This window comes from Pseudarthrobacter sp. S3 (genome assembly GCF_050156905.1).
Taxonomy (GTDB): domain Bacteria; phylum Actinomycetota; class Actinomycetes; order Actinomycetales; family Micrococcaceae; genus Arthrobacter.
On sequence record NZ_CP189583.1, the window covers coordinates 2,844,126 to 2,901,796 of the forward strand.

Below are 57,671 nucleotides of genomic sequence, written 5' to 3' on the forward strand. Positions count from 1 at the left end.
CATAGTCTTTTCTGTGGTGGTACTGGCTGGAACGGCGCCGATCATGTGGTGGTTATCGGGCCCGGTTCCGGGGCTAGACCGCGGCACAGTCGTACTGGCCCTCGCAGCGGCCGCTCTGACGGCCACTGCCAGCTATTGGCTGCTGACACGGCGACCAGTTCGAGCGTTCCTTCCGCAACTGCATGCAGTCGACGGACTTCCGGTCCTCTCGGCGGTCGCTTCCCTGTGGGTGGTGCAGGGCTTCGTCACTGTCCGCTCGGTCGAGCAAGCACTGCACTTGCTCACCCAGTCCTGGGATTTCGCTCCGCACTTCAATATGTACAACATGATTCGCAACCATGGTGCTGTCTTAGCAGTGCTCCCAGCATCGCCCGACGGCGGACCTTGGTCTGCAGCAACGTATCCTCAGGGATTCCACGCTTTAGTCGCCACGCTGGCTGAAGTGGTCGCCGGAGGTCGGGCTGGGGACGTGGGGCAGGAAGTTGTGCTTTTCTGTCGGTTAGTCGGAGTTGTCACCGTTCTCGGGACTGTCTTGGTTGTTGCAGGCCTGACGGCTTTACCGGTGTTTCGCCGGAACTTTTTTGTAACACTGCCGCTGGTTGCCATTGTGGCTACCGCATGGGTTGTAGGCCCCGGCGCCATCCCTGTCTTCGGTGCGTTTCCCAATTTTGGCCTTGGGATAGCACTTTGCATCGCTTGCATAGCCATCGTTCAGCTTAGGCGTGTCATCCACCCGGCGCTCGGATCCTCCATACTGATGCTCGCGTTGGTCGGTGTAGCCCACGGATGGATTCTCCTCCTCTTGCTTTGCCTTCCTAGTGTTGTTGTCTATTGCTGGCACTTATTTTTGCATCGGAAGCAGATCGGACGCGGCGTCTGGCTTTTCCACGCCGTGTTGGTCTCGCTTGGGGGTGCAGCCTTTATTGCTGCGATCTGGCAGGTGCGAAGTATGTCAGCGGGGGAAGTCCTCACGACGACGGGCGGCATAGCCCTGGCGGACACGGGAGTGGCCGTACTCTGCGTCGTCGCTAACGCCCTCGTGGCCTTGGCGTTTTACTCCCGAAGAAAGGTCGGCTCAGCTGAAGCCCGGCACGGAACCCTGACTTCCCTGCATGTTCTAGCCACTCCCCTCTTCGCCGCGGCACTGCTGTTATGTCTGGCCGTCTTCCAACTCACGCAGGCAGGTGCCTTAACCTACTATTTTCACAAATCTTTCCTCGCCGTCGAGATTCTCGCCATCGTCTGTACCGTCATCGGTGCTGCCGAACTCTGGTCTCCGCTCCTTGTGGCAAGGATTCGCAGGAAGGCTTTTGTTGCAGCCTCACTGCTCACATCCCTGGGTGCCACACACTTCTTTGGCCTGCCCTTTACGGGCCTGAGCGAGCAAGGCCTGAAGCCGACCGCGCACGGGTCGAGTGCTCTGTTACAGCAGAGCGCGTCGCTTGCCGGCCCAACTCCTCCGTTGGTCTCGAAACTTGCGCAGGTGGCCCGGATCAAACAGGAGCGGACCTTCATATATGTGGGCTTCAACGACTACTTTGATCCGATGTTGGCGGCCCAGTGGTCGCTGACTTTGCAAGGTAAATGGACGAATAAGGTCGAACCCGCGATTCCCCTGGTCCGGCCTATGTACCAGGGCCCTTCGAAAGTTCCCGAGGCCATCAGCGGAATCCTCGACACCATGCCTGACTTGGACGTCGTAGTTGATCAGGGTCTAGTCCCCGAGTTGCGTGCTGCATTTCCGCAACATGCTTCCAGGATCATCACCTACTAGTTGCAGCACATGCGGCCAGGTGGCAGACACACTTTGCAGCGAACTTTCAACTCGTCACATCACGTCAACAGCGGGCTCGCAGAGCCCGACGTGCAACGCGTGACCAGATCCTAGGGCAGTCTCCCACTGGTGGCTGCTTGGAGCACAGCGACAACGTCGACGGCTGTCGCAAACACGACTAGACGGAAACAGGACTGCCTGTTGCCTCACGTCAACCGCCGCAACACAAAAACCGCTCCGGATAGCCGGAGCGGCTTTGCGTTGCAGCAAGTGGTCACCTAGCGATGTTGACGAAAATTCCTGTGCGCTGATGATGGGTGTGGGCTGTGGAACGTATGAAGTTCACTGCCCTCCTCGACGTATCACTGATCTGGTAGTCGACCGGGATACCAGGCCGGCCATCCGTCTCGTACTGATCCAGAACCATATCGATGGCGTCGACTATGGCTTCTGCCTTCACTCCTGTAGTGATTATGGCGGCCGTGTCCAAAGATTCAGGACGCTCGATTGCATCCCTCAACGTCACTGCCGGGAAGCCCAGCAACGAAGATTCTTCGCTGATGGTTCCGCTGTCCGAAAGCACCAGTTTGGCCTCCTGCTGGAGCCGTATATAGTCGTTGAAGCCGAACGGCGGGTGGAAACGCAAGCCGCGCTTGAGTTCTTCGGGCTGATCCTCCAACCGTTTGCGGGTCCGAGGATGGGTTGAGACGAGGACAGGAAGATCATGCCGTTCGCTGACCGTTTGAAGCGCGTTGAGAATCTCCGTCAATCGCTCCGGACTGTCGACGTTTTCTTCACGGTGCACGCTCACCATGAAGTAACCGCCAGAAGTTAGATCCTGCTTCTGAAGGATTTCGCTGGCCGCGATGGCGTCGGCATTTCCGGATAACACCTCCTTCATCGGCGACCCAGTGAGCAGAATCCTTGACGGATGAAGTCCCTCGGCGAGCAGATTCCGTCGAGCATGCTCGGTGTACACGAGGTTATAATCTGCTACGTGATCGACCAACCGACGGTTCGTCTCTTCGGGAACATTTTCGTCGAAACACCGGTTACCCGCTTCCATGTGGTACACGGGGATGCGAAGGCGTTTAGCCATCAGCGCCGAAATACAGCTATTGGTGTCGCCCAAAACAACCATGGCATCCGGCTTCTCGGCCAATAGCACCTGCTCAGTCTTGGCGAGGATGGACCCTAGGACGGCACCCAACGACGTTGTGTCCGCTTCCAAGAAGTGATCCGGCCTCCTGAGACCCAGATCCTCAAAAAAGACCTCATTCAACTCATAGTCGTAATTTTGGCCCGTGTGGACGAGGATGTGATCGGTGCTACGGTCAAGCCGTCGAATTGTAGCCGCCAAACGAATAATCTCTGGCCTAGTGCCTACAATGGTCAGTACTTTTAGCCTGCGGCCAGCGTCGGTCATACTTCCTCCGGGAAGGTATCGGGAGAGCTTGGGTCAAATATCTCGTTGATCCAGAACATAGTGTAGAGCTCATCGGGTCCTGTATTTGTGATCTTATGTGACCACATCGTTGGCATATCGAGGGCTACAGGATTTGTGCCCCCTACCGGAAACGTCAATACGTCATCGGAAAAAAGCTTCCGCATGGAAATTTCGGCCGTTCCTGAGAGGACCGTAAACCGTTCGATTTTGCGGCGATGATAGTGCTGCCCTCTGGTCACGCCGGGCACAGTGGTCGAAAATGACGACTGTCCTTCACCACCTGCGCTTCTGACTACCTCAAAAAACGCGCCGCGCGCATCTTCTTTCCTATTCAAGGGAATGGGAAGACGATCGCCAATGAGGAATGACCGGTAGGTATTGAACAAATCGCGCTCAAACGAATTGGAGATATCCGGAATAGTACCTGTGGAGTAAGTGCCAGCCATCTCCTGAATGAGCGCAGCGATCTCGCTCACTCGCCGACTTGTGGCGAGTCGAATTGAATCCTCAGGCTCGTGGAGGCCCAGAAGCACCTCGGCCGCGACCTGCGCGTGGAGCAGCAACAGGTCTTTGTCATCCTGGACCTCCAGTTGGCTCCCCTGGGCGGCTAGCTGGCAGAAAGTGGCCACCACCGAGTTGTAGAAAGGAACGCCGTGCTCGCCGAAAAGGTTCGGCAGCCTGACATCGACGAAACGGGCACCGGCCTGCTCGGCTGCCTGCCGTAAAATGTCCTCGGCTTCTTGCTTGCCCTTGCCGTACGGACTGTCGTTACCCGCCTGAATAGAGTTGGCGTAAACCACCGTGGGTGGCTTCGTTGATGCCTGCCCCAATGCGGTGGCCAGCTGCTCAGCGAACCGAACGTTCCCCTGTCTGACATCATCGTCCGAGCCACGGTTCACTCCCGCTACGTGCACCAGCATGCTCGCACTGCCCAGAGCGGCAACCGCGGAGTCGACATCAAATTTGTCGCCTAGCGCCAACGCCTCAGTCTGCTTGCCAAGGCTCTCCGCCAGTACCCGTATGTGCCATCCGAGGAAACCGCTGCTTCCCGTTAGGACGATCGTCATTCCTGCCTCCCTTTCACCCTTAAACAACTCATTACCCACACGCAGTCAATTTGTAAATTTTCGCTGCCCCTTCGGAATCGACAAGCGTCGCAACTCCTGCCTCCGCAAGGTTGTCCAAGCCCCTGAAACCGTTGTCGCCGCCGTGTACTTCTCGATGACCAAAATCGAGCACATAGGTCAGCTTAAGCCGCTCAACAATCGGGCAGACTGATGGATCCGTTGCAGCGGTATTCAAGGAGGTATACAGCTTCTCTGAGCCAGGGCGCAATTCGCTGAGTATATGGAATTGGATGACTTGACGCCCCGTAAAGGCATATGCCAACGCGCTTCCATTCCACGGATTGCCGATAAGTATCGCGTCTTTCGGGATCTCATTATTAATCCTCGTAAGTAACGACATCTCATCGGCAGAAATCAAAGGCGAGTCTTTCGTCAACTGGTAGCCGCCGGCTGCCGAACTGGTGGCTTCACGGACATTTGCCTGCTGAGTGCCCAGCACCAAAAGACTTGCAAATGCCAGCCCCGCAACCACGACTACGTAGGGTGGCCTTTTACTGGATCTCACCAGGGACGATTTAGTAGCAAACGGGAATGCGGCAAATGTTGGAACGACAAATCTATCCCAGCCACGGACCGCTCCTACAACACCAAGCGGCAGGATAACCCCTGGCAGCAGCGATGCAAGACGTGGTGGATCGTTGTACCACACACCAGTGAAGAACGTCCGCATCTCACCAAACGGGAAGGACGCAACGATGACAAAGAGACCCGAAGTAATTACGTACATTCCAACGAGCCAGATGTGGCTGCGCCGCCGGATCAGAGAGATGAGTCCAGCCACGGCCAGGACCATCACAACCCACGAAACAGACCGACCAATTGTGGCACTAGCAATTACTTCCCCGAACGCCCTGGCGGTCGTTTCGACCGGGGGCCAGAACGCCGCTATCTCGGGCGGCCTGATCGTCTTCCAAAGGACAGCAATCATGCCCAGGCCGACCAGGAGCAACAAGATCATCCCTGGCACCATCAAAGGAGATCTGTCGGCCCGCCGCGCCACGGCCAATGTATACCTGGAACAGAGGATCAACAATGGCGCCAGTGACATCGCCACCAGCGCCATAATGCTGCTGGGATGCGCAAGTGCGATACCTGGGAGAACGGAAAGCAACAGGAGCCATGCCACTGGCTTGGATTCAACTGCGCCGTTCGCCAACCCCATCGCCCGAATGGCGAGCCCCACGGCCACTGGCAAGAGTGCGTTGCCTAGGAAGTTCGGGTAAAGGACACCGAAGTCCAAGAGTAGCAAGGGAAATGCACCGAATCCTGCAGACAAGATGCCGGCCGTAACGCTGACGACGACCCGGCTGCCAAGAACCTGGTGAGCCAGGAAAATGCAGCCAAGCGGCCACACCAATGCGCCGATGCCGATGTTAACGACGTTCACTGAGACCGGGATTTCGGAGCCCGTTATGGAGGCAACGAGCGCGACGAGGTCGTGCCAGGCTGCCGGATAAAATCCGCCGCCTGTCATTGAACTCACTGTAATGGAGGAGCCAGATCCAGTGTCGAGAATATAGCGGACTGCGTTCAGGTGAAAGACGTTGTCAAACGTCTGTGAGAACCCCTCCGGGCGGCCGAAGGCCGCAACTAGCCGTCGCCCGATGAGAAATGCGGCGGCAAGCAGCGCAAGCGCATGACCCACACCTACCCACCAATTGATGGAATGGAATCGATAGTCGGGAGCGTGGAACGAGCCGCTGAAACGGGACGCTATGAGCAAAGCAATGGCTGCAATCACCGCGGTTAGCAGCAGAACAGGCAGAAGTGACCATTTCATGTTTGCCAGCGGCGCGAGCAGCGCCGAGACTGCGACAATCGACACCGTGATCGCCGGGGCAATGGCGACCAGCGCCATCCCACGGACTCGACTTGCCCAAGCGACGAGCGCCCCAGGCACAAATAACAACCCCATCGCCACCACGACAAGCGGGCTTACAGACCACCACGACAAGGGAATCCTCCAACTGATCTTAATATGCGAGTGCAACCGACAAGTCACGTCGGTGTCATAGCCGCCCACCGAATCATACGCGACGCTTATAAACCAAGCCTGCGCGCAGGCGCCTGGGCCGCTTTCTTGGCGCCTCCAAAATGCCCCGTCTGACGACCTGGCGTGATGGCGTACGTAACCGCTCAGGCGCGCAGGAGGGCTACAGCCTCGTCAATCGGTCCGTCGAACATCAGGTTTCCGTGCTCCAGCAGAATTCCTCGGGCACAGATGCGGGAAACCAGGTCGAGATCATGGCTGACCACCACGAGTGTCTTGCCGTTCCGTGCCAGGTCCCGGATCTTATCGATGCATTTCCGTTGGAAAGGCTCGTCGCCGACGGCCAAGATCTCGTCGATGAGGAACACCTCCGGGTCGGTGTGGACCGCGACGGAGAATGCCAGCCTCAGATACATGCCAGAGGAGTAGAACTTGACCTCGGTGTCGATAAACTGGCCGATCTCAGAAAACTCGACAATATCGTCGAATCGGTCATTGACCTGTCGCTCAGTCATCCCCAAGATGGCGCCGTTGAGGTACACATTGTCGCGCCCGGAAAGATCGGGGTGGAAACCAGCACCCACCTCAATAAGTCCAGCTACCCGGCCCCGCGTCCTGACCGTACCTGAGTCCGGCAGCATCACTCCTGAGATGTGTTTCAGCAGTGTGGATTTACCGGAGCCGTTCAGTCCCAAGAGCGCGACCGTCTCGCCCGTCTCCACCTCCACCGATACGTTCTTCAGGGCGTGGAATTTCTCGGACAGGTCGCCTTTTCGTCCCTTGGCAAGCCAGACGACGGCTTCCTTGATGGACCGGGTATGCCTCAGCACGAATTGCTTGCTGACGTCAGAGACTTCGATTGCGTTGACCACTCACAACTCCTGCGCGAAGCGGCCCTCGAGCCGCCGAAAAGTGAATTGGCCCAGAACCAGGACCAACAGTGCAATTGCCAGTCCCACAGGTGTCCAGAGGCTGAACAGATTGGGAGGCATGGCAGCGGATCCATCCGTCGTCGGGAACCAGAAGGCATAGTGGAAGAGCTCGACGCCGATCGTCACCGGATTTGCCTGGTAGACGGCGAACGCAGTTGTGCCGAGTTTCTGCTCAACCATGGTCCACGCGTACATCACGGGTGAGGCCCAAGTCGCTACCATCAGCAACATGTCCACGAGGTTTTCAGAGTCGCGGAAGTAGACGTTGGCGGCGCCGAATAACAACCCCAGACCGGTTGCAAGCAAGCCAACAATCGCAAAGCCGGCAACGGCCGCAAGAAGCTGGAAGACGTCTGGGTGCCACCCAGCAAATAAGCAGCCTGCCACCAGCACCACCAGCTGAGGGAAGAAGTGGACAGCCGAGACCCATACGGACGCAACTGGGAATAGCTCGCGCGGAAGATAGATCTTCTTGATCAGGTTGCCGTTGTTGACTATCGACCTGGCCGCATTGCCCAACGCCTCCGAGAAAAAATTGATCAGGACGATGCCTGAAAACAGGTAAACGGCGTAGTTGGACAGCCCCTCAGGGTTCCTCGGACTGCGTTCCAGCCCGAGGAACACACCAAGTGCCACATAGAAAACAATGAACTGCACACCGGGCTTAACGTAGGACCACAGGAGCCCAAGAACGGAACCGCGGTAGCGGACCTTGAGTTCCTTCCGCACCAAAAGTTTCAGCAGAAAGCTGGACTGGCGTAGGTCGCGCAGGCCGCCGCCCAGTCCGGGCGTGGTTAATTCCCCGGGACTTATCCCGCTCACTTGACCTCGTTCTGAGTGTGTCGCTCGAACGTCTTCCTCCAGGACTCAATCGACGTGAGGTCGTTCATTGCTGCCTTGTATTTCCGGCTGAGTTGCGGCCAGTCCTTGAGGAGCTCTGCGTGCAGGCGTGCGCTTTCGGCCAGCATCTTCCGAAGCTGCTTCGGATCCCGCCGGTACCAGGAGGCGCCGGTACCCTCGGCGTTGGACACCACTGCGCTGTCGTACTGGGCCATCCGCCACCAGCGGTTGTCCTGGTGGGCAACAGTCGCCTGCGGCCGCTCGGCGTTCGATCCGCTGACTGGGGACGCGAGCTGCCGGATCATGGTCTTGGCTGCCCATGGCAGGAGCGAGAAGTTGGACGGCTGTGAGATCCCGTGTCCCCTTCGTGGAGGCTTGTCCATTTTCGGGGCGGGGAACTCGTCCGGGTCGGGGCAGAACACAGAATCAGAGTACCCTGACATCATTTCCCGGATCTGGGGCAGCTTGGACGGGAGCAGGTCCCGGAGCGCCTCCGGACCCTTCAGGATGTCCTCAAGGGCCCATCCACGGCCGTGCGCGGTGGCGTACTGCATCGACACCAGGTGCTTGACATCGATGTACTGGGATTCCCGGACAACGCGTCCACCATGTTCATAGGGGCTGTGCAGCAGCGCTGCAACTACCCGGTTACGGGCGTGGAAGTAAGCCTGCCAACCAACCAGATCGTCTTTGTCGATCCAAGACACATGCCAGACGGCTGAACCGGGCAGAGAGACCGTGGGGACGCCATGAGCCTTCGCTCGAAGTCCGTATTCTGAATCGTCCCATTTGATGAATAGCGGAAGGGAGAGCCCGATTTCGCGAATCACCTTCGTCGGAATCAGGCACATCCACCAGCCGTTGTAATCCACATCGCAGCGACGGTGCAGCCAGGACGTCTGGCGGAGGTTTGAGGACATGAAGTCGTGTCCAAGAATCATCTCTTCGTTGGGCAGCGCCGGTTGAAACCGGTATGGGTTCACGACTTCGCCGAACGTATGAAGGACTGTCCGGTTGTACAGGTCGAACATGTGTCCGCCGACAATCGTAGGAGTCTTGCAGCGGTCCGCGAACGTCAGCAGCCTTATGATGCTTTCAGGCTCGACGACGACGTCGTCGTCCATCAGCAGTACGTAGTCGCTGCCATTCTCTACAGCTTCGAACATCCCCCGGGCAAAACCTCCGGAGCCTCCGAGGTTGGACTGGTTGATAATCCGCAGTTTCCCCTGCAGGGAATCCCGGACCTCCGCAAAGCCTTCCGCATCCGGAACCTTCTGGGATCCCTGGTCGACGATCAGGATTTCGTGGACGTGTTCCAGCGCCTCGCCGCTCTCAGCGAGAAGCCGCAAGTTGTTGAGGCAGAAGTCCGTCTTGTTAAGCGTCGTGATCTGCAGCGTCACCGAACCAGGCTGGCTTTCGGCCGCCGGGCCCTGCCATTCCGCGTCCAGCATGACGAGCGGTTCCGAGCCGGCCACGAGATCGAACCAGTACCACCCGCCGTCGCCGAACGGTGCTAGAGACAGTTCGAAGAAATTCTCCGAAATGCCCTCCACCCTGCGGGTGTCCACGCGCTGCAGCGAACCGCGCGCATTCGACTTATAGACGATGACGGATCCGGTCCCTTGCGTGCGCACATGCAGGCGGATCTTCTCAACGCTGGTCCACCGGCGCCAATAGCTAGCAGGAAAAGCGTTGAAGTAGCTACCGAAAGAGACGCGCTCCCCGGACCGGACGGACGTCGAGAAGCGAGACAAAAAGTCCTCAACGTGAGCTTCTTTCGTCGGGCTGCTGAAGGCCTGGGGCTTGCTGGCTTTTCCGTCGCGGTCGCCGACGGTGGGCAGTTGGATACCCGTGGCAGTGCCCATGTCCATGTAGAGGGGCACCGTATCCATCTGGCTGGCACTCGGCAGAATAACCCGCTGGAGCGTATCCCAGCGTTCTTCGTTGGCCTGTGAGCTTTCGGTGCCGTTCGTGCTTTCAGTTGAGACACTCATACGTCTACGCCTCCGCTTTCAAGCTCTGCTCCGCCTTCAAAATGCGGCCGAATCTGGTTGTCAAACATGGTCAGGGCCGAGCCGATGGCCATGTGCATGTCGAGGTACTTGTACGTGCCGAGCCGTCCGCCGAAGAGGACGTCCTTCTCCGCAGCAGCGAGGTCACGGTACTTGAGCAGCCGTTCCCGGTCCGCGGCAGTGTTGATCGGGTAGTAAGGCTCGTCGCCCTTTTCGGCGGCACGCGAGAATTCGCGCATGATGACGGTCTTTTCCGTCTGGTACTCGCGCTCGGGGTGGAAGTGACGGGGCTCAATGATCCGTGTGTAGTCCACCTCGGCGTCGTTGTAGTTGACCACCGACGTTCCCTGGAAATCGCCGACGTCGAGCACTTCCTTCTCGAAGTCGATGGTGCGCCAGGAAAGGTCGCCCTCGGCGAAATCGAAGTAACGGTCAACCGGACCCGTGTAAATCACAGGGATGTTCCCGACAACTTTGTTCTTACTGTACTCGTGCGATTCGTCGAAGAAGTCGGCGTTCAGCCGGACTTCGATGTTCGGGTGTTCCGCCATCTTTTCGATCCACGCCGTGTAACCGTTCGTGGGCAGGCCCTCGTACTTGTCGTTGAAGTACCGGTTGTCGTAGTTGTAGCGCACCGGGAGGCGGGAGATGATGCCCGCGGGCAGGTCCTTGGGATCGGTCTGCCACTGTTTACCGGTGTAGTGCTTGATGAATGCTTCGTAAAGCGGCCGCCCGATGAGCTGGATACCTTTGTCGTTCAGGTTCTGCGGATCGGTCCCGGCGAGTTCGCCAGCCTGTTCCTGGATCAGGGCCTGTGCCTGTCCCGGCGTCAGGTTGGCCCGGAAGAACTGATTGATGGTGGCCAGGTTGATGGGCAGGGAGTAGACCTCGCCCTTGTGCACGCCATAGACCTTGTGGACGTAGTTGGTGAACGTGGTAAACCGGTTCACGTACTCCCACACACGCTCGTTGGAGGTGTGGAACAAGTGCGCGCCGTAGCGGTGCACTTCGATCCCAGTCTGCTCTTCCTTTTCGCTGTACGCGTTCCCACCGATGTGGTGGCGGCGGTCGAGGACGACCACCTTCAAGCCGAGCTCAGTGGCGGCCTGTTCTGCGATTGTCAGGCCGAAAAAGCCAGACCCTACGATGACGAGGTCAGCGGTCACAAAATCTCCTGGTTCGAATGCGGGCAGCGCAATGTTGCGCATTGTCTGCTGCACCAGCCTACCCGAGACCCCATCGTGACCTACTAATCCAGAGAGCCAGCCGCTATCCACATACGGCCATCCCCCCGCGACGCACTCCAGCCCGACGGCTAGCTTGAAGAAAGAAGCCGACCGTTAGGACTTACACATCATGCCGCTGCACTGCACGCTCGTTCGGAGCCCGGGCGCAGCTCTCCAGGAACCGCCCGTGGAGCTGACCATCGAGGGTCCGGACGGGGCTGCCGGTGCGGAACTGCAGGCCGCGCTGACGGCAAATTTCGGGACCGGGATTGTGTCTGTCGACAGCCAGAACGTCGCTGAGCTCAGGCTCGGACAGCCTCCGCTTGTCAACGGAGCCACGCTCGTCGATGGAGCGGACCTCACGGCGCGCAGGTCCCGGCAGCGCACCTCCGAGCCTCCGGCGTCACTGGCCTTGGCGGTCCACAGCGGTGCCGGCGCGGGGAGGGTTGTGCCGCTGCGGCGTGGCACCTACACCATTGGCCGCAGCAATGCCGACATTCTCATCCCCGACGCCGACCTTTCGCGCGCCCACGCACGCCTGGTGGTCACCGAGACTGCCATCACGATTGTTGACCTGGACAGTGCCAACGGCACCGAGGTGGACGGCGAGCGCGTGCAAAATGCCGTGATTTCGACCGGCTCCACCATTCGTTGCGGCAACTCCACAATGTCGTTGGTGTTCCTTGAGCGGTCGCGTGACGGCTTGGCCGACGCGGGGACGGATGTCCACGAGCCGTTGGTTGTCAACCGCCGAGACGATCCCACGAACCGCGCGGCCCTGCTCCTGACGGCTGTGCTACCGGTAGTCATCGGCGTGGGCCTTGCCGTCATGACCGGGATGTGGATGTTCCTGGCCTTCACGGCCGTCTCCGCAATCTCCATCCTGGTGCCGGTGATCGGCGGGCGCCGGCAACGCCGCGAACTCGCTGCCGGGGTCAGGGCCGGTGTCACTCAGGACCAGGAACGACGACGGCGGGCCGCGCCGCCGCTTTCGGACCTGACCATCGGGGGCACAACCGTGGAGGACCCGGCCGGGCCGGTCGCCAACGAGGGCATCTGGCTGAGGCTGGGCCAGGCCATTCAGCCGGCTAATCTCCGGTTTGAGCCCACGGATCCGGGCCGCGCTGTCCCTTCAGCCGGCATGCTGCCACTAACGTTGAGTCCGGCCAGACCCCTCACCACCATCCGCGGGCCACGCGCCGCCGTCGACGGGCTGGTGCGCTCACTCCTGATGCAGCTTGCCGGTTATCCGCGGGGCCGGGATACCCGGGTGGTCATCCATGGCAAGGCGGAGCAGCTCCCCTTGGCCGCGCGGTATCTGGACGGTGTCACGCTTTCCATTAACTCAAGTACTCTCGGGACCCTGCTGAAGCGAGGCTTCGAGCCTGCCCATGGGCACGGCCTGCTCCTGTTTTTGGACGGCACGGAGTCCTCGGCCAGGATCACCGCCACGGCCTTGGAACACGGGTGGCAGGTCATCTATGCCCCGAAAGGCGGGTCCGCGCTGACGAATGCTGACGTGGAACTGGGTGAACGATCGTCTGTGTTCAATGACGGTGATGACAGCATCCGATTCGCTCCTGATCTGGCGCCCGTTGACGTCTTCAACAGGTTTTGCCGTCGATTGGCGCGGGAGGCAAACCACCAGCCAGTCGGTGCGGGATGGTCCATCCCCACGTCCTGCAGGCTCGCAGAGCTGCTCCCCCACTCCACGCCCGAAACATCCAGGCGATGGGCAGCAAACAACGGCTTGCCTGGGCTTGCCGTTCCTATAGGGCGCGGTCTTGAGGGTGTCCGGACACTCGATCTCCAAAACGACGGACCGCACCTGCTGGTTGCCGGGACCACCGGCTCCGGCAAATCCGAACTCCTGCGCAGCCTGACTGTGGCCCTCGCCCTCAGCTACGCGCCGGACCGCATCAACTTCCTCTTTGTGGACTTCAAGGGCGGCTCGGGACTCGGACCCCTGACCGGACTCCCGCACTGCGTGGGAATGCTCACCGACCTGAGCAGCCATGAACTCGAACGCGCCCTCCAGTCCCTCCGCGCCGAGATCAAATTCCGGGAACAGAGCCTTGCGGCAGTTCAGGCACCGGACCTGACCTCATTCCTGACAACGTCGGCCGGCCGGGCGTCGCCGCTCCCCCACCTGGTGATTGTCATCGACGAATTCCGGATGCTGGTAGAGGATGCGCCCGAATCCCTCAGGGAACTCATGAGGATCGCCGCCATCGGCCGTTCCCTGGGCATCCACCTGATCATGGCCACACAACGGCCCCAGGGCGCGCTGACGGCCGACATCCGCGCCAACGTCACCACCAGCATCGCGTTGCGCGTCCAGTCGGAGATGGAATCCGTGGACATCATCAATTCGAAAGCCGCGGCCGGGATCAGCGTCGATACTCCGGGCCGGGCTTACCTGGCCCGCGGAACGGAGGCTCCGCTGGAGTTCCAGGCCGGATCCCTGACAGCCAGAGCCATCCGATCCGAACCTGCCGGAATCTCGGCATGGTTGGCCTCCGAGTACATTGACGCCCCTGCCGCACCGGAGAGTGCCGCATCCGCCGGCCATGAACCGACACCTGCCGAGGCAACAGCCCCGTTGATAGCTTCCATGTCCGGGTTGTGGGAGGCCATGAACTGTCCGGCCATCCGGAAGCCGATTGCTGCACCGCTCCCCTGTCTCCTCCCCGAACCTGCAGGCTCGTCTACCCCCGGTGCCGCCGACGACGACAGTGACGACGACCGTAAGGACGCCAGTGTCGGCGCCAGTGACAGGACCAAGGCCGACGCCGGTGCCACCAGCTGGTCCGTGACGTTCGGCCTGATGGACCTGCCCGCCAAACAGCGAACCGCACCCTTGATCTGGGAACCTGCCGGCCATGGACACCTGGCGTTTGTCGGCGGACCGGACTCAGGAGTGTCTGAGGCCATCCGGCTGGCAGTCCTCGGTTTGGCATCCCACGCCCGGGAATCCCACTTGTATGTGCTGGACCCGGACAGTTCGTTCGTGGGGTTGGCTTCCCACTGCCGGGTGGGCGCCACGGCAGGACTGCACGAGCTCCGCCGTGCCGTCCGCATCCTGGAGCGTCTGGCCCGGGAGCAATCACTCCGACTGGGACGTCCCGCCGCTGACGACGACACACCGCTCGTGCTGGTGATCGCTGGCTGGGGATCCTGGCTCTCGGCCTTCCGTGCGGGGCCGTTGGCGTGGGCCGAGGACATTCTCCATGACCTTGTCCGGGATGGAAACCGGGCCGGTATCACGGTGATCATCTCGGGACAGCGGGAACTGGTCACTTCCAGATTCTTTGCAGCCGTTCCGAACCGCGTGTATTTCCCGACCGGATCCAGCGACGACAGCCGGATTGCCTGGCCGAAACTGCCTCCGACAGCCCCCGTGGTAGGGAGGGGCGTCGCTGTGGGCGCGCTGTCAGGTGGACGAACTGCAGTCTGCCAGTTCTATACGGCTGCCGGCGCTGAGGCCGCAGATCCTGGGGTAGCCCACGCGCCGGAGCCTTCCCTGCGGCGTCGACCATTCCGGGTGGAGCCGCTGCCGGCCGTGGTTCCGGCGGCCCGGATCCACGACCGGTCGGCCATTCAGATCCCGGCTGGACTGAAAGGCAGGATCCCACTGGGGCAGCGCGTCCTCCGCATCGGCGTGGGCGGCGACGAACTTGAACCGGTATCCGTCCGGGCGCCTGCGGGTGGAGTGCTGGCCGTGCTGGGCGGCCCTTCGTCTGGCAAGTCGGCTTTTCTCCGGCTCCTGCCAAAGGTCAACCCTGAAGCAGGACCGTGGCTTATGCCGGAGCAGGACGCCGAGCCGGGGGCCTACTGGTCCGGGGTTCTGCGCCAAGCCACCACGGGCGGTCTGGAACGGAACTCGGTGGCTTTGGTTGACGATGCGGACCTGTTGCCGCAGGAAGTCAACCGCGACCTTGCCGACCTCAACACGCTCGGAATCACGGTGGTGATGACTGCTGGGTACAGTCCGATACTCGCCCAGCGGGTTCCCCTGGCGCTGCAGGCGCGCAATCTGGGCTGCGGCATCCTGATCGCGCCCCGGACCTTTATGGACGGCGACCTCTTTGGGGTCCGCTTCGAGGCGGATCCCAACCCGCCACCGGGACGGAGCGTTCTCATCCAGAACGGCCGCGCCACTGCCGTCCAGCTGGGCTGGGTACCCCCGGACGGGCTGCTGGGCCGGTTGGCGGCGTAGGAGGTGACCGCTTACGACACCGGCCACTCAACGACAGCCCGCTTACAGCGCCGGGGGCAAACCGCCGGCCCGGGAAGCGTAGCTGATGACGTGTTTGTCGAACAGGAGGACTATGGCCGCAAGTGCCGGCACCACCATAGCGGTCCCCGCCCAAATGACGCCGCCGAAAAGGGTCGGGACGCCGATGGTAAGGACAAACAACTGGGCCACCAGCGCTGCCGCCCGCGTCCACCGGCGCCCACGGACGAGGAAGTGCCCCACCGAATAGAGCCAGGCCGAGAAAGCGAGCAAGAGGACCAGAGTAAACACGGCTCCCCAGAAAGACAGGACCGGCGCACCGGTCAGGAGCTCGTAGGCATACCAGCCGGAGGCAACCAACAGCGCGGTGGCCTCGGCGGCAACAACCAGAGCTATCGCCACAATGCCGCGCGGGCGCGTGGATGGCGACGGATCTGCAGGGTTCATGGGGGGTCTTGACACACTGGCACCCTACCGGAGATAGTCGGACAGTGGCGGGGGTCGGCAATGCCCGTGTGATGTATCGCTCAGCTATCCGGGGATTTCAAGCTGTATTACCCCTTGTTTACACAGCGTTAACATGACAGGGTTGACTGAGATGACCAAGGGGGCCCCTCAGGGCCCTTTTCCTTTGTAGCTACTAGTGAATTATTTCACAAACGGCTTATCCCAGAATTGGAGCAACTGATCAGCATGGATTGGCGTAACCGCGCGGCGTGCCTCGACAAGGACCCGGAACTGTTTTTCCCCGTAGGAAACACAGGGCCTGCGCTCCTCCAGATTGAGGAAGCCAAAAGCGTATGCCGCCGCTGCCCTGTCGTTGACACGTGCCTCCAGTGGGCTCTCGAGTCCGGCCAGGACGCCGGCGTCTGGGGCGGCATGAGCGAAGACGAACGCCGTGCCCTTAAGCGCCGCGCCGCACGCGCCCGCCGCGCCTCCTAGGTTCGGTCCAACCCGGTTCGGTCCCACCGGGCCCAAGCACCAACAGGCTCACACGCCGATGGCCGCAACCCTTCCGGGTTGCGGCCATCGGTTGTTAAGTCAGTGACGGTCAAGTCACGGGCAAGGCCCCGGCTACCTGGGCGCCAGGCTGAGCCGGATCTGGACAGCCGTTCCGCCGCCGTCGCGCGGGTGCCACGCGATGCTGCCGCCCAGCTCACTGGTGACCAGCGTGCGGACAATCTGCAGCCCCAGCCCCTCAACGTGCGGCGTATCCGGGAGTCCCACACCGTCGTCGGCAATGGTGACGGTCAGCAGTTCCTCGCCGTCCTCCTCTTCGGAACGGTCGGCGATGAGCCACACCGTGCCAGTGCGTCCTTCCAGCCCGTGCTCGACGGCGTTGGTCACCAGTTCATTGATGACCAGTGCCAGCGGGGTGGCGAAGTCGCTGGGCAGTTCCCCAAACAGTCCGGCGCGCTCGGTCTTGACCTGCTGCGACGGCGACGCGACCTCCGCGGACAGCCTGAACTGGCGGCCGATCAGTTCATCGAAGTCAACGCTCTGCGCCAGTCCCTGTGACAGTGTCTCGTGGACCAGCGCGATGGTGGCCACACGCCGCATCGCCTGCTCCAGGCCCTGCTTGGCCTCGTCGCTGACCATCCGGCGGGACTGCATACGCAGCAGGGCTGCAACGGTCTGCAGGTTGTTTTTCACGCGGTGGTGGATCTCGCGGATGGTTGCGTCCTTGGTGACGAGTTCCATCTCCCGGCGCCGCAGCTCCGAGACGTCCCGGCACAGCACCAGCGCACCAAAGCGCTGCTGCTCATCCCGCAGCGGGATGGCCCGCAGTGACAGGCTCACACCACGGGATTCAATCTCACTGCGCCACGGCATCCGGCCGGTCACCACCAGCGGCAGCGTCTCGTCCACCAGCCGCCGGTCCTTCAGCAGGCCGGCGGTCACCTCGGCCAGGGAACGGCCTTCCAGCGACTCGCCGTCGCCCAGCCGCCGGAAGGCCGATACCCCGTTGGGGCTTGCGTACTGCACAATGCCTTCGGCATCGAGCCGGATCAGACCGTCCCCCACACGAGGCGCGCCGCGGCGCGAACCGGTGGGCGAGGCAAAGTCGGGCCACAGTCCCAGCGTTCCCATCCGGAGGAGATCGTAGGCGCACTGCCGGTATGTCAGCTCCAGGCGGGAAGGCATCCGGGAACTGGTCAGGTCCATGTGAGTGGTCACCACAGCCAGGGTCCGGCCGTTGCGGACCATCGGAACAGCCTCCACCCGCAACGCCATGTCAGTGCTCCAGTTGGTCTCGCTGGACCGCTCGATGGCACGGCTGCTCCAGGCCTTGTCCACCAGCGGCTGCAAGTCCTGCCGGATGGGCTCGCCCACAAAGTCGCCGTGGAACACGGTGTGCGTGGTGGACGGCCTGACGTGCGCCAGCGCCACATAGCCGTGATCCGGGTGCGGGAACCACAACGCCAGGTCAGCGAACGCCAGGTCAGCGACCATCTGCCAGTCGCCCACCAGGAGGTGCAGCCATTCGGCATCGCCCGGCCCGAAATCAGCGTGTTCCCTGATGGGGTCCGTAAAGATTGCCACTGCACCTCCAGTTACGACGCCGGGATTCCTAGCGTCGGACGATTGACCTCAAGAGCCTCAATGCTACCGACAGTGACGCCATATCGTCGGCTTCGAGCGAGTTGACCTCGTCAAACATGCTCTTCGCCCTGCCCAGTTGCTCGGCATTCTGGCGTTCCCAGTCCTTCAGCCTGTCCTCAGCAGAGTCCCCGGACACTGTTGACTCGAGTACCGCCGTCGTCATGTCTGAAACGGTGGAATATAGGTCATCCCGGAGTGCGGCCCTGGCCAGCGCCTGCCACCTGTCCTGGCGCGGCAGGCTGCTGATCCGTTCCAGCAGCGAGTCAGCGTGGAAGCGGTTGAACACGGTGTAGTAAACGGCCGCAATCTCTTCCACCGGCTGCTTACGGGCATGCACGATCTTGGCGATGTCCAGCAGGACAAAGCTCTCGAAGAGCTCCGCCCACCTAAAGGCAAGCCCCTCCGGCAGGTCCCACCCGCGCGCGGTCTCAAGCCAGTTGGCAACGCGCTCACGGTCATCGCCGCGGAGATAATCCAGCAGCCGCGCGCGCATCGGGTCCAGGAGCGGCTTGAATTCGGCCACGGTCTCCGCGATGGGCCGGGACGTGCCGCCCTGGGCCAGCAGCCACCGGACGGCGCGGTCCAGCAGGCGGCGGATGTCCAGGTGGACGGTGCTCCAGTGCTCGGTGGGGAACGACGCCGGCAGGCTGTTCAGCTCCGCCACCATAGTGGTCAGGTCGAAGATCTCGCGGAGCGCCACGAAGGACTTGGCCACGGCCACCTCCGTGGCCGAGGTTTCCTCCATGGTGCGGAAGGCGAAGGTGATGCCGCCCATGTTGATCATGTCGTTGGCCACCACCGTGGCAATGATCTCTCGCCGCAGCGGATGGGTGTCCAGTTCGGCGTCGAACCGTTCCCGCAGCTGCTGCGGGAAGTACGCGCGCAGCGTTGCTCGGAACCACGGATCGTCGGCGAGGTCGCTGTCACGCAGTGCCGATGCCAGTTCGATCTTCGCGTAAGCGGCCAGCACCGAGAGCTCCGGTGACGTCAGCCCCTGACCCTGGCTCAGGCGTTCCCGCAGCGTTTCGGTGCTGGGCAGCGCTTCAAGGTCACGCTTCAGGTCAGCCGACTTTTCCAGCCAGTCCATCAGGCGCTCATAGCTGGGGCTCCACTCGGCCACGCGCATCCTGTCGTTCAGAAGCAGGATGTTCTGGTCCACGTTGTCTTCAAGGACCAGCCGCCCCACTTCGTCCGTCATGGAGGCGAGGAAGCCTGCCCGCTCTTCCAGAGTCAGCTTGGCCGCAACGACCATCCGGTCAACGAAGATCTTGATGTTCACTTCGTGGTCGGAGCAGTCAACGCCGGCCGAGTTGTCGATCGCGTCGGTGTTCAGGATGACGCCCTGCAAGGCGGCTTCTATGCGGCCGCGCTGCGTCATGCCCAGGTTTCCGCCTTCGCCCACCACCTTTACCCGAAGGTCCTGGCCGTCCACGCGGATGGCGTCGTTGGCCTTGTCACCTACGGACGCGTTGGACTCTGTGCTGGCCTTGACGTACGTTCCGATCCCGCCGTTGTACAGCAGATCGGCGGGGGCGAGCAGGATGGCGCGGAGAAGTTCCGGCGGGCTCAGCTCGGTGGTCGCCTCCGGCAGACCCAGCGCCGCCCGGACCTGCGGCGAGACCGGAATGGATTTGGCTTGGCGGGCGAACACGCCGCCGCCTTCGCTGATGAGGGATTTGTCGTAGTCATCCCATGAGGACCGCGGCAGTTCAAACAGCCTCCGCCGTTCCACGAACGACGATTCCGTTTCCGGGGCGGGGTCCAGGAAGATGTGCCGGTGGTCGAAGGCCGCCAGCAGCCGGATGTGCGGGGTCAGGAGCATCCCGTTGCCAAACACGTCACCGGACATGTCGCCCACGCCCACCACGCTGAACGGCTGGGTCTGGGTGTCCACGTCGAGCTCGCTGAAGTGGCGTTTTACCGACTCCCAGGCGCCACGGGCCGTGATGCCCATGGCCTTGTGGTCATACCCCACCGAACCTCCGGAGGCGAACGCGTCACCAAGCCAGAACCCGTATTCAGCCGCAAGCCCGTTGGCGATGTCGGAGAACGTGGCCGTGCCCTTGTCCGCCGCCACCACGAGGTAGGAATCGTCGTCGTCGTGCCTTACAACGTCCGACGGCGGCACTACAGTTTCGCCCTCAGCTCCCGCGACAAGGTTGTCAGTGAGGTCCAACAGGCCCCGGATGAACGTCTTGTAGCTCGCAATACCCTCAGCCATCCAGGCCGCACGGTCAGCTGCGGGGTCGGGCAGCCGTTTGGCGAAGAAACCGCCCTTGGCGCCGGTGGGAACGATGACCGCGTTCTTGACGGTCTGCGCCTTCACCAGGCCAAGGATCTCCGTCCGGAAATCCTCGCGCCGGTCAGACCAGCGCAAGCCGCCCCGGGCCACCTTGCCAAAGCGGAGGTGGACGCCCTCGACCCGTGGGGAATAAACCCAGATTTCGAACATCGGCCGCGGGAAGGGCAGCCCCTCAATCCGGGCAGGATCAAGCTTGAAGCTCAGGTGCGTCTTGTACTGGTAGTAGTTGGTGCGCAGGGTCGCCTCGATCAGGTTCGCCAAGGTCCGCAGCACACGGTCGGCGTCGAGCGTTGCCACCTCGTCAATGGCAGCTGACAGCTCACCGCGGACCTTCTCCTGCGCCGCAAGGCGCTCGTTCCCACTCAGGGCGGGGTCGAACCGGGCCGCGAAAAGAGCCGTCAGGGCCTTGGTGACACCGGGATTGGCGAGCAAAGTGTCCGCCATGAAACCCACCGAGTTGGTGTTCCCCATTTGCCGCATGTACCGGGCGTAGGCCCGCAGGACCGTGATCTGGCGCCACTGCATCCCCTCACGCAGAACCAGCCGGTCAAAGCTGTCCGACTCAACGGCGCCGGATACGGCGGCACCGAACGAGTCGGCCAGCAGCTGTCCGGTGGCCAGCGGATCAATGCCGGCGGGGTATTTCAGCCCGAGGTCATAGAGGAAGAAGTCCCGCTGGTCAGCTGTCTCGATCTCAAAGGGCCGCTCATCCAGCACCTCGAGTCCAAGATTGTGGAAGAACGGGAGGATCTGGCTCAGGCTCTTGGGCTCCAACATGTACAGCTTGACGCGGGCATCTTCTTCGAGGACTTCACCGGCACCCTTGGGCAAGTACACGTGGACGCCCGGCCGTTCCTGCCTTGCACCGGCTGTGCGCTCGGCTTCAGCCCCGTATTTCTCGAAACGGGCGATGTCCTCCAGCGCGTCTTCGACTTCGTAATCCACTCGGTAGCCGGCCGGAAAAGCCTCCGACCAGATGGCTGCGAGCTCCTTCGCCTGCTCATTGGCGCCGCGTTCCCGCAGGACTTCAGCGATGCCCTCACTCCACGAACGGGCCGCCCGGACCAGCCGCGCTTCAAGCTCATCGGCGTTGAAGTGGCTGATCTCGCTGCCCTTGGGCAGGCGGATCCGGAAGAACAGGCGGGCGAGGGCCGATTCGGTCATCCGCGCCTCGTAGTCGATGGACTCCGCCTGGAACGTGGTCCGCAGTTCCTCTTCGATGCGGAGGCGGACATTGGTGGTGTACCGGTCACGCGGAAGGTAGACCAACGCGGACATAAAACGGCCGTAGATGTCCGGCCGGAGGAACAGGCGGGTCCGCCGCCGCTCCTGCAATCTCTGGATGCCGGTTGCTGTGGCCGCCAGGTCCTCGGTCTCGATCTGGAACAGCTCGTCGCGGGGGTACGTCTCCAGGATCCCCAAAAGGTCCTTGCCGGAGTGTGAGTCCGGCGGGAAGCCCGCATTGCCCAGCACGGCGTCCACTTTTTCGCGCACGATGGGGATGTTCCGCACGGAGCCGGCGTAGGCGCTGGTCGCGAACAGGCCGATGAAGCGGCGCTCGCCGTTGACGTTCCCTGCCGTGTCAAAACTCTTCACGCCGATGTAGTCAAGGTACGCGGGGCGGTGGACGGTAGACCGTGAGTTTGCCTTGGTGATTACGAGTGCTCGCTTTTCGCGGGCCTTTTTTCGGCCGGCGTCGGTGAGGTGCTGCATGTGCGGAGCGCCCGGCTTCGCCCGGAGCAGTCCGAGACCGCTGTCTTCACGCAGTTCCAGTACATCTTCACCGTCAACGGTAACGAGGTCGTACTCACGGTATCCGAGGAAGGTGAAGTTGCCGTCGTCGAGCCAGCGTAAAAGTTCCTGCGCCTGCCGCAGCTCGGCAATTTGAGCCGGGTGGGACACCTGGTCCAGGCTCGCGGCAATCTGTTGGGCCTTGTTGCGCATCTTGGGCCAGTCCTCGACAGCCGCGCGCACGTCTCCCAGGATGCGGTCCAGCCCGTCCAGCAACGAGACCTTTGCCTCGTCGGAGACGCGGTTGATTTCCACAGCGATCCACGACTCCATGTGGGAGGCGTTTTCGCCCTGCGCGATGAGGTGCGAGAGCATGGGCATCGCCGCCGTATCACCGCTGGAGAGACCGATGTGGGACGGGACGCGGTCAACTTTTACCAGCTGTCCCGTTTCCCGGTTCCGGGTGACCACAAACAGTGGATGCAGTACAAGCCCGATGGCGGCGTTCTGGCGCACCAGCTCGGCATTAACCGAGTCAACAAGGAAAGGCATATCGTCCGTGACGACATAGACGACGCTGCTGTCCTGCTCGTTGACGATGGAAACCTGCGCTTGGCCCGGCAGCCGGTTCTCGGCGACACCGCGGTGCGTTTCCGCCCGGCTGGCCAGCACCTCCGGGGAATACGTCCGGGCATCCTCTTCGGCTAGATGCTGGTAATAATCCGCCAGGAAGCCCTCCCGGTCACCAATAGCCAAGGCTTGATCCTCCACGCTGGATCCAGACGACATCAACAAACGCCTCCATCACAAGTTTGATGCTGCACCGTTGCAGCTCCTACGGTGAGCCTAGCCCTTTCGCTGAAGCCTCGGTGTGGAAGAAAATACAGAGGATCGGGAAGATCGCTGGACAGGTGCACAAACCAATTTGGCGATTGCCTGCCTGAGCTTGGAATCCGGCGCCGTTTCGAGCAACAGCGAGCCGCCCAGCAGCGCCGCATCGGCTGCGGCGCTGTCAGCCGGAAGGAAGGCCGCGATCTTCGATGATGGGCCATACCGCCCCCAGGCATCCTTCAGCTGGCGTTCCGGGGATCTCCCCACCGCCGCCGCCCGGACCTTGTTCATCACCACAACAGGCGAAACATTTGGTACGGCCAGCGCGAGCTCCGCAAGTCCCCGGACCAGCCGGGGAACACCCACCGGATCGGCTGCCCCAATGGCATAGACGGTGTCCGCCAGTTCCAGGCTCCGCAGGGTCGCGGCATTCCGGCGCGGAGCCATCGTGTCGAAGCTAAGTTCCTCGTCCGCCTCCAGGCAGAAGCCTGTGTCCACAACGACGACGTCGGCAACCTCCTTCGCGCGTTCCAACACCAGCGACAGGGCGGCCGCCCGCAATTCCGTCCACCTGTCCGCCCGCGTAATGCCGGTCAGGACCCGGAAAGTACCAAGCTTGGTGGTGACAGGGTTGGCGACCTTCAGCAGCGCATCGGCGTCGAGCAGTCCCTGGTCCGCAAGCCGGCAGGCCTGTGCGATCCCGGCAGATTCATCCAGCAGGCCCAGGACTGCCGCCATGCTGGCCCCGTAACTGTCGGCGTCGACGAGGAGCACGGATTTGCCATCCGCCGCCAACTCCCCCGCGATGTTGGCCGCAACGAAAGTCCGGCCCGGCGAACCGGCGGGACCCCACACGGCAATGATTTTGCCCGCCCCGGAGGCCGGAGGCACGTCCGCCGGGTCGGCTTGCCGCTGGCGCAGCGCGGCGCTGGTGTCCCCCAGCCCACTCCCGAACGTCGCGTCCTTGGCGGCGCCGGTCAGTTGGGAAACCGCCTCGGCAATCCTGCCGGCCAGGGCGGCAGACTCCACTCCGGTCAGTGCGGACGCCACGCCGATCCCCCGCAGCCTGGCGGCCTCGTCGGCGTCATCCGTGAGGGCGATGATCGCCACGCCCACGGCGCCCAGGCGGTCAACGAGCGACGCAGTCAGGCTCTCGCAACCGTCGGCCACAACCGCAGCCCGTGCCAGGCCGCTCTGGCAGGCTGCCAGCAGTTCTGTCAGTTCGGCGCAGCGACGGACCACCGTGACGGGGCCGTGGAGCCGCTCCAACCCGCCCACCACATCCTCGCGGGACTGGCCCACCGTGACTACGGGGATGCTCATGAGGCCCCGCCGCCCGGGTTCCACACCACTGAAATCTTGGCCTGGTTCGCCTGCGCGCCGAGGATGGCCGGCATCTGGCTGTCGGCAACCAGCACCATCAGCACCGTGTTGCGGGAGGACCCTAAGGCCGTAGAGCCAGCCGTCACCTGGGCAATTTCCGCGCCAGGCAGCAGGAGCTTTGGCTCACTGAATCCGTTGCGCGCATCCGGCAAGGCAACCCAGACATCCACCCGGGTCCCGGCCACCGCCTGGGGTGGCAGCGCTTCATCAATGGTGACGGCCACGGGCTTGCGGTCCAACGCATCCACAGTGGCCAGACTTTCCTTCGGCACCAACTGGTTCTTGCCGATTCTCTGGACTGCCACCTGCCCGTCCGGCAGCCCTGCTTCAACGGTGACGTACTGTTGTTCAGTCTCACCCAGGCGGACCTTGGCCCGGACCACATTGTCCGCGGTCAGCTTCTCCCCCACCGCAATGGAGTCCCGGGCGGCATAAACCTCGGTGGTCTGGTCAGCGCTGCCAACCAGGGAGATCACTCCCACCACCGATGCCAGGACCAGCAATACGCCAACCAGCAGGCGGGGATCCTTCCACGACGGCGGTCTCAACCTGGCACCCGTAGTAGCTGCATCGTGACTCATGCTTTTCTCCCCCTTGCTCCGGCCCAGTCGGTTGGCTGCGCCCGGACACCTCATTGTTACGGCATGGGCCCTGGAACAAAAGTCAAACGACCAAACAACATCAAATTGTGGATAACCGCACTAGATGGCACCTTCAATGGCAAAATGGAACTATGCCCAGATTCCTCACTCTTGCCGATGTGGCTGAACAACTGCAGATCAACTCGCCGGCGGCCTATGCCCTGGTACGCAGCGGAGAACTGAAAGCCATCCAGGTCGGTGGCCGAGGGCAGTGGCGCGTCGAGGAAAAGATGCTGGAGCAATACATCGAAGAGCGTTACGCCGAGGCCGGCCGCATGATCCAGGAAGCAAAAGCCAAGCAAGGCTGACCCAGGCCCGGCTAGAATTCCCCTGCACTCCATGACCGGAGCGCCCCCAGCGCCGCAAACGGAATCGTGGCAATCTGCCGGACCTGCGATGCCCGCCGGGACTCCCCGGGGGTAACCAGCGCGAGGTCCAAAAAGTCACTGCCTACCCTGTCAATGACTCCCGCCAGCCCAGAGCCGCTTTCCGGCATGTGACGCAGAGTAACTCCCAGTTCGGCCCGGTCCCGCGCGAGGCCCCGCAGCGCATGTGCCAATCCGATCCGGCGCCGTACCTGCGACGACTCGGCCACAGAGACCAGCCCCAGGCCAGCGTAGCTCGCCACCGCGCCATACGGGATCAGCACCTGGTGACGCATCTCGTTCAGGACCAGGGCGTCGGCGCCGGCGTGACTCAAGGTTCCTTCGAAGACGCGTCCGCACACCAGGTGCACTGCCACGTGACTCTCCAGGGAACCCCGCAAGCGGTCAGCCAGGGCTACGGAGGCTGTTTCCGCTCTCGCCCGTTCAGAGATCTCAGCATCAAGGGCCAACCGCTCGCCCTCGGCGAACTGTGCCTCCATGTCACTAAACAGAGCATCCCAACGCATGGGGCCAAGCGTAGGGCGCGGCTTCATCCGAGGTCAATTCATCGAATACTTCACTCCAGTCTCTGGACAAACCCACTAAAATTGCGTCAAACTGGTCCTATATTTATCAAACAACATCAAACTGCACCAAACCTTAGATAGGAACCACCATGGCGGCCGGTACAACACGCGAGCTCCGCGCAGACTCCGTTATGGCGGCGTCCATCCTCCTGTTGGGATTCTTCCTCTGCGTCGCCGGCGAGGGCATGGTGGATCGGTGGCAAGTAGCAACAGCCCGCCGGCAAGGCCCCGACCTCGATAACCTACTTGGTGCTGTGGCCGTTGCCGCAGGACTGGCCATCGTGGTGTGGTGGGTCCTCACGATGATGATGGCGGCAACGGCTGCCGTGCTTGGCAAGTGCGGCAGGCGGCGGGCCGCTGCCAGGGCAGGCAAGTGCTGCCCGGCATTTATGCGTCGGCTTGCCGTGGCCGTACTGTCGGTGCAGCTGCTGACGGCACCGCTGGCTCACGCTGCCGCATCACCGGCCGGACCTGCCTGGGTACCTACCCAGGAAGTGGCCGTCCAGGACGTACCGGTCCACGGCGTCGCCATCCAGGCGCAGTGGTCCCCCACCAGCGGCCACCCGCAGATCCCGGAAGCAGAGGGCACTGCTCCCGGGGACCCAGGAGACCGGACCAGCCAAACTCCTGCAGCTGCGATCCGGCCCGACTGGCGTCCCAGCCCGCCGGTTCTGGACCCCGGCCTGATGGCTGCCCAGCCCGTCCGGGCGGAGCAGACCACACTGCCGGCGTTGACTGAGGTCACGGTGCTGGCCGGCGACACACTGTGGGACATCGCCTCCGGCCACTTGGGCCCGGCTGCGTCGGATGTGGACGTCGCCCTGCACTGGCCCCGCTGGTATGCGGCCAACAAATCCCAGATCGGCGAGAGCCCGCACGTCCTGCTGCCCGGGCAAATATTGAAAGCACCTTCCGCGGCCTGACCGACGTTCCGACATTCATCAACTCACGACTAAGGGGAATCACATGTACGCAGTTACGCCAATCCGCTCCGCCCCGGTTAACCCGGGCAGCGCGGCAGCAGTCCGCCAGGCACCTCCGCGCACCACTTCCGCGCCGGTCGCGCCCCTGCATGCTGCAGACGAGACCTCAGAAATCCTGGCAATCACCCGCAGCACCGTCCAGGCGGCCATGGAAGTCCTCGCCGGCATCCGGCCGATCCACCAGCTCGCGCGGCGCCTGGACCCGCGCTGCCTCGCCGTTCTGCAGCACCGCTCGGCCCTAATCCGCCGCGAACAGGGCCGGTCCCCCTCGCCATCCCTGGCCCGGCTGCACAGAAACTCCATCGTGCGCTCGGTCCGCGCCTGCGAGGTCGCCCCGGGCATTTATGAGGCAAGCGCCGTGGTGGTCGACGATGTCCGGGCCCGGGCGGTGGCGGTCCGCCTTGAACGCAGCAAGCAGGTCTGGCGCGTGACCGAGTTTATGGTCGGCTGACCGTTTGCCCACAATTGGCAGCCACGCGCCGGTCACAGACGAAGAAGTGCCCGGAGCTAAATTGCTCCGGGCACTTCTTGTCGCCCGCTACGGCCTACAGGTTTTTGCCTGGAAACCGTGACTGGTTCAGCGGCGCTTTTTCTTGGCCGGACGCTTGGTGGCGTCCTGCGCTGCAGCTTTGGCCGGGTTGCCGGACTTGGACGAGGAGCGGGCTTCCACCCGGGTCTCGGATGCGCCGTCTTCACCGGGAGCCGTGTACCGCAGCTGGGCAGGCTTCTCCGGCGCTTCCAGGCCGGCGGCGTGGATCTGCGGCTCAACGTGCTCCGTGTGGCCGCCGGCTGCGTCCGGAACCACCACATCCTGGGCCGGAGTCACCTCAACTTCTAGGTTGAACAGGAAGCCGACGCTTTCCTCGCGGATGGCCTCCATCATGCTCTGGAACATGGTGAAGCCCTCGCGCTGGTATTCCACCAGCGGGTCACGCTGTGCCATGGCACGCAGGCCGATGCCTTCCTTGAGGTAGTCCATCTCGTAGAGGTGTTCCTGCCACTTACGCCCGATGACTGAGAGCACCACGCGGCGTTCCAGCTCGCGCATGCTTTCGGAACCGATGGTCTCTTCACGGGTCTGGTAGACCACGCGGGCATCGGAGAGCAGTTCTTCCTTGAGGAATTCAACAGTGAGCTTGGACTTGCCACCGGCTTCCTCAATGATCTCCTCCGCTGTGACGCTGACGGGGTAGAGCGTCTTGAGATTGGTCCAGAGCTGGGTGTAGTCCCAGTCGTCGCCATTGCCTTCGGCCGTGGCGGATTCGATCAGGGCGGTGATGGTGTCCTCGACGAAGAACTGGACCTTCTCGTGCAGGTCGTCACCTTCGAGGATCCGGCGGCGGTCACCGTAGATGGCTTCGCGCTGGCGGTTCAGGACGTCGTCGTACTTCAGGACATTCTTGCGCTGCTCGGCGTTGCGGCCTTCAACCTGGCCCTGCGCCGACGCGATGGCCCGGGAAACGAGTTTCGACTCCAAAGCCACGTCATCCGGAACGGAACTGTTCATCAACCGCTCGGCTGCGCCGGAGTTGAACAGCCGCATCAGGTCATCGGTCAGGGAGAGGTAGAAGCGTGATTCGCCGGGGTCGCCTTGGCGGCCGGAACGGCCACGGAGCTGGTTGTCGATGCGGCGGGACTCGTGCCGCTCAGTTCCCAGGACATACAGTCCGCCGAGGTTCAAGACTTCCTCGTGTTCGTCCTTCACGGACTGATTGGCCGCCTCCAGGGCAGCAGGCCAGGCGGTTTCGTACTCTTCCGAATTCTCTTCCGGGTCCAGCCCGCGCTTGGCGAGATCGGCCACCGCGGTGAATTCGGCGTTGCCGCCCAGCATGATGTCCGTGCCTCGGCCTGCCATGTTGGTGGCCACCGTGACAGCACCCTTGCGTCCGGCCTGCGCAACGATGGCCGCCTCACGGGCGTGGTTCTTGGCGTTCAGGACTTCGTGCCTGATGCCCTCCTTGGCGAGCAGCCCGGAGAGGTATTCGCTCTTTTCGACACTTGTGGTGCCCACAAGGATGGGCTGGCCCGCCTCGTGACGCTCGGCAATGTCCTTTACGACGGCGTCGAACTTCACCTTTTCGTTCTTGAACACGAGGTCTGACTGGTCGAGGCGCTGCATGTCCCGGTTGGTGGGGATGGCCACCACGCCGAGCTTGTACGTACCCATGAACTCGGCGGCCTCAGTCTCGGCCGTGCCGGTCATGCCTGCCAGCTTGGAGTACATCCGGAAGTAGTTCTGGAGCGTCACCGTGGCCAGCGTCTGGTTTTCGGCTTTGATCTCCACGGCTTCCTTGGCCTCGATGGCCTGGTGCATGCCCTCGTTGTAGCGGCGCCCGGCCAGGATGCGGCCAGTGTGTTCGTCAACGATCAGCACTTCGCCGTCGAGGATGACGTAGTCCTTGTCCCGCTTGAACAGTTCCTTGGCCTTGATGGCGTTGTTCAGAAAGCCGATGAGCGGAGTGTTGGCGGATTCGTAGAGGTTCTGGATGCCCAGGTAGTCCTCCACCTTTTCGATGCCGCTTTCCAGGACGCCGACGGTGCGCTTCTTCTCATCCGCCTCGTAGTCCTCACCGGCCTTCAGCCGCTGCACTACCTTGGCAAATTCGCTGTACCACCGGTTGGTGTCGCCCTGCGCCGGGCCGGAAATGATGAGTGGTGTGCGGGCTTCGTCGATGAGGATGGAGTCGACCTCATCAACAATGGCGAAGTTGTGGCCGCGCTGGACGAGTTCTGACTGGTCCCAGGCCATGTTGTCGCGCAGGTAGTCAAAACCGAATTCGTTGTTTGTGCCGTAGGTGATGTCCGCGGCGTACTGCTGCCGGCGCACCGCGGGATCCTGGTTGGACAGGATGCAACCGCTCGTCAGGCCAAGGAACCGGTAGACCCGGCCCATGAGGTCTGACTGGTATTCGGCAAGGTAGTCGTTCACCGTGATGACGTGGACACCATTGCCGGTGAGGGCGTTGAGGTAGGCGGGCGCGGTGGCCACGAGCGTCTTACCTTCGCCGGTCTTCATTTCGGCGATGTTGCCGAGGTGGAGGGCGGCGCCACCCATGAGCTGGACGTCAAAGTGACGCATGCCCAGGGTCCTGAACGAGGCCTCGCGCACCGCGGCGAAAGCCTCCGGCAGGAGATCGTCCAGTTGCGCGCCGTCCTGGTGGCGGGCGCGGAGTTGGTCAGTTTCCTCGCGGAGCTCAGCATCCGTGAAGGTTTTAAACGAGTCTTCGAGCGCATTAATGGAGTCGGCATAGTTCCGCAGTTGCCGCAGGGTTTTTTTGTCACCCGTGCGGAGAAGTTTTTCGATAAGTGATGCCACGTGAAGATACTCCCAGTCTTATGCTGCCGAATTCTGGCGTTTTTAGTCTACGGGAGAGACACAGGCCACGCGGCCGCTTTTCCCTGAGAGCGGAGCGGCCCCGCACGGTGGCGCAGGGCCCCCGCGAGAGACTCCGCCAAGTCGCCGACCGGGTTGACCACAATATCGTCCAGCTCCAGCCATCCGGCCATCAGCTCCAGCTCGGCGGCGAGTTCGACGGTGGTCCCTGGCGGTGCGTCCGGCTCACCGTACGCGGACCTGACCAGCAGTTTTCCTGCCGCACGGTCCGCCTTAAGGTCTACCCGCGCCACGATCGTATCGCCCAGCAGGAAGGGCAGGACGTAGTACCCGAAGCGCCGGAGATGCGACGGCGTGTAAATCTCGATCCGGTAGTGGAACCCGAAGAGCTCCTCCAGCCGGCGCCGTTCGAAGACTAGGGAGTCAAAGGGACTGAGCAGGGCCCGCCCAGTTGCCCGCCGCGGCCTGGCTGCGTCGGCATGGAGATATACCTTCCGGTCCCAGCCCGCGACAGCCACCGGCTCCAGCCTCCCCATGCTGACCAGATGGTCCACCGAAGCAGCTGCCGCTTTGACGGGCGTCCGGAAGTAATCCGCGAAACACTTCACGGTTCCGATGCCATGGGCCTGCGCGGCGGCGTCGATCAGCCGATGCATGGCCTCAACAGGGTCCGGCGTCGCTTCGAGGGCAAGCCGGCGCGGCAGTACCTTGGCCGTCAGCGTGTACTTTCGCTCGAATTGTTCGGTTCTGGACGCCGCGGAGATGGTGCCGGCTTCGAACAGGTCTTCAAGCACGCGTTTAACGGCGTTCCAGTTCCATCCCCAGTTGTCCTCCCGCCGGTCCTCCACATGCCCGATGTTCGCCGTCAGTTCCCCGGCTGTCAGGGGCCGTCCGTTGGCGAGGGCGCCGAGGATCTTTCCGGCCGCGGCGTCGCGCAGTTCCGGGTCCATGGCGGACGCCCCCACCCACGTGCGTTTCTGCCACAAGCGGAGGTCCTGGAAGTGCTCGGGCCGGATGAAGCTGGCCTCGTGCGCCCAGTACTCCATCATTCGTCTGGGAGGCGAGCTGGCCATCCGCTGAAGTATGTTGCGGTCGTAGTTGCCGAGCCTTGAAAAGAAGGGCAGAAAGTGACTGCGGGACAACACGTTGACGGAATCGATCTGGACAAGCTGGATCCGGGCAAAGGTACGGCCCACCGTCCGTAAGGTCACGGGGCCGGCGGGCCGTCCTTTGTCGAGTCTCTGAGCTGCCAAGGCGATCCGCCGGGCCTGGTTAAGGCTCAGCGTCGCTGGCACATCAGTCCCTTCATTGAGAGGCGTAAAGCGACCTAGATTTTTGCAGCCTCGTCATCGGAGCGGTAGGCGAGGATTTTTTCTTCGACGGCCGTTTCCCCCGGCTCGCATTCGTGGTCCAGGGTAATCACTCCGTATGTCCAGCCGCGGCGCCGGTAGACCACCGAGGGCGTGTTGGTGGCTTTATCCACAAACAGGTAGAAATCGTGGCCCACGAGCTCCATGTTGTCCACAGCATCGTCAAGGGTGAGGGAGGCCGCAGGGAAGACTTTGCGCCGGATGAGTACAGGAGAGTCCCCTGCCGGGATGTCGTTCTCGACTTCGTAGGGCGAGCGTTCAACAGGTGCTGCCTGGGGTTCGCTGCGATGGCTCGCCTCGACGTAAATGGGCTCGCTGGTACTTGCGGGTTCCAGTGACGCGGTGGCCTCACGTACTGCCTTGGGTGTGTGACGCCCGTGGTGGACCTTTTTGCGGTCCTTGGCGCGGCGGAGACGTTCAAGGAGCTTGGTGTAGGCGAGATCGAACGCAGCGAATTTGTCTGCGGCGCTGGCTTCGGCACGGATTACGGGTCCCCGGCCCAGAACCGTCACTTCAACGGTGAGCTGGTCGCCGGTCTGGCGGGCGTTCGTTTCCTTGGAAACCTTCGCATCCACCCGCTGGACCTTGTCGCCAAGTGACTCGATCTTCGAGATCTTTTCACCGGCGTATTCGCGGAATCGGTCTGAGACCGTGAGATTTCGTCCGCTGATCATAAACTCCATGGTGCCCTCCAAATGACTTCGGTGACACGACGGCGACACTTCCCATGGGCCGATCTGCTTGACAGTCGAGCCCCTTTCCGAGCCGCCATCGAAAGGTACAACTTGTTCTTGGTACCCACAACCGACGTTAGTTCATGGCCACCTGTTATTCATCCTTTCTTCGTTTATTTTTTTCTAAGACTGGCCGCTTTCCGCCAGCTCCCGGGCCGGGCGATTCGCCGCCAGCTGAATCCGGCGGGCGTGTCGCGGCGAGGACCACAGCCCCCACCACTAAGGCGCCGCTGACGTGGAGTGCGCGGGCTGCTTCCGCCAATGTGGCTCCTGTGGTGAGCACGTCGTCGACAATGATGCACCGGCGGCCGGACACTCGTGCGCCCTGGCGTCCCGGGACTTTCAGGGACCCCCTGACCCGGCTCGCCCGGGCACCACGGCCCAGTCCCTTTTGGCCTCCAGGCAGTTGTTCCAGCGCGTCGCGGCGCCTTGATTTCCGGATCACGTCAACGACCGGCACCCCCGGAAGGGTGGTCCCCCGCAACTCTGCAAGCAGGAGGTGGACCGGGCTGAAGCCCCTCTTGACGTATCCGGCCGTACTGCTGGGCACCGGAACCAGGCAGACGCCGTCGACTCCGGCCACAGCGGCGGCAATACCCCGCCCCAGACCCCGCGCCAGGACAGACGTGAGCTGGAGCTGGCCATGGCTCTTGAACGAAAGAACGGCTTGCGCCAACTCCTCGCGGTACACCCCCGCCGCCACCACGGGAAGGATCAGGCCGCCGTCGACCTTCATCAGGGCCGGCGCCTGTTCCTCTGCCCGGAACGGGTGACTGGTCAGCAGGCGCACCTGGCGTTCGCACATCACGCACAAGGCCAGGTCCTCCGCGCCACAGCAGACGCAGTCCACAGGGATGGCAAGTGCCAGCAACTCCGTGGCGGCGGCTCCCATCTGTTCGGCGGCCCGCAACCAACGGCGGCTGTAGCCGCCGCGATGCTTGGCGTGCACCACAGGGGGCAGAAGGTCCGGATCCAGGCTTGCAGCACTTCTGGCAGGGCTGTCCTCGGCGCGACAGGCAGCACGGCCCTCGGAGCTGGGCGCAGGAGAGCGCAGGACAGGAAGGTGCCGAGCGGGAAGACGTGCGGGCTGAGCTTCGGTCACACCCCATGGTGGACTCTCGGCCGCGGCCCCGGAACCCCCAGGCCGCGCTATGTGGACAGCACGCTAGCCGGGGAATGATGGGTCGATGGGACCCTTAAGCTGGGGCGACCAGCCGTTGCCCAGACGCTGGAAAATGCCCTCGGCCGACTGGCCGTAGATTTCCTCCGGCCCGTTGCCGGCGCTGAGCCACACGAGGCCAGGCCAGGGCGCCAGCTGCTGGGGTTGCCCGGAGGTGAGGGACAGCAACTCCGGCGTAACGTTCGAGCCTGCCGATGCCTTCATCACGGCAACCGTGGTGTCGTTCACCCAGACGCCCTGGTCCGGGTCGCCGGAAGCCACCAAGGTGATCGGGGCAGTCAGTTCCCGGGGAGTCCCGTCGGCATTCCGGATGATCCCGGCAATCTGAACCTTCGTTTTGCCGTTCTGTTCCGAAATGACCAGCGCCCGGACACCCTCACGGGAAATCCTCAACTCCTTGACAATTCGTCCGGCCAGCCAGGGCGGCGTGAGTGTAACGGTGGGAACAGCGGCGCCCTCGGCCACCCCGATGGGCCGATAGGCGACCACCTCAGTGTCCCCGGTGGCTCCCGGCCCTGCGGCCCACACCCAGTCATAAAGACTGAAGGAAGGGTGGGTGATGGTGGCGCGGGTTGTCAGCGCCCGGGCCGGCTGTCCCGGCACCATGCTGTAGAGCGTCGTCCGGCTGTCGTTAAGGAAGGCCACGGTCTGGGACACCGGGGATTCCGCTGGGTAGCGCGGACCGAGCGAGGACACCGGCTGCATACCCGGCAGCGGGGACACCCTGTTGTTCTCGTAGCGAACCAGCTCATTGCCGCTGACGGCGATCTCGCGGACCGGCACGTTTTTGTCCCGCACCGGGGGCAGCACGGAGCCGTTGTCCTCGACCCGGACCAGGTCCTGGTTGGCGTGCAGCTCCACATTCACGACGTCGGGCTGGCTGCGGAATGTGAGTGCAAGCTGTGTCTGCATCCGGAGCCTGTCCTCCGTGGACGCCTCCGTGAGTTCCTTGGCGGTGAGGTCCACCTGCGCGGCTCCGGACACCACCGGAACCGATTCGCGGGCAAGCTTGATGCCGGACGGGAAGGCGCTCACCACGGCACCGCGAAGGTACGGTGCGGGGCCGGCAAGCAGGGCGCTGGTCATGGCCTTGACGGTCTTGTTCTTGATGAACCAGCGGACGTCGGGCACGGCATATGTGAAGCTGGGATCGTAGAAGTAGATGGGGTAGGCCCCGTAGATGACCTTGAAGGTTTCCTCCGGGATAGCGGTTCCGTCCGGGATGGCTGAGATCCGCCATTCGCCGTCCACCTGGGTGAGCGTGGCCGGGATGTTCTCGATGGTGCCTTCGGGCATCTGGGTGGCGATGCCGTCAACATCTACGCTGTAGGACACGTCCAGTTGGTAGTTGTAAACGTTGTCGACGCCGGTGCCTACCACTTTCGCCTCGCGGTAGACCAGTGAGCGCTGGTCCGGTTTCCAGGACACGGACGCTGCCTGCGTCAGGTATTCGCGCGCTACCGCGTAGTCGCCCTCGTAACCGGTACCGGCACGGTAGAAGTAATCAATGATGTTTTCCGGAGTAGCGCCGGCCTGGGGCGCGGCCGGGAGGAATACCGGTGCATTGACGTTTCCGGCGCTGCCTTCCGCACTCTTTCCCACCGGCCCGGCAGTGGGAATGCGCGCGCACGAAGCCAGCAGCAGCACAACAACGAGCAGCACAACGCTCCTCTTCAGCATTATGCGAACTCCTCGTCCCATCATGAAGACTCCTTCGGCGTTCCTTGCCCCAGTGCCAGCACGTTCTTGGCGTGAGGAAGCTTGGGGAGGATGACGTCCTCCGGCTCAAGCTGCACGGGTGAGCGGTCGATCTCCTCGCCCTGGCGCAACGGAATGGTCAGCCGGAAGTTGGCCCCTCTACCCTTGTTTCCCCATGCCTGCAGCCAGCCGTTATGGAGTTTGGTGTCCTCCATGGCGATGGACAGGCCCAGTCCGCTGCCCCCGGTGGTGCGGGCCCGCGCCGGATCCGCACGCCAGAACCGGTCAAAGACACGGGCGGCCTCGGCAGGAGTCATGCCTATCCCCTGGTCCCGGACAGCTACCCCCACCGCTGACTGGTTGGCCGCAACAGTCACGGTAACCGGCCTGCCTTCGCCATGCTCCACAGCATTCAGGATGAGGTTCCGCAGGATCCTGTCGATCCTCCTGGCGTCCATTTCCGCGACAATTCCCTGGTCAAGTCCAAATGCGTGGTGTAACGCGGTTGCCGCGTGATCCTTGGTTTGTTTAGGCGCTGAGCGCCAGTTCTGGGGTGTTCCCTGCCTCCTCTGTGGTCGGGGTGCCGACGGCCTGGGCCTGTTGGATGAGGTCGAGGCTGAGGTAGCGGCGGGCTTCGATCCAGTCATCGTGTTGCTCGGCCAGGACGGCGCCGACGAGGCGGATGAGGGAGTTCCGGTCGGGGAAGATCCCGACCACGTCGGTGCGGCGGCGGATCTCCCGGTTGAGGCGTTCCTGCGGGTTATTGGACCACACCTGCCGCCAGAGGCCCTTCGGGAAGGGCGTGAACGCGAGCACGTCGGCGCGGGCAGCTTCGAGGTGGTCCGCGACCTTGGGCAGCTTCTCTTCCAGTGCGTTGATGACGCGGTCGAACTGGGCGTGCACCGCGTCCGCGTCGGGCTGGTCGTAAACACTGTGGAGCAGGGTTTTCACCCAGGGCCAGGAGGTCTTGGGTGTGAGGGACATCAGATTCGCCGCGTAATGGGTGCGGCAGCGCTGCCAGGACGCGCCGGGAAGGGTCGCCCCGATCGCCGCGACGAGGCCGGCGTGCGCGTCGGAGGTCACCAGCTTCACCCCGGAGAGTCCGCGGGCGGTGAGGTCGCGGAAGAAGCCCAGCCAGCCGGCCCCGTCCTCGGACGAGGTCACCTGGATCCCCAAGACTTCCCGGTGCCCGTCGGCGTTCACGCCGGTCGCGACCAGGGCATGGACGTTCGCGACCCGCCCGCCCTCGCGGACCTTCAACACCAGCGCATCGGCGGCGACGAACGTGTACGGGCCCGCGTCCAGGGGCCGGGTCCGGAACTGCTCGACCTGTTCGTCGAGGTCCCGGGCCATGATGGAGACCTGGGACTTGGACAGGCGCGTGATGCCCAGGGATTCGACGAGTTTCTCCATCCGCCGGGTGCTCACCCCGAGCAGGTAGCAGGTTGCCACGACGGAGGTCAGGGCGGCCTCGGCCCGGCGCCGGCGCTCCAGCAGCCAGTCGGGGAAATACGTGCCCTGGCGCAGCTTCGGGATGGCGACGTCAAGGGTCCCGGCACGGGTGTCGAAGTCCCGGTGCCGGTACCCGTTGCGGGAGTTCACCCGCTCCGCCGAGGCCATGCCGTATTCGGCGCCGCAGACGGCGTCGGCCTCGGCGCCCATCAGGGCGGTGATGAAGGTCTGGAGCATCTGGCGGAGCAGGTCCGGGGAGGCCTGCTCGAGCTGCTCCGACAGGAAACGGCTCGGATCGATAGAATAAGGTGCGGTCATCGCGGAGTTCTCCTTCAGGAAAGACATTGGACTGTCATTTCCAAGGATCACGCGGTGACCGCCTTCGCATCTGGCAACACGCCCGAGGTGGGCCGTTACACCACGCTAATGGACGTAACCAATTCCCTCGGCGGGCGCCCGGAGGATGATCTCAGAGCCGTATTCGGCCGCGACGGGCGCCGCCCCGTCGATGACGTGGGCAATCACCTGCAGGATGTCCTCGGGCTCGGCGTCGAGCATCGCCACGCCGGCGTCGAAGCGGGAGATCTCGAGAAGATCGGCCAGCAGGGATTGGAATCTCTCCACCTGGTTGTACAGGAGTTCGGCGGAGCGCTTGTTGATGGGGTCGAAGTCGTGGCGGGCGTCGTACAACACCTCCGCGGCCATCCGGACGGTGGTCAGGGGCGTGCGGAGTTCATGCGAGACGTCGGAAACAAACCGCTGCTGCATCTGGGAGAGCATGGCCAGTTGGGTGATCTGCTCCTGGAGACTGGCGGCCATGTGGTTGAACGACGCCCCGAGGCGTGCCACCTCGTCCTCGCCCTTTACCACCATCCGCTCCTGCAACTGGCCGGCCGCGAGCTTCTCCGACACCAGGGCAGCGTGGCTGACCGGGCTCACCACGTTGCGGGTGACGTACCAGGCGATGGCCCCGATCATCAGCACCAGCACCGCGGCGCCGGCCAGGAGGACACCCTGGATTTCGTCGAGCGTCTGCTGAGCCGTGTTGACGTCATAGATCAGGTACAGCTCATACACAGTCCCGTTGAATGTCACCAGGTTGCCCACAGCAATGCCCGGCCTGTCCTCGGTACCTACCGGAATCACGGTGGAAGCCCAGTACTGGTCCTTGCCTGATGCCTGGACTGCCGTACGGAGTCCAGGCGGGATGACGCTGACTGTCAGCTGGTCCGACGCCCGCGACTCCACCCAGCGGTTCCTGGGCTTGGTCTGCTCGGGCTTGGCTTCGAAAACGTAGCGTCGCTGGATGACGGAGCCGCGGCCCTCCACGGCGTTCAGGGTGTCATAGACCAGGGTGATGACGCTGGACTGGTCCGTGACCTGGGCGCCGTCGAACGTCTCCTGGACCTGCTTGACGTAGTAACGGGTTTCGGATTCTGCCTGAGTCAAGCGCTCCTGGAAAAGGTTGTTGGCGATCTGGTTGGACAGGTAGGCGCCCACGGCACCAAAGGATGTCACAGCCAGCAGCAGGGTGGTGAGGACGGTCCGGAACTGCAGGGACCGGCGCCAGCGCCGACGCATGGACCGCCCGATAAAACGGACAGCAGGGAAGAAACGGGCCACGCCGATCTGGACTAGGCGGCCCACCCGCAGCCCCACGATGACTCCGCGGCGCCGCCAGATCCGTGCCCGGAACGGCAGGGTTGCCAGCTCGGCCGGCAGCGCATCCGTATGCTCCGGGCCCTTCGCGGCGGGAAGGTGCGCTTCTGGTCCTGAGGGCTCAGGAACCTGCTTTGTAGCCGACACCACGAACCGTCAATACAACTTCGGGAGCTTCCGGATCCCGTTCAATTTTTGACCGGAGGCGCTGGACGTGGACGTTGACCAGCCGGGTGTCCGCCGCATGGCGGTAGCCCCAGACCTGCTCCAGAAGAAGCTCGCGGGTGAAAACCTGCCATGGCTTACGGGCCAGGGCTACGAGGAGGTCAAACTCCAGGGGCGTCAGCGAGATCCGCTCATCCGCACGCTTCACGGTGTGGCCGGCCACGTCGATGGTGATGTCAGCGATCCGCAGCGTTTCAGGCGCTTTCTGGTCGCCGGGGCGCAGGCGGGCACGCACCCGTGCCACCAGTTCGGCGGGTTTGAAAGGCTTGGGCACGTAGTCGTCTGCGCCCGACTCAAGGCCGCGGACGACGTCGGACGTATCCGCCTTGGCGGTGAGCATCACGATGGGCACGTCCGATTCGGAACGGATCTGCCGGCAGACCTCAATGCCGTCCACGCCGGGAAGCATCAGGTCAAGCAGCACGAGGTCAGGCTTCGATGAGCGGAAAATATCCAGCGCCTGGCTGCCGTCGGCGCAAAAGACCGGCTCAAAGCCGTCATTGCGCAGAACAATCCCGATCATTTCGGCCAGCGCTTCGTCATCGTCAACTACCAGAATGCGTGCCTTCATAGTTATATGTTCCCCTATTGAACAGGGTTTGTCCTGTTCAACGGCCCCACGGCATGGCGCCACGCTATGACGTCCGACGGCGGAACTATAGGCTGGCAATACGCGGACAGTCCAGCACGGGGGAAGGAACAGGGTGCCCAACCAGGATCCGAACATGCAGCAGCCGAATCCTGCCGGCGAGGCTGGGAGGAGCCAGCCGCCGGGGAGCCTGCCTCCGTGGGGTCCCCAGCCAGGTCCGGCACAGCATTCTTGGGGCGGTCAGCCGGTATGGGGCCCAACCCCGGGTGGCCCGCCGGCTCGGGACACGCCTCAGCACAACCCGTACGGCGGCCCGCCGCCGTACCAACAGCCCCGCTACGTGGCCCCGCCCAAACCCGGCATCGTTCCGCTGCGCCCGCTGATGTTCGGCGAGATCCTGGACGGCTCCTTCCAGTCGATCCGGCGCAATGCCAAGGCTATGCTGGGCGCCGCGCTGCTGGCGCAGACACTCGCCGCAGTGCTGACGGCAGTTCTGACGGCATCTTCCGCCACGTCGGCGGCGTCGCTGGAGACCTGGGCGGAGGGACTGACTGAGCAGGACCTGGTGCCGGTGGTGCTCACCTTCGCGTCCGGCGTCGTGCTGGTCTCGGTGCTGACCGTTTTCCTGTCGGCGGTCCTGCAGGGCGCCATGGTGGTCCCGGTCGCCAGGTCCGTCCTCAACCGCCCCACTGGCTTCAGGCAGATGTGGGCATTGGCGCGGTCCCACGCGTGGGCACTGATCCGCCTCGCGGCGTTTCTGGTCGGCGCCGGGCTCCTCGTAGCGCTGCTGTTTGCGGCGCTGGCAGTGCTGCTGGTCAGCACGGTGGGTGGAATGGGCGCCCTGATCCTGATCCCGCTGGGTCTCGTGTGCTTTGTGCTGTACGTGTGGGTCTACATCAAGCTGATGGTGGCTCCCGCTGCCGTGGTGGTGGAGGAGCTCGGGGCGGTGGCCGGCATACGCCGCTCCTGGGAACTCACACGAAACAGCTGGTGGCGGCTCCTGGGCATCACGTTGGTGGTGGGCATCATGGTGGGGGTTATCGCCCAGATCGTCACCATTCCGGTCTCTCTTCTCTCCGGCTTTTACACCGGCGTGGTCTCACCGCATGGTGGTGCCGAGCAGGCTATGACGGCGGCCGTGGTGGCGGGCGTTGCCACCGCGGTCGTTGGTGCGATGGTGGGAGCGGTGGGGTTCGCTTTTCAGACCTCCGTCATGGCGCTGCTCTACCTTGACCTCAGGATGCGCCGGGATGGACTGGATATCGCCCTGCTCCGGTTGCTGGAATCGGGCGCGGATCCCGACGGCGTCCCGGGCCGCGGCGTCGCGGTCTACAGGGAGGGACCCGGCCAAACTCCGCGGCCGCCCTACGGGGGACCGCCAAACGGAACGCCACCGTTCGGGGCATGGCCCGATGGCCGCTGAACCACCGGTCCTGCCCGGCCGCGACGAGGCCCGCCGCTGGGCCGAAGAAGAACTTGCCAAGCCGGAATACCGCGACGCGGCCCCCGGCTGGCTGGACAGCGTCTGGGCAGACATCCTGGATTGGCTGCGGTCCCTGGACGGCGGCTCCGGCCCGGACAGCACCGTCGCGGCGCCTTGGATCGGCGTGGCCATCGCCGTGCTGATCGGCGCGACGGTCATCCTGGCCCGCCCGCGCCTCAACGCCAAAGCCAAGCGTGCCAGAGACGTGTTCGACGCCGACGCAACAGTCAGTGCCACGGCCTACCGCCAGCGTGCGGAAGCCGCGGCCGCAGCCGGCGCCTGGAGTGCCGCCGTCGTGGACTGTTTCCGTGCGCTGGTGCGCACGGCAGAGGACAGAACGGTTCTCGACGCGCGGCCCGGCCGGACCGCCGACGAGGTGGCACACGAACTGGCCACGCCGTTTCCGTCAGAGGCCGGCCACCTGACGGAAACTGCGCGTACGTTCGACGGGATCCGCTACGGCAATGAAGACGCCGACCAGGCTGACTATGCCGCCGTGCGCAGGCTGGACGTCACCCTGCAGTCCCTCACGCCGGCGAGCGCGGCCCTGCCCGCTGAACGTGACGAACCGGCGGTTCAGCGATGACGCAGGGTCCCACAATGCAGAACCCTTCGCTGGATCGCCTGACGCCCAAACTTCTGACGCAGAGTGCACCGGAGGCACAGCCGGGTTTCGCCCCTGCACTCCGATCGGATTCCGGGTCCGGTGCCGGTTCCTGGCTCCGGCGGCACCGCGGCGGGGCAGTGATCGGCGCGGCGGCCGCCGTCGGACTGGCGGTGGTCATTTCCTCCCAACTCGCGTCAAAGGGCGATTCGCTGCCGTTGTCCGTTCACAACGCCGGCCCGGCCGGTGCCAGGGCGGTCAGCGAGATACTTGGCCGCCACGGAGTCGAGGTCCAGGATGTTGAATCCTTTGACGCGGCCACCACGGCACTCGCGGACCGGCCAGGTGCCACCCTGCTCCTGTACGACCGGAGCGGATTCCTGGACCAATCCCGGCTGGAACAACTGACGGCAGGTGCGGGACGCGTGGTGCTGGTGACGCCGCGGCTCGGCACGCTGAAGGCCCTCAATACCGGCATCAGCCAGGCGGGCGTGGTGCCGGAGTCAACGGCGCTCCTGACACCGGGCTGCGATCTCAGCGATCCCGCTGCGGCAGGTGCTGTGTCCGGAACCGGCGGTTTCCTGTACGACGGCGGCACGGTGTGTTTCAGCCCGCCGGGAAGCAGCGCCGGGCTGCTTGCCCGCACGGACGACGGCGGCCTGACCGTCCTGGGCAGCACCGCCCTCCTCAACAACGGCGGGCTTGCCGACCCTGGCCATGCCGCACTGGCCCTCCGGACCCTGGGCAGCTCAGAGGACCTCGTCTGGTACCTGCCCGGGCTGGGCGACGCGGCCGCTGCGGAGTCAACGCAGACACTTGATGACCTTGCCCCTGGCTGGGTGGCTTTCCTGGGGCCGTGGTTGGTCTTCGTGGCCGTGCTCGCCGTCGTATGGCGGGGGCGCCGACTGGGCCCGCTCGTCTTTGAACCGCTGCCTGTGGTGGTCAAGGCCGTGGAGACCGCCGAAGGCCGGGCGCGCCTTTATCAGGATTCCCACGCGCTGGACCGGGCGCGGGACAACCTTCGGGCCGGCACCCTGGTTCGTCTGGCACACGCCCTTCGGGTTGGATCCGAGGCCACTGCCGACGACGTCGTGCAGGCAGCGGCCCGGCACCTGGGCCGGCCGGTCACCGATATCAGCGGCATGATCCAGGAATGCCCCGGTACCGCAGCCAGGCTGGTGCAATGGTCTCAGGAACTGGACAAACTAGAGAACGAGGTCAGGACCCGATGAACGAACCGTACGGCGCCCCACAGATCATGGATTCTTCCCCGCAGACGCTCGATCCCGCCCGGCAGGCACTGCTGGATGTCCGCCACGAGGTGGCCAAGGCCGTGGTGGGCCAGGATGCCACCGTCACGGGACTCCTGATCGCGCTGCTTTCCCAGGGTCATGTGCTCCTCGAAGGCGTGCCCGGGGTGGCCAAAACACTCCTGGTGCGGGCACTGTCCGCCGCGCTGAGCCTGGACACCAAACGCGTACAGTTCACCCCTGACCTGATGCCCGGCGACATTACCGGTTCCCTGGTCTATGACTCGCACACCTCGGAATTCAGTTTCCGCGAGGGGCCGGTCTTCACCAACATCCTGCTGGCCGACGAAATTAACCGGACGCCGCCGAAGACGCAGGCCTCCCTGCTGGAGGCCATGGAGGAGCGGCAGGTCTCGGTTGACGGCGTGTCCCGGCAGCTGCCGGGGAACTTCCTGGTGGCGGCAACCCAGAACCCCGTGGAGTACGAGGGAACCTATCCCCTCCCCGAAGCCCAGCTGGACCGGTTCCTGCTCAAGCTCACAATGCCGCTGCCCGGCCGGACCGACGAGGTGGAGGTGATCCGGCGGCACGCCGCCGGCTTCAATCCTCGCGACCTTGCTGCGGCCGGTGTCCGTGCGGTGGCCGGGGCCGAGGACCTCGAACGGGCACGGCAGGGTGTGGCCACCGTTGCCGTCGAACCGGAACTCATCGGCTACATCGTGGACCTGGTGCGCGCAACGCGGCAGGCGCCGTCGTTCCAGCTGGGCGTTTCGCCCCGCGGCGCGACTGCGCTGCTGAACACCTCCCGTGCCTGGGCGTGGCTGTCCGGCCGCAGCTTCGTCACCCCCGATGATGTCAAAGCACTGGCGCTGCCGTGTCTGCGCCACCGGGTGGCCCTGCAGCCTGATGCCCAGATGGACGGGGTCCGCGTGGACGATGTCCTGGGCAGCATCCTGGCGTCCGTCCCCGTCCCCCGCTGATCCGCTCGCACATGGCACTCTCCGGACGGTTCGTATTGCTGGCACTGCTGGGCCTGGTGCCGGTATTGCTGTTCCCCAGCGGGGGAACAGTCCTGGGCGTGGTCGGGGCGCTCGCTGCCCTCCTTGGCCTGGACCTTGTCCTGGCCGCGTCCCTGCGGGCCATCATCGTCACGCGCGCCGATCCGGGCAACGTAGCCCTGCACGGCGTGGCTTCTTCGGTCCTCACCCTGCGCAACGGTGGCCGACGACGGCTGCGGGCCACCGTCCGGGACGCGTGGCAGCCGTCTGCCGGGGCCGTGAATCCGATCCAGGACCTGGACATCCCCGCCCTGGAAAGCCGCCGGATGACCGTCCGGTTGCAGCCGGTCCGCCGTGGCGACATGGCCGCCCGGCACGTCACTGTCCGCTCCCATGGACCCCTTCAGCTTGCGGCACGCCAGCGCACGTTTGACTGCAGCGGCCTCCTCCGGGTCCTGCCGCCGTTCCATTCCCGCAGGCACCTGCCGTCGAAGCTCAGGAAACTCCGCGAACTCGACGGCAAGGCCGCCGTGCAGATCCGTGGTGCCGGCACCGAATTCGACTCATTGCGGGACTACGTCCGCGGCGACGACGTCCGCTCCATCGACTGGCGCGCAACCGCCCGCCGGTCCGCCGTCGTCGTCCGCACCTGGCGCCCGGAACGCGACCGGCGCGTGGTGATCATGCTGGATACCTCGCGTACGTCAGCCGCGAGGATCGAGGACGAACCCCGGCTGGATACCGGCATCGAAGCGGCACTCCTGCTGGCGGTGCTGGCCGAGCGTGGCGGTGACAGAGTGGATTTCCTGGCCTACGACCGCCGTCCGCGCGCCCGGGCCGGCTCCGCCACCACCGGCAACCTCCTGGGGCAACTGGTGCAGGCGATGGCGCCCCTGGAGTCCGAACTGATTGAGCTTGACTGGTCCAGTCTTCCGGGCCAGATCCGGGCGGTCTCCGCACACCGGTCCCTGGTGGTGCTGCTGACGGCCCTGGACGGCGGAGCACCGGAGGAAGGGCTCATTCCCGTAGCCGCGCAGCTCGCGCAGCAGCACGTTGTGGTGGTGGCCGCTGTCCGTGATCCCAGGCTTGGGCAGATGCTGCATGAGCGTGAGAACGCCGCCGGCGTATTCCGGGCGGCGGCGGCTGAACGCGTACTCCTGGAACGGGCCGCGGTCAGCGCCGAGCTCCGGCACCACGGGGTGGAAGTGGTGGACGCGGAGCCACACCACCTGCCGCCGCAGCTAGCCGACATGTACATCCGGCTCAAGGCGGCGGGTAGATTGTGAATCACCGCAGCGCCGCTGACGGTACCGGCCAGGAGGTCACCATGAACGTCCCTATTTACCGGCAGGCCCTGGGCGAGGACTACTACCGGCTGCAGCCTGAGCTGCAGGAGTACTTTTCCCTGGCGCCCGGCTCGGGGCATTATGGCGTCGGAGAGGGCGTGTTCGATGTTGTGGGCTGCCGGCAGGCCTGGCTGCGGCCTCTCCTCAAGCTCACCTCCGGCGAAGACGCGTTTTTCCCGGACTACGGCGAAGGGATCCCCTTCCGGATTGAAAACCATGCGCACCAGGATCCATTCGGCCGTTCCAGCCTGACTGCCCGGCGGGAAATCCGTTTCCCAGGGCACATGCGGATTTTCCAGGACACCACCAGCCTCGTGGATTCCGGCGGCAGCCCGCGGCTGGTGGACTACCTGGGCCGTTTCCGGCGCATGGTGACCGACCTCAAGCTCAGTGTGACGGAGGAGGGCAGGCTGCGCGGCGTTTCCGACGCCTCCCGGCTGTTTTTGGGACCCCTCCGACTTCCGCTGCCGGCCACGGTTGACGCCAAGGCCTACGCCGAACAGTGGTGGGACGGCGATGCCGGCGAGCACGGTAAGCACCGGATCCAGGTCAAGGTCATCCAGCCACAGATCGGGCTGGTCCTGGTCTATGCGGGCGGCTTCGACTACCGCCTGCGTCCTTACATTGGCGGCAGTTCGGCGCAGAGTTTCCTGCCCCGCTACGCCCGGCCTGACCGTTGGGAAAACCGGACGTAGCTGTTGGCCGTACGCGCGTTCAAACGGTGGGCCCGCTCAGCCGTGTGCGCGTTGGTTCAGCCCGTCGGCCACCTGGGTGAGCCGGCCCAGCACCGCTGTGGCGGTGACCGGCGTATGGCCGGAAAGTCCCGCCGAGGGGGTGACCCGGATACTGCCGAGGGACGACGCCGGGAGCCCCAGCTCGTGCCACGGCCGCCAGACGGACTCCACCACGTCGGCCACCCTGGGCAGCGTGCCGCGGCTGACGTCCAGGGCGCCGGCCCAGATCCGTTTGCTTGCCTCCACCGCCGTGGCCAGCTGCTCCCACTGCCGTGTGGTCAAAGCCCTCAGCGGCACGGCCACGCCGTCGGCACCGGCGGCAATGATCCGGTCGATGGGGGCCTCAATTTCAGGCACGGAGATAACGATTTCGGCGGCCCCCGCGGCGCGCAGTGCCTCGATCACCATCTGCCAGGACTCGGTGATCTCCTGGCCACCCACCGCCCGCAGCGTGCGGTAACCGCTCGACGTCGGAATAGTGCCGGCCAGTACGGCGGCGATATCAGGCTCATCGACCTGTACCACCAGCCGCGCGCCCGGAACCGCGCTGGAGATCCGGGACAGGTAACCACCAACCCCTGCGGCAAGTGAGTCGGCAATGTCCCGGCGTGCGCCGTAGTCGATCAGTGCCCGTTCACCGTTGTGCAGGTGCAGCCCGGCGGCTAGACCCAGCGGGCCCAGCAGTTGAACCTTTAGTTCAGGGGCCGTGGCGTCCTCGGCGCCCGCAACGTCGGCAAGGACATTAATGTCCGTGGACAGTGCCGACGCGGCCCGGCGGAAATCCTTGCCGGGACGGTCCACCAGCCGCCAGCCGTACGGCTGGACATCCACGGCCATTTCAACCAGGAGTGCGGCCGTCCGCCCCAGGGCGTCGGAGCCGACTCCACGGTCCGGAAGCTCAGCCAGGAATGGCAGGTGCGGGCTGCCGAGCTCGCCGCGGATAATGCGGGCAGCCTCCACGGGGTCCTCCCCCGGCCAGGGCCCAAGCCCGGTGGCAGTTACTTCCACTCTGCAGCGGCCTGGTGGTCCTCGGCGATGGCTTCATGATGGCGGATGACCTCGCCGATGATGAAGTTCAGGAACTTCTCCGCAAAGGCGGGATCGAGGTGTGCATCCTCTGCCAGCCGCCGGAGACGGGCGATCTGGGCTGATTCCCGGCCCGGGTCCCCTGCGGGGAGCCGGTGCGCGGCCTTGAGGAAGCCCACTTTCTGGGTGGCCTTGAACCGTTCGGCCAGAAGGTAGACCAGGGTCGCGTCGATGTTGTCGATGCTGGAGCGGATGGACAGCAGTTCCGCCATCACCGAGTTGTCCACCTGGCCTGCCAGCGAACTCGCGGCGGCATCGTAGGTGTCGGTGTCGGGAACATCGTGGTTTTGCTGCGTCATGGTCCAAGTCTATGGGGCGGCCGCGGAAATCCTTCCGGCGTTAAGCGGCGGACGGACACCCCGCCTGGTGGGGCGGGATGTCCGTCTGGTGGTTCCGCGGCTGTGGGGTCGCCGCTGTGGCGTCGCCCGGAGCGTCTACTGCGCCAACAGCGCCCGGTGTGCTTCCCGGCGTCGGGCCTGTTCGTCCGGATCAGGAACCGGCAGCGAGGCAATCAGCCGTTTGGTGTAGTCGTGCTGCGGCGCGCCCATCACCTGGCTGCCGATGCCCTGCTCCACGAGTTTGCCCTTGTAGAGGACACCCACCCACTGCGACAGGATGTCCACCACCGCGAGGTCGTGGCTGATGAACAGGGCCGCAAACCCGAACTCGGCCTGGATTTCCTTGAAGAGTTCCAGGACTTTTGCCTGCACGGAAACGTCCAGGGCCGACGTCGGCTCGTCAGCGATGAGCAACCGCGGGTTCAGGATCAGCGCCCGCGCCAGGGACGCCCGCTGGCGCTGCCCGCCGGACAGCTCGTGCGGGTACCGTTCAGCGTACGACGCCGGCAGCTGCACCGATTCGAGCAGTTCAGCCACGCGTTTGCGCGCCTGCGCCCGGCTCGGGTCGGTGTGGATGATCATGGGTTCCGCTACGCAGTCACCGATGGTCAGCTGCGGGTTGAAGGACGCGGCCGGATCCTGGAACACAAAGCCAATATCCTTCCGGAGGGGTTTGAACGTCCGCTCCTTGAGGTTCAGCATCTCGTAGCCGAGTACCTTCAGGCTGCCGCCCGTGGTCCGGTTCAGGCCCGCGATGGCCCGGCCGATGGTGGTTTTCCCGGAGCCCGATTCGCCCACCAGTCCAAAGACTTCGCCCTGGGACACGGTGAAGCTGACCCCGTCCACGGCCTTGAAGGCCGGTGTTCCCAGCCTGCCGGGGTACTCGATGGTCAGGTCGGTTGCCTCCACCAGCACGGGCGAGCCCTGGTGGGCGCGTTCCAACAGGCCCTCCGACGCCGAGTTCCGGCCCAGGTGGGGCACGGCGGCCAGCAGCTTCTTGGTGTAGTCCTCTTTGGGTTCGGCAAACAGCACCCGCACCGGCGCTTCCTCCACCACGTCACCCTGGTACATCACCACCACGCGATCCGCGAGATCGGCCACCACGCCCATGTTGTGGGTGATCAGCACGATCGAGGTGCCGTACGTGTCCCGAAGATCCCGAAGCAGCTCCAAGATTTCGGCCTGGACCGTGACATCCAGGGCCGTGGTGGGTTCATCGGCCACAATCAGTCCCGGGTTCAGGGCCAGCGCGGCGGCGATCACCACGCGCTGCTTCTGGCCGCCGGAGAACTGGTGCGGATAATAGTTGACCCGGTGCTCCGGATCCGGGATCCCCACTTTACGCAGCGCCTCAATGGCACGGGTCTTGGCATCCTTGGCCGAGACCCGTTTCCCGCCGGCGCTGCCGGCGTGGGCACGGATGCCCTCGGCAATCTGCCAGCCGACGGTGAACACGGGGTTCAGGGCTGTGGACGGTTCCTGGAACACCATGGCCACATCGCGGCCGCGGATCTGCCTCAGCTTCGCGGCGCTGACGCTGATCACGTTGTTCCCGTTAATCAGGACGGCGCCCCCGCTGGTGGCGGTCTCGGGCAGCAGCCCAAGGATGGTTTTCGCGGTCACGGTTTTCCCTGATCCGGATTCGCCCACGATGGCCAGGACCTCGCCGGAGCGGACGTCCAGGCTCACATCCTTCACGGCGTAGACGTCCCCGCCGTCGGTGGCGAAGGTGACTTTGAGGTGGTCGATGGCAAGGACCGGCTGGTCCGCCTGCCTGGACTGGTCAGATACCGAATCAATATTGATGGTCAAAATCCCCTCACATCCGCTGACATGGCGGCCTGCGCGGCCGCGGTTGATGGTCCAGGGGCGCCCTTGGCGCCTGCAGCCTTGCGTCCGCGCAGTCGCGGATCGTTCAGGTCATTGATGCTTTCTCCCACGAGGGTGAGGCCAACCACGGTCAATACGATGGCGATGCCTGGGAACACTCCGGTCCACCAAATGCCGGAGGAGGCATCGGACATGGCCTTGTTCAGGTCAAAACCCCATTCGGCGGCGGAGCTTGGCTCAATACCGAAACCGAGGAAGCCCAGGCCTGCCAGTGTGAGGATGGCTTCGGAGGCGTTAAGCGTGAAAATCAGCGGCAGGGTCCGGGTCGCGTTGGAAAAGATGTGCCGCCTTATTATCCTGGCGCTGGAGGCGCCAACAACCTGCGCTGATTCCACAAAAGGCTCGGCCTTGAGCCGGATGGTTTCCGCCCGTATCACCCGGAAGTACTGCGGGACAAACACTGCTGTGATGGCGAACCCGCAGGCGAAGATGCCGCCCCAGAATCCTGACTGTCCTTTGTTGATGGCAATCGACATCACGATGGCGACGAGGAGTGTCGGGAAGGCGTAGATTGCGTCAGCAATCACCACCAGCACACGGTCCAACCAGCCACCGAAGTAGCCGCTCACCAGCCCCAGGAACACGCCCAGGAAAATGGACATCAGCACGGCAGCAACAATCACTGCCAAAGCTGTCTGCGATCCCCAGATCACCCGGGACAGGACGTCGTAGCCACCCACTGTCGTTCCCAGCAGATGCTTGCCACCGGGTTCGGCCTGCGCCGGGAACGAACCGGCATCGTCGGAAATCTGGGAATACCCGTACGGTGCCAACAGCGGCGCGAATATCGCAGCCACCACAAAAACAGTGCAAAGCACGACGCCGATGAGCAGCATTGTGCGTTGCAGCCCAACGCTTTGGCGGATGTGGGATGAGACGGGCAGCCGGTCCAGCAAGGACTTCTTTGTCGGTTCCATTGATGTGGTGGCCATCAGTACCTCACCCGCGGATCAATCAGGGCAGCGGCAATATCCACCACGAAATTGGTGATCGCCACAACGACGGCCAGCAGCATAACGATGCCCTGGACGGCAACAAAGTCACGTGCAGTCAGGTACTGCGCCAGCTGATAGCCCAGGCCCTTCCACTCGAACGTGGTTTCCGTCAGCACCGCACCGCCGAGCAGCAAGGCAATCTGCAGACCCATCACCGTGATGATGGGAATCAGTGCCGGCTTGTAGGCATGCTTGGTCACCAGGCGGTATTCGCTGACTCCGCGGGACCGGCCTGCCTCAACATAGTCCTTACCCAGTGTGCCGATCACGTTGGTGCGGACCAGGCGGAGGAAAACGCCGGCCGTCAGAAGGCCCAGCGCGACGGCGGGAAGCACTGCATGGTGGACAACGTCGCCAAAGGCTGCCACGTTGCCGCTGCGTAGGGCGTCCAGCCAGTAGACACCGGTGGGCGCCGCCAGCCTGCCCATCGCCAATTCGGTTGTGGTGGAAGCGCGGCCGGCCACCGGGAACCAGCCCAGACCCACCGAGAAAGTCAGCTTCAACAGCAAGCCGGCAAAGAAGACAGGGGTGGCGTAACAAAGGATGGCGAACATGCGCAGGAAAGCGTCCGGAACCTTGTCGCGTTTGTGGGCGGCGAACATTCCCAGCGGTATCCCTACGAGCAATGCCACCACCACGGCGTTGATGCTCAGTTCCAAGGTGGCGGCACCAAATTTGGCGAGCATCTCAATGACGGGCCGACCATCTGAAATGGTCCGGCCGAAGTTGCCGGTGGCGATGTTGCCAAGGTACTCGATGTACTGGATGAAGAGGCTCCGGTCGTAGCCTGCCTGGTGTACCAAGGCGTCAATTTGCTCTTGCGGAAGGCGTCCGCCCTGGGCCGCCGTAATGGGATCGCCGGTGATCCGCATCAGAAAGAAGACCAGGGTAACGAGGATGAAAATTGTCGGGAAAATGAGCAGGAAGCGAATCAGGATGTACTTCCCGAGGCCACCTCCCGCAGATTTGGAGGTGGGGGCCGCAACCGTAGGCGGCGGCGCATCAATTAATGTGGCCATGCTGTCCCTGCTTGGTTTGATCTAGAAATTGTGGAGCCAACGCGTAGGAGGCAGGGCCATCCGGCCCCACCTCCTCACGCGGGTTTGTTCGGTATTGCCCGGAATCCAGGTCGCTACTTGGAAACGGTGCCGAGCCGGAACTTGAACGATGCATCCAGGGTGGAATCCACACCCTTCACGTTGGTCCCTGAAACGGCCACTTGGGCGCCCTGCAGCAACGGCAGAGTGGAGATGTCCTTGGCCAGCAGGTTCTGGACCTCCTGGATTGTCTTCTCACGCTCGGCCTTGTCGGCGGTGACCAACTGCTTGGCGACCAGCGTTTCGACCTCAGGGTTTGAGTAGTGGTTGTTCATGAACCCACCGCCCACAAAGAAGGGCGTCAAGTAGTTGTCCGCGTCGCTGAAGTCCGGGAACCAGCCCAGCTGGAAGACGGGGTAGCTGTCCTTCTTCGACGCTGAGTTATAGGTGACCCACTCGGTGGACTGCAGATCCACCGTGAACAGTCCGCTCTTCTCCAACTGGTCCTTGACCATAGCGTATTCGTCACCGGATGACTTGCCGTAGTGGTCGGGGTTGTACTGCAGCTTGATAGTCACGGGGCCTGTGATGCCGGCGTCGGCCATGACCTTCTTGGCCTTGTGCAGGCTGGGTTTGCCGGAGCCGTCCCCGTACGCATGCTTGAACGATTCGTTGGCTCCCACGAACCCGGAGGGGACGTTGGACCACATTGGCAAGTAGGTGCCCTTGTAGACCTGGTCCGAGATGGCCTGGCGGTCGATGAGGTTCGCAGCGGCCTGCCGGACGGCAAGCGCCTTCTTCGGGTCAGCGTCCGGAGCCTTTGCGCCGTACGGCATGGTGTCGAAGTTGAAGACGACGTACCGCATCTCGCCGCCGGGGCCAACGTGGACCGTGACGTTCGAGTCCTTCTTGAGGTCATCGATGTCCGTGGCGCTCAGGGTGCGGTTGGCAACATCGATCTGGCCGCCCTTGACCTCCAACTTCATGTTGGTCTGGTCGGTGTAGTACTTGATGGTCGCCCCGGCGTTGGCCGGCTTGCCAAGAACGCCCTTGTAATCGGGCCACGCCGTCAGGCTGACCAGCGTGTTCTTGTTGTAGGAGTCGATGACGTACTGGCCGTGGAACGCCTTGGCCTTGACAATTTCGTCGTCGGCAACCAGTTTGTCCGCCGGGAAGACTTCATCGTCAACGATCACGGCGGCCGGGCTGGTCAAAATCTGCGGGAACGTTTGGTCGTTGGCCTGCTTCAGCGTGAAAACCACGGTGCTGGCATCAGGCGTGGCGATGGACTCAATATTGGTCAGCAATGATGCCGGGCCATTGGGATCGTTGATTTTTTTCTGGCGATCAAACGAGAACTTGACGTCTTTGGAATCCAGCACGTGTCCATTGGCCCATTTGAGGTCGCTCTTCAGCTTGACCGTGAATTCGGTGGGCTTGGTGAATGATGACGATTCGGCAAGGTCCGGCACGGGATCGGCGCCTCCGGGCTTGGAATTCAGCAAGAAGGAGTAAACCTGGTTGATCATCATGAACGAACCGTTGTCGTACGAGCCTGCCGGGTCCAGTGCTACGACCTTGTCCGTAGTGCCGTACGCAATGACGCTGCTTGCATTCTCCGAGGCTGTGCTGCCACCGCCACCATCTGTGGGGCCGGTGCAGGCCGTTAATGCGAAGGCGGAAACGCCTGCGAGCGCGATAACGCTCCGCAAGGCTTTGGTGCTCTTGGTCATCTGTGAACTTTCTGTTCGATGAGTACGCGCTCGCCGCCCGCAAATGGGTGTCTTGGCTTGAGCGGGCAGCGCGCTGTCCTGATGCCTAGATTCAACCAGACGCCGGACTCATCAACCGGCATTTTTGTGAGTTGAGACACAAAATTTACCTGACCAGGGTGAATTTGCTCCGTCTCAGAGCTCCGCGCGCTGCAAAGACCGGGCAGCATCGATGGTGGCCTGCCCCAGGACGCGGCTGCCCTGGTACAGGACCACCGTCTGGCCGGGCGCCACACCGCGCAACGGGTCGGTCAGGGTTACCAGCAGATGAGGTGCATCCTCGCCGGGCAGCACACGCGCGGTTGCCGGCACGGGGTCCCCATGGGCGCGGACCTGCGCGTAGCAGTCAAACTCGGCGCCGGTTTCGATTTCCGCGATGGGCAGGCCGGCCCAGGACACCTTGATGCCGCGGATCTCGTCAATGGCCAGCAGCGCCTGGGGCCCCACCACCACTTTGTTTTCCTTAGGCCGGATCTCCAGGACGAACCTGGGCTTGCCGTCCGCTGCGGGCGTACCAAGCTTCAGGCCGCGGCGCTGGCCCACGGTGAACGCGTTGGCCCCCGGGTGCTCCCCCACCTTTGTGCCGGTCTCGTCCACGATGTCGCCGGTGCTCATGTCGATCTTCTCGGCGAGCCAGCCCGCGGTGTCGCCGTCGGGAATGAAGCAAATGTCGTGGCTGTCGGGCTTGTTGGCCACCGACAACCCCCTGCGCTCAGCCTCGGCCCGAACTTCAGCCTTGGAAGGTGTGTCCGCCAGCGGGAACATGGAGTGTTTGAGCTGCTCGTGGGTCAGGACACCCAGGACGTAGCTCTGGTCCTTGGCCCAGTCAGCGGCGCGGTGCAGCTCCGGATTACCGTCAGCGTCCTGGATGACCTTGGCATAGTGGCCGGTGCAGACGGCATCGAACCCCAGGGCAATAGCCTTCTCCAGCAAGGCTGCGAACTTGATCCGCTCGTTGCAGCGCATACAGGGATTGGGCGTCCGCCCAGCCGCGTACTCATCGATGAAGTCCTGGACCACGTCTTCCTTGAAGCGTTCCGAGAAATCCCAGACGTAGTAGGGAATGCCCAGCACATCGCAAGCCCGCCACGCATCGCGGGAGTCCTCGATGGTGCAGCAGCCGCGGCTGCCCGTCCGCAGGGTGCCGGGCATCCTGGACAGCGCAAGGTGAACGCCGACGACGTCGTGCCCGGCTTCGACGGCACGTGCCGCGGCAACGGCGGAGTCGACTCCACCGCTCATGGCTGCTAGAACTCGCATGCTGGCTTTCTTTAGGGTTCGGGGGATGCAGGCAGAGGCGGCTGCCGATCAACCGGTGGCCGCAGAAATAGCACAATGCCTGCCTCACCAGTCTATCGCCACGCCGAATCCTCCCCAAAAGACCCTTGACCCGGCAGGCCTTCACTTCTAAAGTCAGAATATACAGTTTTAGAATTCGAGCACGCACCAGCAGGAATCGGGCGGACATGGCTGAAGACATTGAGACCGCGGGGGGCATTGTGATTGCCGGCGGCGGACTCGCCGGGGCCACCGCGGCCAAGACCCTGCGGGCGGAAGGGTTCGACGGCCCGGTGACCATCATCGGCGCCGAGAGCCATCATCCCTACCTGCGTCCGCCCTTATCCAAGGAGTATCTTCTTGGGAAGGCCGGCGAGGAGGCCGTCCCGGTGGTGCCGCCAGGCTGGTACGCGGAGAACGACGTCGGCCTCCGCCTGGGTGCCCGTGTCACGGGCATCCGGCCGGACGCCAGGACGGTGGAACTGGACGACGGAAGCAAACTGGCATACGGTTCCCTGCTGCTCGCCACCGGAGCGACGCCCCGCACCCTGCGCCTACCGGGAAGCGACCTTGCCGGCGTGTCCACGTTCCGCACCCTCGATGACAGCCGACGGCTACGCAGCAGCCTCGCGACGGGCGGCCTGAACGTGGTGATGATCGGCTCCGGCTGGATTGGCATGGAACTTGCTGCGGCTGCCGCCACGTACGGCAACAACGTCACCCTCCTCGGTCTGGAAGAGATCCCCCTGGCCGGGGCTATCGGTCCCGACCTCGGAAGGTTCTTCCGCGTACTCCACGAAGCCAACGGCGTGAGCTTCCGGCTTCCTGCCTCAGCGCGGGAAATCACCGGCGACGGCGGCGCAGTCACCGGGGTGATCACCGATACCGGAGAGGTGATCCCGGCGGACCTCGTAGTCATCGCCGTCGGCGTGGTTCCGGAGACCGGCCTCGCCCAGGCGGCCGGCCTGAGCCTGGACAACGGGATCCTCACAGACGCCTCCCTGCGGACCAGCGCGCCCGGCATTTTTGCCGCCGGCGACATCGCCAACGCCCTGCACCCCTTCACCGGCCAGCACCACCGCAGCGAGCACTGGTCCAACGCCCTGAACGGCGGAAAGGTGGCCGCCAGGGCCATGCTCGGCCAGGACGCGGTCCTGAGCACGATTCCCTATTTCTACACCGACCAGTACGACGTCAGCATGGAGTACTCCGGCTTCCCGGCCCTGGCTGCCGGCACTGAGCCGGTGATCCGGGGATCGCTGGCGGACAAGGAGTTCATCGCGTTCTGGCAGCAGGATTCCAGGGTGGTGGCCGGGATGAGCGTCAACTGGCCGCGGAAGCCGCAGCCTGGCGCGCAGAAAACCATCAAGGCCCTCATCTCGGCCAGGAAGCCCGTCTCGGCAGAGCATCTGGCCGACAACTCCGTTGGGCTTGATCAGCTCCTGCCGGAGGACGCCTGACGCGCTACCGTTCCCGCAGTCTGGATCGAGGATTCATGCCCGGCCATCCCAGCCTGGCGGGCACGCTGGTACGCGCCGGGGAGCGCCGTCAACAAGGCATCCACGTCCGTTTCGGCGGAGGCGTGCCCCAGCGTGAAGCGCTGCGCACCGCGGGCCGTCGCCTCGTCCAGCCCCATGGCCAGCAGCACGTGGGACGGTCGTGGGACACCGGCCGTGCAGGCTGATCCCGTGGAGGATTCCACCCCCGCCAGATCCAGCAGGAACAGCAGGGAATCCCCCTCGCAGCCAGGGAACGTAAAGTGTGCGTTGCCTGGCAGCCGCCCCTCCCCCGGTGCGCCACGGAGCACAGCTTCGGGCACCAGCTCAAGAACGCCGTCGATGAGCCTGTCCCGCAGGGCAGCAATCCTCGCAGACTCCGCGGCGAGCTGTGCGGCGGCGGTTTGGGCGGCCGCAGCGAAGGCGGCGATGGACGCCGTGTCCAGCGTCCCGGAGCGCACGTCGCGTTCCTGGCCGCCACCGTGCTGCACCGGGGTCAGCTTGACGGCCCGTCCCAACAAGAGTGCGCCGACTCCCACCGGTCCGCCGATCTTGTGCCCGGAAACCGACATCGCGTCCAGTCCGGAGGCCTTGAAATCCACCGGCAGCGAGCCGAAGGCCTGCACGGCATCCGAATGAACCGGCACCCCGGCGGCATGCGCCAGCTCCACAATCCTGTGGACCGGCTGGATGGTGCCCACCTCGTTGTTGGCCCACATCACCGTCACGAGCGCAATGGTCCCAGGGTCCCGGGCCAGCTCGGCGGCGAGGAGATCCAGGTCCACCACGCCTTCGCTGTCGACCGGAAGCCAGGTGACACTGGCGCCCTCGTGCCGCTCCAGCCATTCAACGGTGTCCAGCACGGCGTGATGCTCGACGGCGGAGCAAAGGATGCGCCGCCGTGCCGGGTCCTCGCCGGAACGGGCCCAGTACAGGCCCTTGACCGCGAGGTTGTCCGATTCAGTGCCTCCGGACGTAAAGATGACCTCGGAGGGATGGGCGCCTGCCGCCGTCGCGATGGCTTCCCTGGCGTCCTCAACGGAGCGGCGGGCCCGGCGGCCCGAGCCGTGCAGGGACGAAGGATTGCCCGTGCGGGAAAGTTCCCGGGTCAGGGCCGCCAGCGCCGCGGCAGAAAGTGGCGTGGTGGCTGCATGATCGAGGTAGACGGGCACGCCTCAATTCTAGCGGCGCACATGGCGCACATCCGCGGCATTGGCCGATCAAGCGTCAGGGCGGGGTGATTCTGGCACAGCACTGGCCCGGCTCACTGTTCGGCGCCACCCGCTCCTCCTGCTCCCCACACGCCACTGCCGCTCCTTGCAGAAACGACCCGTTCATGGCGCAGACCACGTCCGGGTGCCTGTCCGCCAGCCGATGGAACGGACAGTTCATTAGGACGAAACCGCCCGCGCCGTCAGGCCGTGGCCCGTAGCCTTCTCCTTCGAGGAAGTCCGTCAGGCTGGCTGCACCGGAGGCCATTGCCTGACCCTTGCCGAACGACGCGGCCAGCAGGGAACCGCCCACCGGGCCGCCGGTCGCTGTGGAATGCTCGATCGCCGCGACCAACAGCTCAGCGGCGAGATCATAGTTGCGGTCCGGCACGGAGGCACCAACCTCGCTCGTTGCCTGCCGGTACATTTTCGCCGGCCGTCCGGAACCGGGACCAGACTTCCCGGCAGCCTTATGGAATTCCACCGCCAGCAGTCCGTCCTGGACCAGCCTGTCGAGGTGGAAGGATGCCGTGCTCCTCGGCAGCCCAAGGGCCAGCGCTGCGTCATCGCGCCCGACTGCGGCATCCGAGGCGGCGATCAGCTCAAAAATCTGCCGGCGCTTCTCGTCGCCCAATGATGCGACAGCCGCCATGCGGCGGCCCCACGGAAGTCTGCGCACGCTGTACCCCTCACTCTAAAAACAACATCCATCGCTTAATCCAACCCATGTTTCTAAAATAATGATACCTACTTTTAGAAGGAGTCCACCATGACAACCAACGCGAAAATCAACGCAGGCGGCCAGCTTCAGTCGGTGGCACCGGACCGGCAGGCGTTCTTCCTGCTGCGCACCGTCTTCACCGTCGCGCCGATTCTCTTCGGTCTGGACAAGTTCACCAA

Annotated in this window: 43 protein-coding genes and 2 pseudogenes (2 of these 45 cut by a window edge); 14 read left to right on the plus strand and 31 right to left on the minus strand. The window is 63.8% G+C overall.

What is annotated here, in order from left to right:
* Window positions 1–1,774, plus strand: partial view of a hypothetical protein gene (locus ACQCSV_RS13660; protein ID WP_426938599.1) — the 3' portion only. Its footprint begins 248 nt before the window's first position; only the last 1,774 of its 2,022 coding nucleotides appear in the window; its start codon lies off the left edge, out of view; the stop codon is at window positions 1,772–1,774.
* Window positions 1,775–2,048: 274 nt separating this feature from the next.
* Here the strand turns inward: ACQCSV_RS13660 and wecB are convergent, their stop codons facing one another.
* The 7 genes from wecB to glf form a co-directional block, all read right to left on the minus strand.
* The gene (gene wecB, locus ACQCSV_RS13665; RefSeq protein WP_426938600.1) at window positions 2,049–3,200 is read right to left on the minus strand and encodes a non-hydrolyzing UDP-N-acetylglucosamine 2-epimerase; all 1,152 of its coding nucleotides are present in this window, start codon (window positions 3,198–3,200) and stop codon (window positions 2,049–2,051) included.
* Window positions 3,197–4,288, minus strand: a complete 1,092-nt coding sequence (locus ACQCSV_RS13670; protein WP_426938601.1) for an NAD-dependent epimerase/dehydratase family protein — start codon at window positions 4,286–4,288, stop codon at window positions 3,197–3,199. The genes wecB and ACQCSV_RS13670 overlap by 4 nt, the downstream gene beginning before the upstream one ends.
* A gap of 31 nt (window positions 4,289–4,319) precedes the next feature.
* Window positions 4,320–6,263: a DUF6541 family protein gene (locus tag ACQCSV_RS13675; RefSeq protein ID WP_426939568.1), complete on the minus strand. Its 1,944-nt coding sequence runs from the start codon at window positions 6,261–6,263 to the stop codon at window positions 4,320–4,322.
* Between the two features lie 221 nt (window positions 6,264–6,484).
* The gene (locus tag ACQCSV_RS13680) at window positions 6,485–7,210 is read right to left on the minus strand and encodes an ABC transporter ATP-binding protein (RefSeq protein ID WP_426938602.1); all 726 of its coding nucleotides are present in this window, start codon (window positions 7,208–7,210) and stop codon (window positions 6,485–6,487) included.
* Window positions 7,211–8,092, minus strand: coding sequence for an ABC transporter permease (locus tag ACQCSV_RS13685; RefSeq protein ID WP_426938603.1), 882 nt, complete (start codon window positions 8,090–8,092; stop codon window positions 7,211–7,213).
* Entirely contained in the window at window positions 8,089–10,104 is a 2,016-nt protein-coding gene (locus ACQCSV_RS13690; protein WP_426938604.1) for a glycosyltransferase, read from the minus strand. Before ACQCSV_RS13690 ends, ACQCSV_RS13685 begins: the two co-directional genes overlap by 4 nt.
* Window positions 10,101–11,288: a UDP-galactopyranose mutase gene (gene glf, locus ACQCSV_RS13695; protein WP_426938605.1), complete on the minus strand. Its 1,188-nt coding sequence runs from the start codon at window positions 11,286–11,288 to the stop codon at window positions 10,101–10,103. The genes ACQCSV_RS13690 and glf overlap by 4 nt, the downstream gene beginning before the upstream one ends.
* 247 nt (window positions 11,289–11,535) lie before the next feature.
* Here glf and ACQCSV_RS13700 point away from each other — a divergent pair, with 247 nt between their 5' ends.
* Window positions 11,536–15,567 carry an FtsK/SpoIIIE domain-containing protein gene (locus tag ACQCSV_RS13700; protein WP_426938606.1) on the plus strand — a complete coding sequence of 1,344 codons (4,032 nt, stop codon included), beginning with the start codon at window positions 11,536–11,538 and terminating at the stop codon, window positions 15,565–15,567.
* Between the two features lie 42 nt (window positions 15,568–15,609).
* On the opposite strand, the gene ACQCSV_RS13705 is transcribed toward ACQCSV_RS13700, so the two are convergent.
* The gene (locus ACQCSV_RS13705; RefSeq protein ID WP_354162248.1) at window positions 15,610–16,032 is read right to left on the minus strand and encodes a hypothetical protein; all 423 of its coding nucleotides are present in this window, start codon (window positions 16,030–16,032) and stop codon (window positions 15,610–15,612) included.
* 246 nt (window positions 16,033–16,278) lie between these two features.
* Between ACQCSV_RS13705 and ACQCSV_RS13710 the strand changes: the two genes are divergently transcribed.
* Window positions 16,279–16,527, plus strand: a complete 249-nt coding sequence (locus ACQCSV_RS13710) for a WhiB family transcriptional regulator (RefSeq protein ID WP_003804966.1) — start codon at window positions 16,279–16,281, stop codon at window positions 16,525–16,527.
* 132 nt (window positions 16,528–16,659) lie between these two features.
* Here the strand turns inward: ACQCSV_RS13710 and ACQCSV_RS13715 are convergent, their stop codons facing one another.
* The 4 genes from ACQCSV_RS13715 to ACQCSV_RS13730 are packed head-to-tail and all read right to left on the minus strand — an operon-like array spanning window position 16,660 to window position 25,017.
* On the minus strand, window positions 16,660–18,129 hold the full coding sequence (locus ACQCSV_RS13715; RefSeq protein ID WP_354162216.1) for a PAS domain-containing sensor histidine kinase: 1,470 nt from the start codon (window positions 18,127–18,129) through the stop codon (window positions 16,660–16,662).
* 28 nt (window positions 18,130–18,157) lie between these two features.
* Window positions 18,158–23,011 (minus strand): NAD-glutamate dehydrogenase, encoded by a 4,854-nt coding sequence (locus ACQCSV_RS13720; protein WP_426938607.1) that lies wholly within the window; start codon window positions 23,009–23,011, stop codon window positions 18,158–18,160.
* A gap of 57 nt (window positions 23,012–23,068) precedes the next feature.
* A complete protein-coding gene (locus ACQCSV_RS13725; protein WP_354153517.1) occupies window positions 23,069–24,376 on the minus strand; it encodes a chromosome partitioning protein in 1,308 nt (435 codons plus the stop codon).
* A complete protein-coding gene (locus tag ACQCSV_RS13730) occupies window positions 24,373–25,017 on the minus strand; it encodes an SAF domain-containing protein (RefSeq protein ID WP_354153516.1) in 645 nt (214 codons plus the stop codon). Before ACQCSV_RS13730 ends, ACQCSV_RS13725 begins: the two co-directional genes overlap by 4 nt.
* A gap of 152 nt (window positions 25,018–25,169) precedes the next feature.
* Between ACQCSV_RS13730 and ACQCSV_RS13735 the strand changes: the two genes are divergently transcribed.
* Window positions 25,170–25,385 carry a helix-turn-helix domain-containing protein gene (locus tag ACQCSV_RS13735; protein WP_354153515.1) on the plus strand — a complete coding sequence of 72 codons (216 nt, stop codon included), beginning with the start codon at window positions 25,170–25,172 and terminating at the stop codon, window positions 25,383–25,385.
* An 11-nt stretch (window positions 25,386–25,396) separates the two neighbouring features.
* Here ACQCSV_RS13735 and ACQCSV_RS13740 read toward each other — a convergent pair whose 3' ends face one another.
* Window positions 25,397–25,942 (minus strand): hypothetical protein, encoded by a 546-nt coding sequence (locus ACQCSV_RS13740; RefSeq protein WP_426938608.1) that lies wholly within the window; start codon window positions 25,940–25,942, stop codon window positions 25,397–25,399.
* Between the two features lie 176 nt (window positions 25,943–26,118).
* On the opposite strand from ACQCSV_RS13740, the gene ACQCSV_RS13745 reads away from it, so the two are divergent.
* Window positions 26,119–26,952 carry a LysM peptidoglycan-binding domain-containing protein gene (locus tag ACQCSV_RS13745; protein WP_426938609.1) on the plus strand — a complete coding sequence of 278 codons (834 nt, stop codon included), beginning with the start codon at window positions 26,119–26,121 and terminating at the stop codon, window positions 26,950–26,952.
* A 43-nt stretch (window positions 26,953–26,995) separates the two neighbouring features.
* Entirely contained in the window at window positions 26,996–27,463 is a 468-nt protein-coding gene (locus ACQCSV_RS13750) for an Rv3235 family protein (protein ID WP_426938610.1), read from the plus strand.
* Window positions 27,464–27,589: 126 nt separating this feature from the next.
* On the opposite strand, the gene secA is transcribed toward ACQCSV_RS13750, so the two are convergent.
* The 9 genes and pseudogenes from secA to mtrA form a co-directional block, all read right to left on the minus strand.
* Window positions 27,590–30,328, minus strand: coding sequence for a preprotein translocase subunit SecA (gene secA, locus ACQCSV_RS13755; RefSeq protein ID WP_426938611.1), 2,739 nt, complete (start codon window positions 30,326–30,328; stop codon window positions 27,590–27,592).
* Between the two features lie 47 nt (window positions 30,329–30,375).
* Window positions 30,376–31,641, minus strand: a complete 1,266-nt coding sequence (locus tag ACQCSV_RS13760; protein WP_426938612.1) for a winged helix-turn-helix domain-containing protein — start codon at window positions 31,639–31,641, stop codon at window positions 30,376–30,378.
* 32 nt (window positions 31,642–31,673) lie between these two features.
* Entirely contained in the window at window positions 31,674–32,399 is a 726-nt protein-coding gene (hpf, locus tag ACQCSV_RS13765) for a ribosome hibernation-promoting factor, HPF/YfiA family (RefSeq protein ID WP_193342179.1), read from the minus strand.
* Between the two features lie 145 nt (window positions 32,400–32,544).
* Entirely contained in the window at window positions 32,545–33,399 is an 855-nt protein-coding gene (locus ACQCSV_RS13770; protein WP_426938613.1) for a ComF family protein, read from the minus strand.
* A gap of 216 nt (window positions 33,400–33,615) precedes the next feature.
* Window positions 33,616–35,310 carry an LpqB family beta-propeller domain-containing protein gene (locus ACQCSV_RS13775; RefSeq protein ID WP_354153507.1) on the minus strand — a complete coding sequence of 565 codons (1,695 nt, stop codon included), beginning with the start codon at window positions 35,308–35,310 and terminating at the stop codon, window positions 33,616–33,618.
* 20 nt (window positions 35,311–35,330) lie between these two features.
* Window positions 35,331–35,798 (minus strand): annotated as a pseudogene (locus tag ACQCSV_RS13780) (ATP-binding protein); the annotation flags it as partial.
* A 58-nt stretch (window positions 35,799–35,856) separates the two neighbouring features.
* On the minus strand, window positions 35,857–37,098 hold the full coding sequence (locus ACQCSV_RS13785) for an IS256 family transposase (RefSeq protein WP_426938614.1): 1,242 nt from the start codon (window positions 37,096–37,098) through the stop codon (window positions 35,857–35,859).
* A 120-nt stretch (window positions 37,099–37,218) separates the two neighbouring features.
* Window positions 37,219–38,502: pseudogene (locus ACQCSV_RS13790) on the minus strand (histidine kinase dimerization/phospho-acceptor domain-containing protein); the annotation flags it as partial.
* Window positions 38,503–38,560: 58 nt separating this feature from the next.
* Window positions 38,561–39,235, minus strand: a complete 675-nt coding sequence (gene mtrA / locus ACQCSV_RS13795; protein ID WP_282328859.1) for an MtrAB system response regulator MtrA — start codon at window positions 39,233–39,235, stop codon at window positions 38,561–38,563.
* 358 nt (window positions 39,236–39,593) lie between these two features.
* Between mtrA and ACQCSV_RS13800 the strand changes: the two genes are divergently transcribed.
* From ACQCSV_RS13800 to ACQCSV_RS13825, 6 genes are read left to right on the plus strand one after another with little or no spacing between them, the layout of a single operon-like run.
* A complete protein-coding gene (locus tag ACQCSV_RS13800) occupies window positions 39,594–40,676 on the plus strand; it encodes a hypothetical protein (RefSeq protein WP_426938615.1) in 1,083 nt (360 codons plus the stop codon).
* Entirely contained in the window at window positions 40,666–41,322 is a 657-nt protein-coding gene (locus ACQCSV_RS13805; protein WP_354153505.1) for a DUF4129 domain-containing protein, read from the plus strand. Before ACQCSV_RS13800 ends, ACQCSV_RS13805 begins: the two co-directional genes overlap by 11 nt.
* Before the next feature lie 14 nt (window positions 41,323–41,336).
* A complete protein-coding gene (locus ACQCSV_RS13810) occupies window positions 41,337–42,572 on the plus strand; it encodes a DUF4350 domain-containing protein (protein ID WP_426938616.1) in 1,236 nt (411 codons plus the stop codon).
* A complete protein-coding gene (locus ACQCSV_RS13815; protein ID WP_426938617.1) occupies window positions 42,569–43,570 on the plus strand; it encodes an AAA family ATPase in 1,002 nt (333 codons plus the stop codon). The genes ACQCSV_RS13810 and ACQCSV_RS13815 overlap by 4 nt, the downstream gene beginning before the upstream one ends.
* Window positions 43,571–43,581: 11 nt before the next feature.
* Window positions 43,582–44,874 (plus strand): DUF58 domain-containing protein, encoded by a 1,293-nt coding sequence (locus ACQCSV_RS13820; protein WP_354153502.1) that lies wholly within the window; start codon window positions 43,582–43,584, stop codon window positions 44,872–44,874.
* 41 nt (window positions 44,875–44,915) lie between these two features.
* Complete coding sequence (locus ACQCSV_RS13825) at window positions 44,916–45,629, plus strand: DUF4166 domain-containing protein (protein WP_354153501.1); 714 nt, start codon at window positions 44,916–44,918, stop codon at window positions 45,627–45,629.
* Window positions 45,630–45,665: 36 nt separating this feature from the next.
* Here the strand turns inward: ACQCSV_RS13825 and ACQCSV_RS13830 are convergent, their stop codons facing one another.
* The 7 genes from ACQCSV_RS13830 to mnmA form a co-directional block, all read right to left on the minus strand.
* Complete coding sequence (locus ACQCSV_RS13830) at window positions 45,666–46,676, minus strand: hypothetical protein (RefSeq protein ID WP_354153500.1); 1,011 nt, start codon at window positions 46,674–46,676, stop codon at window positions 45,666–45,668.
* Entirely contained in the window at window positions 46,667–47,053 is a 387-nt protein-coding gene (locus tag ACQCSV_RS13835) for a chorismate mutase (protein WP_056343785.1), read from the minus strand. The genes ACQCSV_RS13830 and ACQCSV_RS13835 overlap by 10 nt, the downstream gene beginning before the upstream one ends.
* Before the next feature lie 135 nt (window positions 47,054–47,188).
* The gene (locus ACQCSV_RS13840; protein ID WP_426938618.1) at window positions 47,189–48,904 is read right to left on the minus strand and encodes an ABC transporter ATP-binding protein; all 1,716 of its coding nucleotides are present in this window, start codon (window positions 48,902–48,904) and stop codon (window positions 47,189–47,191) included.
* On the minus strand, window positions 48,901–49,914 hold the full coding sequence (locus ACQCSV_RS13845) for an ABC transporter permease (protein ID WP_426938619.1): 1,014 nt from the start codon (window positions 49,912–49,914) through the stop codon (window positions 48,901–48,903). Before ACQCSV_RS13845 ends, ACQCSV_RS13840 begins: the two co-directional genes overlap by 4 nt.
* Window positions 49,914–50,996: an ABC transporter permease gene (locus ACQCSV_RS13850; protein WP_354222947.1), complete on the minus strand. Its 1,083-nt coding sequence runs from the start codon at window positions 50,994–50,996 to the stop codon at window positions 49,914–49,916. Before ACQCSV_RS13850 ends, ACQCSV_RS13845 begins: the two co-directional genes overlap by 1 nt.
* Before the next feature lie 113 nt (window positions 50,997–51,109).
* Entirely contained in the window at window positions 51,110–52,747 is a 1,638-nt protein-coding gene (locus ACQCSV_RS13855) for an ABC transporter substrate-binding protein (RefSeq protein WP_426938620.1), read from the minus strand.
* A gap of 174 nt (window positions 52,748–52,921) precedes the next feature.
* Window positions 52,922–54,046, minus strand: coding sequence for a tRNA 2-thiouridine(34) synthase MnmA (mnmA, locus tag ACQCSV_RS13860; protein WP_354222951.1), 1,125 nt, complete (start codon window positions 54,044–54,046; stop codon window positions 52,922–52,924).
* 206 nt (window positions 54,047–54,252) lie between these two features.
* Between mnmA and ACQCSV_RS13865 the strand changes: the two genes are divergently transcribed.
* The gene (locus tag ACQCSV_RS13865) at window positions 54,253–55,524 is read left to right on the plus strand and encodes an FAD-dependent oxidoreductase (protein ID WP_354222953.1); all 1,272 of its coding nucleotides are present in this window, start codon (window positions 54,253–54,255) and stop codon (window positions 55,522–55,524) included.
* Here the strand turns inward: ACQCSV_RS13865 and ACQCSV_RS13870 are convergent.
* Together ACQCSV_RS13870 and ACQCSV_RS13875 are read right to left on the minus strand one after the other, a co-directional pair.
* The gene (locus ACQCSV_RS13870; RefSeq protein WP_354222955.1) at window positions 55,500–56,732 is read right to left on the minus strand and encodes a cysteine desulfurase family protein; all 1,233 of its coding nucleotides are present in this window, start codon (window positions 56,730–56,732) and stop codon (window positions 55,500–55,502) included. The two genes, ACQCSV_RS13865 and ACQCSV_RS13870, sit on opposite strands and share 25 nt — an antisense overlap.
* A 55-nt stretch (window positions 56,733–56,787) precedes the next feature.
* Complete coding sequence (locus ACQCSV_RS13875) at window positions 56,788–57,450, minus strand: helix-turn-helix domain-containing protein (RefSeq protein ID WP_354222957.1); 663 nt, start codon at window positions 57,448–57,450, stop codon at window positions 56,788–56,790.
* Window positions 57,451–57,540: 90 nt separating this feature from the next.
* Between ACQCSV_RS13875 and ACQCSV_RS13880 the strand changes: the two genes are divergently transcribed.
* Window positions 57,541–57,671 carry the 5' end (the start) of a hypothetical protein gene (locus ACQCSV_RS13880; protein WP_426938621.1) on the plus strand. The gene runs 298 nt beyond the window's last position, so 131 of the gene's 429 nt are visible here — the first part of the coding sequence; the start codon lies at window positions 57,541–57,543; its stop codon lies off the right edge, out of view.

What these genes read in the sequence shown, in the direction of transcription:
- ACQCSV_RS13805 (WP_354153505.1), top strand. Translation starts at nt 40,666, where the DNA reads ATGGCCGCTGAACCACCGGTCCTGCCCGGCCGCGACGAGGCCCGCCGC.
- ACQCSV_RS13815 (WP_426938617.1), top strand. Translation starts at nt 42,569, where the DNA reads ATGAACGAACCGTACGGCGCCCCACAGATCATGGATTCTTCCCCGCAG.
- ACQCSV_RS13825 (WP_354153501.1), top strand. Translation starts at nt 44,916, where the DNA reads ATGAACGTCCCTATTTACCGGCAGGCCCTGGGCGAGGACTACTACCGG.
- ACQCSV_RS13725 (WP_354153517.1), bottom strand. Translation starts at nt 24,376, where the DNA reads ATGAGCATCCCCGTAGTCACGGTGGGCCAGTCCCGCGAGGATGTGGTG.
- ACQCSV_RS13745 (WP_426938609.1), top strand. Translation starts at nt 26,119, where the DNA reads ATGGCGGCCGGTACAACACGCGAGCTCCGCGCAGACTCCGTTATGGCG.
- ACQCSV_RS13855 (WP_426938620.1), bottom strand. Translation starts at nt 52,747, where the DNA reads ATGACCAAGAGCACCAAAGCCTTGCGGAGCGTTATCGCGCTCGCAGGC.
- ACQCSV_RS13835 (WP_056343785.1), bottom strand. Translation starts at nt 47,053, where the DNA reads ATGACGCAGCAAAACCACGATGTTCCCGACACCGACACCTACGATGCC.
- ACQCSV_RS13690 (WP_426938604.1), bottom strand. Translation starts at nt 10,104, where the DNA reads ATGAGTGTCTCAACTGAAAGCACGAACGGCACCGAAAGCTCACAGGCC.
- ACQCSV_RS13720 (WP_426938607.1), bottom strand. Translation starts at nt 23,011, where the DNA reads ATGTCGTCTGGATCCAGCGTGGAGGATCAAGCCTTGGCTATTGGTGAC.
- ACQCSV_RS13735 (WP_354153515.1), top strand. Translation starts at nt 25,170, where the DNA reads ATGCCCAGATTCCTCACTCTTGCCGATGTGGCTGAACAACTGCAGATC.
- wecB (WP_426938600.1), bottom strand. Translation starts at nt 3,200, where the DNA reads ATGACCGACGCTGGCCGCAGGCTAAAAGTACTGACCATTGTAGGCACT.
- ACQCSV_RS13740 (WP_426938608.1), bottom strand. Translation starts at nt 25,942, where the DNA reads ATGGAGGCACAGTTCGCCGAGGGCGAGCGGTTGGCCCTTGATGCTGAG.
- ACQCSV_RS13705 (WP_354162248.1), bottom strand. Translation starts at nt 16,032, where the DNA reads ATGAACCCTGCAGATCCGTCGCCATCCACGCGCCCGCGCGGCATTGTG.
- ACQCSV_RS13670 (WP_426938601.1), bottom strand. Translation starts at nt 4,288, where the DNA reads ATGACGATCGTCCTAACGGGAAGCAGCGGTTTCCTCGGATGGCACATA.
- ACQCSV_RS13710 (WP_003804966.1), top strand. Translation starts at nt 16,279, where the DNA reads ATGGATTGGCGTAACCGCGCGGCGTGCCTCGACAAGGACCCGGAACTG.
- ACQCSV_RS13750 (WP_426938610.1), top strand. Translation starts at nt 26,996, where the DNA reads ATGTACGCAGTTACGCCAATCCGCTCCGCCCCGGTTAACCCGGGCAGC.
- hpf (WP_193342179.1), bottom strand. Translation starts at nt 32,399, where the DNA reads ATGGAGTTTATGATCAGCGGACGAAATCTCACGGTCTCAGACCGATTC.
- ACQCSV_RS13785 (WP_426938614.1), bottom strand. Translation starts at nt 37,098, where the DNA reads ATGACCGCACCTTATTCTATCGATCCGAGCCGTTTCCTGTCGGAGCAG.
- ACQCSV_RS13810 (WP_426938616.1), top strand. Translation starts at nt 41,337, where the DNA reads ATGCAGAACCCTTCGCTGGATCGCCTGACGCCCAAACTTCTGACGCAG.
- ACQCSV_RS13845 (WP_426938619.1), bottom strand. Translation starts at nt 49,914, where the DNA reads ATGGCCACCACATCAATGGAACCGACAAAGAAGTCCTTGCTGGACCGG.
- ACQCSV_RS13775 (WP_354153507.1), bottom strand. Translation starts at nt 35,310, where the DNA reads ATGCTGAAGAGGAGCGTTGTGCTGCTCGTTGTTGTGCTGCTGCTGGCT.
- ACQCSV_RS13730 (WP_354153516.1), bottom strand. Translation starts at nt 25,017, where the DNA reads ATGAGTCACGATGCAGCTACTACGGGTGCCAGGTTGAGACCGCCGTCG.
- ACQCSV_RS13865 (WP_354222953.1), top strand. Translation starts at nt 54,253, where the DNA reads ATGGCTGAAGACATTGAGACCGCGGGGGGCATTGTGATTGCCGGCGGC.
- mtrA (WP_282328859.1), bottom strand. Translation starts at nt 39,235, where the DNA reads ATGAAGGCACGCATTCTGGTAGTTGACGATGACGAAGCGCTGGCCGAA.
- ACQCSV_RS13675 (WP_426939568.1), bottom strand. Translation starts at nt 6,263, where the DNA reads ATGGGGTTGTTATTTGTGCCTGGGGCGCTCGTCGCTTGGGCAAGTCGA.
- ACQCSV_RS13820 (WP_354153502.1), top strand. Translation starts at nt 43,582, where the DNA reads ATGGCACTCTCCGGACGGTTCGTATTGCTGGCACTGCTGGGCCTGGTG.
- mnmA (WP_354222951.1), bottom strand. Translation starts at nt 54,046, where the DNA reads ATGCGAGTTCTAGCAGCCATGAGCGGTGGAGTCGACTCCGCCGTTGCC.
- ACQCSV_RS13850 (WP_354222947.1), bottom strand. Translation starts at nt 50,996, where the DNA reads ATGGCCACATTAATTGATGCGCCGCCGCCTACGGTTGCGGCCCCCACC.